Annotated in this window: 54 protein-coding genes (1 of these 54 cut by a window edge); 26 read left to right on the top strand and 28 right to left on the bottom strand. The window is 60.8% G+C overall.

The annotated features are described in order from the left end of the window. Positions 1 to 101 precede the first annotated feature (101 nt). From MUB52_RS19310 to MUB52_RS19330, 5 genes are all read right to left on the bottom strand, one after another. Positions 102 to 803, bottom strand: coding sequence for an ABC transporter ATP-binding protein (locus MUB52_RS19310; RefSeq protein WP_263845785.1), 702 nt, complete (start codon positions 801 to 803; stop codon positions 102 to 104). Further along, entirely contained in the window at positions 796 to 1,572 is a 777-nt protein-coding gene (locus MUB52_RS19315) for an ABC transporter ATP-binding protein (RefSeq protein WP_263845786.1), read from the bottom strand. Before MUB52_RS19315 ends, MUB52_RS19310 begins: the two co-directional genes overlap by 8 nt. Continuing rightward, entirely contained in the window at positions 1,569 to 3,452 is a 1,884-nt protein-coding gene (locus tag MUB52_RS19320; protein WP_263845787.1) for an ABC transporter permease, read from the bottom strand. Before MUB52_RS19320 ends, MUB52_RS19315 begins: the two co-directional genes overlap by 4 nt. Positions 3,453 to 3,515: 63 nt before the next feature. Then, positions 3,516 to 4,724, bottom strand: coding sequence for an ABC transporter substrate-binding protein (locus tag MUB52_RS19325; protein ID WP_263845788.1), 1,209 nt, complete (start codon positions 4,722 to 4,724; stop codon positions 3,516 to 3,518). A gap of 51 nt (positions 4,725 to 4,775) precedes the next feature. Continuing rightward, positions 4,776 to 5,843 carry an aromatic ring-hydroxylating dioxygenase subunit alpha gene (locus MUB52_RS19330; RefSeq protein ID WP_263845789.1) on the bottom strand — a complete coding sequence of 356 codons (1,068 nt, stop codon included), beginning with the start codon at positions 5,841 to 5,843 and terminating at the stop codon, positions 4,776 to 4,778. A gap of 226 nt (positions 5,844 to 6,069) precedes the next feature. On the opposite strand from MUB52_RS19330, the gene MUB52_RS19335 reads away from it, so the two are divergent. After that, positions 6,070 to 7,233 carry an amidohydrolase family protein gene (locus tag MUB52_RS19335; protein WP_263845790.1) on the top strand — a complete coding sequence of 388 codons (1,164 nt, stop codon included), beginning with the start codon at positions 6,070 to 6,072 and terminating at the stop codon, positions 7,231 to 7,233. Positions 7,234 to 7,378: 145 nt separating this feature from the next. On the opposite strand, the gene MUB52_RS19340 is transcribed toward MUB52_RS19335, so the two are convergent. The 11 genes from MUB52_RS19340 to MUB52_RS19390 all read right to left on the bottom strand — a co-directional run bounded on the left by MUB52_RS19340 (position 7,379) and on the right by MUB52_RS19390 (position 24,362). Further along, a complete protein-coding gene (locus MUB52_RS19340; protein WP_318527448.1) occupies positions 7,379 to 7,834 on the bottom strand; it encodes a MarR family winged helix-turn-helix transcriptional regulator in 456 nt (151 codons plus the stop codon). Then, positions 7,831 to 8,415: an amino acid synthesis family protein gene (locus tag MUB52_RS19345; protein WP_263845791.1), complete on the bottom strand. Its 585-nt coding sequence runs from the start codon at positions 8,413 to 8,415 to the stop codon at positions 7,831 to 7,833. The genes MUB52_RS19340 and MUB52_RS19345 overlap by 4 nt, the downstream gene beginning before the upstream one ends. Further along, positions 8,412 to 8,993, bottom strand: coding sequence for an amino acid synthesis family protein (locus tag MUB52_RS19350; protein ID WP_263845792.1), 582 nt, complete (start codon positions 8,991 to 8,993; stop codon positions 8,412 to 8,414). The genes MUB52_RS19345 and MUB52_RS19350 overlap by 4 nt, the downstream gene beginning before the upstream one ends. Continuing rightward, on the bottom strand, positions 8,986 to 9,843 hold the full coding sequence (locus MUB52_RS19355; RefSeq protein ID WP_263845793.1) for a UPF0280 family protein: 858 nt from the start codon (positions 9,841 to 9,843) through the stop codon (positions 8,986 to 8,988). The genes MUB52_RS19350 and MUB52_RS19355 overlap by 8 nt, the downstream gene beginning before the upstream one ends. Beyond that, complete coding sequence (locus MUB52_RS19360; RefSeq protein ID WP_263845794.1) at positions 9,840 to 11,330, bottom strand: 6-hydroxynicotinate reductase; 1,491 nt, start codon at positions 11,328 to 11,330, stop codon at positions 9,840 to 9,842. Before MUB52_RS19360 ends, MUB52_RS19355 begins: the two co-directional genes overlap by 4 nt. Further along, a complete protein-coding gene (locus MUB52_RS19365; RefSeq protein ID WP_263845795.1) occupies positions 11,323 to 14,070 on the bottom strand; it encodes a molybdopterin-dependent oxidoreductase in 2,748 nt (915 codons plus the stop codon). Before MUB52_RS19365 ends, MUB52_RS19360 begins: the two co-directional genes overlap by 8 nt. Beyond that, on the bottom strand, positions 14,063 to 14,899 hold the full coding sequence (locus MUB52_RS19370) for an FAD binding domain-containing protein (protein ID WP_263845796.1): 837 nt from the start codon (positions 14,897 to 14,899) through the stop codon (positions 14,063 to 14,065). The genes MUB52_RS19365 and MUB52_RS19370 overlap by 8 nt, the downstream gene beginning before the upstream one ends. A gap of 434 nt (positions 14,900 to 15,333) precedes the next feature. Then, entirely contained in the window at positions 15,334 to 16,674 is a 1,341-nt protein-coding gene (locus tag MUB52_RS19375) for an HlyD family type I secretion periplasmic adaptor subunit (protein WP_263845797.1), read from the bottom strand. Beyond that, the gene (locus MUB52_RS19380; protein WP_263845798.1) at positions 16,667 to 18,808 is read right to left on the bottom strand and encodes a type I secretion system permease/ATPase; all 2,142 of its coding nucleotides are present in this window, start codon (positions 18,806 to 18,808) and stop codon (positions 16,667 to 16,669) included. Before MUB52_RS19380 ends, MUB52_RS19375 begins: the two co-directional genes overlap by 8 nt. Before the next feature lie 109 nt (positions 18,809 to 18,917). Beyond that, positions 18,918 to 21,230 carry a hypothetical protein gene (locus tag MUB52_RS19385; protein WP_263845799.1) on the bottom strand — a complete coding sequence of 771 codons (2,313 nt, stop codon included), beginning with the start codon at positions 21,228 to 21,230 and terminating at the stop codon, positions 18,918 to 18,920. Between the two features lie 135 nt (positions 21,231 to 21,365). Continuing rightward, positions 21,366 to 24,362, bottom strand: a complete 2,997-nt coding sequence (locus MUB52_RS19390) for a beta strand repeat-containing protein (protein WP_263845800.1) — start codon at positions 24,360 to 24,362, stop codon at positions 21,366 to 21,368. Between the two features lie 707 nt (positions 24,363 to 25,069). Between MUB52_RS19390 and MUB52_RS19395 the strand changes: the two genes are divergently transcribed. Both MUB52_RS19395 and MUB52_RS19400 read left to right on the top strand, forming a co-directional pair. Continuing rightward, positions 25,070 to 25,810 (top strand): helix-turn-helix transcriptional regulator, encoded by a 741-nt coding sequence (locus MUB52_RS19395; RefSeq protein WP_263845801.1) that lies wholly within the window; start codon positions 25,070 to 25,072, stop codon positions 25,808 to 25,810. A 7-nt stretch (positions 25,811 to 25,817) separates the two neighbouring features. Further along, the gene (locus MUB52_RS19400) at positions 25,818 to 26,321 is read left to right on the top strand and encodes a hypothetical protein (RefSeq protein ID WP_263845802.1); all 504 of its coding nucleotides are present in this window, start codon (positions 25,818 to 25,820) and stop codon (positions 26,319 to 26,321) included. Between the two features lie 805 nt (positions 26,322 to 27,126). Here MUB52_RS19400 and MUB52_RS19405 read toward each other — a convergent pair. Beyond that, positions 27,127 to 27,873, bottom strand: coding sequence for a winged helix-turn-helix transcriptional regulator (locus tag MUB52_RS19405; protein ID WP_263845803.1), 747 nt, complete (start codon positions 27,871 to 27,873; stop codon positions 27,127 to 27,129). 143 nt (positions 27,874 to 28,016) lie between these two features. Between MUB52_RS19405 and MUB52_RS19410 the strand changes: the two genes are divergently transcribed. From MUB52_RS19410 to MUB52_RS19420, 3 genes are all read left to right on the top strand, one after another. After that, positions 28,017 to 29,414: an FAD-binding oxidoreductase gene (locus MUB52_RS19410; RefSeq protein WP_263845804.1), complete on the top strand. Its 1,398-nt coding sequence runs from the start codon at positions 28,017 to 28,019 to the stop codon at positions 29,412 to 29,414. 26 nt (positions 29,415 to 29,440) lie between these two features. Continuing rightward, the gene (locus MUB52_RS19415; RefSeq protein ID WP_263845805.1) at positions 29,441 to 30,085 is read left to right on the top strand and encodes a hypothetical protein; all 645 of its coding nucleotides are present in this window, start codon (positions 29,441 to 29,443) and stop codon (positions 30,083 to 30,085) included. 104 nt (positions 30,086 to 30,189) lie between these two features. Continuing rightward, positions 30,190 to 30,957, top strand: coding sequence for a class I SAM-dependent methyltransferase (locus tag MUB52_RS19420; protein ID WP_263845806.1), 768 nt, complete (start codon positions 30,190 to 30,192; stop codon positions 30,955 to 30,957). 448 nt (positions 30,958 to 31,405) lie between these two features. On the opposite strand, the gene MUB52_RS19425 is transcribed toward MUB52_RS19420, so the two are convergent. The 7 genes from MUB52_RS19425 to MUB52_RS19455 all read right to left on the bottom strand — a co-directional run bounded on the left by MUB52_RS19425 (position 31,406) and on the right by MUB52_RS19455 (position 37,895). Beyond that, positions 31,406 to 31,708 (bottom strand): transposase, encoded by a 303-nt coding sequence (locus MUB52_RS19425; protein WP_263845849.1) that lies wholly within the window; start codon positions 31,706 to 31,708, stop codon positions 31,406 to 31,408. A gap of 338 nt (positions 31,709 to 32,046) precedes the next feature. Then, positions 32,047 to 33,270 carry an MFS transporter gene (locus tag MUB52_RS19430; protein ID WP_263845807.1) on the bottom strand — a complete coding sequence of 408 codons (1,224 nt, stop codon included), beginning with the start codon at positions 33,268 to 33,270 and terminating at the stop codon, positions 32,047 to 32,049. 295 nt (positions 33,271 to 33,565) lie between these two features. Further along, on the bottom strand, positions 33,566 to 34,669 hold the full coding sequence (locus tag MUB52_RS19435) for a patatin-like phospholipase family protein (protein ID WP_263845808.1): 1,104 nt from the start codon (positions 34,667 to 34,669) through the stop codon (positions 33,566 to 33,568). Positions 34,670 to 34,687: 18 nt separating this feature from the next. Next, positions 34,688 to 35,275 carry an SDR family oxidoreductase gene (locus MUB52_RS19440; RefSeq protein ID WP_263845809.1) on the bottom strand — a complete coding sequence of 196 codons (588 nt, stop codon included), beginning with the start codon at positions 35,273 to 35,275 and terminating at the stop codon, positions 34,688 to 34,690. Positions 35,276 to 35,609: 334 nt separating this feature from the next. Continuing rightward, a complete protein-coding gene (locus MUB52_RS19445; protein WP_263845810.1) occupies positions 35,610 to 35,972 on the bottom strand; it encodes a YunG family protein in 363 nt (120 codons plus the stop codon). Positions 35,973 to 36,006: 34 nt separating this feature from the next. After that, positions 36,007 to 36,633, bottom strand: coding sequence for a LysE family translocator (locus tag MUB52_RS19450; protein WP_263845811.1), 627 nt, complete (start codon positions 36,631 to 36,633; stop codon positions 36,007 to 36,009). Positions 36,634 to 37,031: 398 nt separating this feature from the next. Continuing rightward, positions 37,032 to 37,895, bottom strand: a complete 864-nt coding sequence (locus MUB52_RS19455; protein ID WP_263845812.1) for a LysR family transcriptional regulator — start codon at positions 37,893 to 37,895, stop codon at positions 37,032 to 37,034. 107 nt (positions 37,896 to 38,002) lie between these two features. Here MUB52_RS19455 and MUB52_RS19460 point away from each other — a divergent pair, with 107 nt between their 5' ends. The 6 genes from MUB52_RS19460 to MUB52_RS19485 all read left to right on the top strand — a co-directional run bounded on the left by MUB52_RS19460 (position 38,003) and on the right by MUB52_RS19485 (position 44,099). Beyond that, positions 38,003 to 39,157, top strand: coding sequence for an ABC transporter ATP-binding protein (locus MUB52_RS19460; RefSeq protein ID WP_263845813.1), 1,155 nt, complete (start codon positions 38,003 to 38,005; stop codon positions 39,155 to 39,157). Between the two features lies 1 nt (position 39,158). Beyond that, positions 39,159 to 40,124, top strand: a complete 966-nt coding sequence (locus MUB52_RS19465; RefSeq protein WP_263845814.1) for a carbohydrate ABC transporter permease — start codon at positions 39,159 to 39,161, stop codon at positions 40,122 to 40,124. After that, a complete protein-coding gene (locus MUB52_RS19470) occupies positions 40,121 to 41,083 on the top strand; it encodes a carbohydrate ABC transporter permease (protein WP_263845815.1) in 963 nt (320 codons plus the stop codon). The genes MUB52_RS19465 and MUB52_RS19470 overlap by 4 nt, the downstream gene beginning before the upstream one ends. Before the next feature lie 101 nt (positions 41,084 to 41,184). Continuing rightward, entirely contained in the window at positions 41,185 to 42,432 is a 1,248-nt protein-coding gene (locus MUB52_RS19475; protein ID WP_263845816.1) for an ABC transporter substrate-binding protein, read from the top strand. Between the two features lie 60 nt (positions 42,433 to 42,492). Next, positions 42,493 to 43,320 (top strand): metallophosphoesterase, encoded by an 828-nt coding sequence (locus tag MUB52_RS19480; RefSeq protein WP_263845817.1) that lies wholly within the window; start codon positions 42,493 to 42,495, stop codon positions 43,318 to 43,320. Continuing rightward, positions 43,317 to 44,099, top strand: a complete 783-nt coding sequence (locus MUB52_RS19485) for a phosphodiesterase (protein WP_263845818.1) — start codon at positions 43,317 to 43,319, stop codon at positions 44,097 to 44,099. Before MUB52_RS19480 ends, MUB52_RS19485 begins: the two co-directional genes overlap by 4 nt. 138 nt (positions 44,100 to 44,237) lie before the next feature. On the opposite strand, the gene MUB52_RS19490 is transcribed toward MUB52_RS19485, so the two are convergent. Then, entirely contained in the window at positions 44,238 to 44,531 is a 294-nt protein-coding gene (locus MUB52_RS19490) for a hypothetical protein (RefSeq protein WP_263845819.1), read from the bottom strand. Between the two features lie 211 nt (positions 44,532 to 44,742). Between MUB52_RS19490 and phnC the strand changes: the two genes are divergently transcribed. The 5 genes from phnC to MUB52_RS19515 all read left to right on the top strand — a co-directional run bounded on the left by phnC (position 44,743) and on the right by MUB52_RS19515 (position 49,413). Continuing rightward, positions 44,743 to 45,558, top strand: a complete 816-nt coding sequence (gene phnC, locus MUB52_RS19495) for a phosphonate ABC transporter ATP-binding protein (protein WP_263845820.1) — start codon at positions 44,743 to 44,745, stop codon at positions 45,556 to 45,558. 59 nt (positions 45,559 to 45,617) lie between these two features. After that, positions 45,618 to 46,529: a phosphonate ABC transporter substrate-binding protein gene (phnD, locus tag MUB52_RS19500; RefSeq protein ID WP_263845821.1), complete on the top strand. Its 912-nt coding sequence runs from the start codon at positions 45,618 to 45,620 to the stop codon at positions 46,527 to 46,529. Positions 46,530 to 46,592: 63 nt separating this feature from the next. Next, entirely contained in the window at positions 46,593 to 47,468 is an 876-nt protein-coding gene (phnE, locus tag MUB52_RS19505) for a phosphonate ABC transporter, permease protein PhnE (protein WP_263845822.1), read from the top strand. Then, a complete protein-coding gene (phnE, locus tag MUB52_RS19510; protein WP_263845823.1) occupies positions 47,465 to 48,778 on the top strand; it encodes a phosphonate ABC transporter, permease protein PhnE in 1,314 nt (437 codons plus the stop codon). Before phnE (MUB52_RS19505) ends, phnE (MUB52_RS19510) begins: the two co-directional genes overlap by 4 nt. Next, entirely contained in the window at positions 48,778 to 49,413 is a 636-nt protein-coding gene (locus MUB52_RS19515; RefSeq protein ID WP_263845824.1) for a DapH/DapD/GlmU-related protein, read from the top strand. The genes phnE (MUB52_RS19510) and MUB52_RS19515 overlap by 1 nt, the downstream gene beginning before the upstream one ends. On the opposite strand, the gene phnF is transcribed toward MUB52_RS19515, so the two are convergent. After that, positions 49,391 to 50,110, bottom strand: coding sequence for a phosphonate metabolism transcriptional regulator PhnF (gene phnF / locus MUB52_RS19520; protein ID WP_263845825.1), 720 nt, complete (start codon positions 50,108 to 50,110; stop codon positions 49,391 to 49,393). The genes MUB52_RS19515 and phnF overlap by 23 nt on opposite strands. 81 nt (positions 50,111 to 50,191) lie before the next feature. Here phnF and phnG point away from each other — a divergent pair, with 81 nt between their 5' ends. From phnG to phnN, 8 genes are read left to right on the top strand one after another with little or no spacing between them, the layout of a single operon-like run. Then, positions 50,192 to 50,647, top strand: coding sequence for a phosphonate C-P lyase system protein PhnG (gene phnG, locus MUB52_RS19525; protein ID WP_263845826.1), 456 nt, complete (start codon positions 50,192 to 50,194; stop codon positions 50,645 to 50,647). Next, positions 50,647 to 51,252, top strand: a complete 606-nt coding sequence (gene phnH / locus MUB52_RS19530; RefSeq protein WP_263845827.1) for a phosphonate C-P lyase system protein PhnH — start codon at positions 50,647 to 50,649, stop codon at positions 51,250 to 51,252. Before phnG ends, phnH begins: the two co-directional genes overlap by 1 nt. Next, complete coding sequence (locus MUB52_RS19535) at positions 51,237 to 52,325, top strand: carbon-phosphorus lyase complex subunit PhnI (RefSeq protein ID WP_263845828.1); 1,089 nt, start codon at positions 51,237 to 51,239, stop codon at positions 52,323 to 52,325. The genes phnH and MUB52_RS19535 overlap by 16 nt, the downstream gene beginning before the upstream one ends. Further along, complete coding sequence (locus MUB52_RS19540; RefSeq protein ID WP_263845829.1) at positions 52,322 to 53,185, top strand: alpha-D-ribose 1-methylphosphonate 5-phosphate C-P-lyase PhnJ; 864 nt, start codon at positions 52,322 to 52,324, stop codon at positions 53,183 to 53,185. The genes MUB52_RS19535 and MUB52_RS19540 overlap by 4 nt, the downstream gene beginning before the upstream one ends. Next, positions 53,182 to 53,952, top strand: a complete 771-nt coding sequence (gene phnK / locus MUB52_RS19545; RefSeq protein ID WP_263845830.1) for a phosphonate C-P lyase system protein PhnK — start codon at positions 53,182 to 53,184, stop codon at positions 53,950 to 53,952. The genes MUB52_RS19540 and phnK overlap by 4 nt, the downstream gene beginning before the upstream one ends. 3 nt (positions 53,953 to 53,955) lie before the next feature. After that, positions 53,956 to 54,396, top strand: coding sequence for a hypothetical protein (locus MUB52_RS19550; protein ID WP_263845831.1), 441 nt, complete (start codon positions 53,956 to 53,958; stop codon positions 54,394 to 54,396). A 17-nt stretch (positions 54,397 to 54,413) separates the two neighbouring features. Beyond that, the gene (gene phnL / locus MUB52_RS19555; protein WP_263845832.1) at positions 54,414 to 55,097 is read left to right on the top strand and encodes a phosphonate C-P lyase system protein PhnL; all 684 of its coding nucleotides are present in this window, start codon (positions 54,414 to 54,416) and stop codon (positions 55,095 to 55,097) included. Further along, positions 55,094 to 55,639, top strand: coding sequence for a phosphonate metabolism protein/1,5-bisphosphokinase (PRPP-forming) PhnN (gene phnN / locus MUB52_RS19560; RefSeq protein ID WP_263845833.1), 546 nt, complete (start codon positions 55,094 to 55,096; stop codon positions 55,637 to 55,639). The genes phnL and phnN overlap by 4 nt, the downstream gene beginning before the upstream one ends. On the opposite strand, the gene MUB52_RS24115 is transcribed toward phnN, so the two are convergent. Both MUB52_RS24115 and MUB52_RS19565 read right to left on the bottom strand, forming a co-directional pair. Beyond that, entirely contained in the window at positions 55,555 to 55,947 is a 393-nt protein-coding gene (locus tag MUB52_RS24115) for a DUF1045 domain-containing protein (protein WP_404818253.1), read from the bottom strand. The genes phnN and MUB52_RS24115 overlap by 85 nt on opposite strands. Positions 55,948 to 55,971: 24 nt before the next feature. Beyond that, positions 55,972 to 56,280, bottom strand: coding sequence for a hypothetical protein (locus MUB52_RS19565; protein WP_263845834.1), 309 nt, complete (start codon positions 56,278 to 56,280; stop codon positions 55,972 to 55,974). On the opposite strand from MUB52_RS19565, the gene MUB52_RS19570 reads away from it, so the two are divergent. After that, positions 56,279 to 56,887, top strand: the 5' portion of a protein-coding gene (locus MUB52_RS19570) for an alpha-D-ribose 1-methylphosphonate 5-triphosphate diphosphatase (protein WP_263845835.1). The gene runs 585 nt beyond the window's last position; the window shows 609 of its 1,194 coding nt (coding positions 1–609); it begins with the start codon at positions 56,279 to 56,281; the stop codon falls past the right edge of the window. The genes MUB52_RS19565 and MUB52_RS19570 overlap by 2 nt on opposite strands.

The following is a 56,887-nucleotide window of genomic DNA, read 5'->3' on the forward strand; positions in this document are numbered from 1 at the left end:
CAATATGCGCCCACACGTCCCAAAACCCCCATCAGAGAAACCCACCATCAGTGGCCAAGACAAAAAGGGCCGGGCAGTAACCGAAACGCATGATTTGACGCCTAAGCCGCCAGATAGGTGTCGCGGATCTCGGGATGGGCCGTTAGGTCATCCAACGTGCCGTGATACACCTGCACGCCGCTTTCGATGATCACCACGAGGTCAGCAACGGCTTGAGCGAAATGCAGGTTCTGTTCGGACAACAGAACCGTCAGCCCTTCGGATTTGAGTTGCGCGATGACCTGCGCCATCTGCTCCACAATCACCGGGGCGACGCCTTCTGATGGCTCGTCCAGGAGGATAAAGGACGGGTTGCCCATCAGCGTGCGCGCGATGGTCAGCATCTGCTGCTCCCCTCCCGACAAGGCCTTGCCACGGTTGGTGCGGCGTTCGGCAAGGTTCGGGAAGAGCTCAAACAGCATCTCCTCGGTCCATGTCGGCGCGCCGTCGCGCGGAGGCTGGCGACCCACCAGAAGGTTCTCGCTCACCGTCAAATCGGTGAACACACGGCGGTCTTCCGGCACATATCCCAGACCCATCTTGGCCACCCTATGGGCCGGAAACCCCACGATATCGACGCCCTGAAACACGATCCGGCCCGATGCGGGGCGGACAAGCTGCATGATCGACTTCATCGTTGTGGATTTGCCCGCACCGTTCCGTCCGAGAAGTGCAACCACATGGCCGCGCGGTGCCTCAAAGCTCAGATCACGCAGGACATGCGCTTTGCCGTAATAGGAATTGACGCCCGCGACCTCAAGCATCCGTCTTCTCCGCCCGGCCAAACACGGTGCCGCCGCCCAGATAGACGTCCTGGACCAGAGGATTGGCTCGGATCTCGGCCGCATTGCCTTCGGCGATCAGCGCGCCACGGTTCAAAACCATGATGCGGTGGGCATGGCCAAACACGACGTCCATGTCATGTTCGGTGAAGAGCACACTCACGCCCTGTTCGGCGACAATGCGCGCCGTCAGCTCCATCAAAGCCAGCCGTTCGCGCGGCGCCATGCCTGCGGTGGGTTCGTCCATCAGCAAGAGCTTGGGGTCATGCGCCAGCGCGATGGCCAGTTCCATCCGTTTCAAATCGCCATAGGCCAGTACCGCACAATGCCGGTCCGCTTGCGCCGCCATGCCGACCATATCCAGCAAGGCCAGCGCGCGGTCGCGGTGCATGCGATGTGCGAAGGGCAGAACGCGAAAGATTTCCCCATTATGGGACAACAGCGCCATCTGCACGTTCTCGACCACGGTCATCGAGGCATAGGTGGCGGTGATTTGAAAGGTCCGCCCAACCCCGCGCCGCCAAATCTGGCGCGGCCCAAGGCCAGTGATCACCTCTCCATCCAGATACACCGCGCCCGAGGTCGGCGGCAATTGCCCCATCAGCATGTTGAAGCACGTTGATTTGCCAGCGCCATTGGGGCCGATCATCGCTAGCAGTTCGCCCTTTTGAAGCGCGAAGGATACATCGTCTACGGCGGTGAGGCCACCGAAAGTCTTGGTCAGGCCGCGAGTTTCCAAAATTGCGCTCATAGTCGGCGCTCCTCCTTGGTCGTCGCGGCATCCTGGCTGTCACCCGGCCCGAAGTGGCGCCATGCGCGGCGCAGGCTGCCGACGATGCCCTCCGGTGCAACCACCACCACGAAGATGATCAAGAGCCCCATGATCAACCGCCAGTATTCGAAACGGGTCAGCACGTCTTCAACGCCCTTGAAGAACCCTGCGCCCACGACACCGCCCGCCAGCGTTTTCACGCCGCCCAGGAACACGACGATCAGCGCATCGAAGCTGCGAACAATCTCCAACTCGTTGGGAAAGACGCTGCCCTTCGAGAAGACGAAGAGCGCGCCAGCCAGTCCGCCCATGAAGCCCGCGAAGGTAAACGCCAGAAGCTGCACGCGGCGGGTGTCGATCCCGGTGGCCTCAGCCTGGCGCTTGCTGTCGCGCGCGGCGCGCAAGGCGTAGCCAAAGGGTGAGTGCGCCACATGGCGCAGCATCAGGATGCCGCCCACGGAAAAGACCAGCGCGACATAGAAGTAGATGGTATTGTCATTGAGCCAGCCGGCTGGCCAGATGTTGACCAGCCCATCATCGCCCCCTGTCACCTCCTGCCATTGCCACACCAGGCTCCAGAGCAGCTGCGCAAAGGCCAGCGTCAGCATCGCGAAATAGACACCCGTCAGCCGCAGACAAACCCAGCCGACAACGATGGCGATCAGACCCGCGCCAATAGGTGCCAACAGAAAGGCCAGTTCCATTGGCGTTTCGGTCCAGGTCACCAGAAGTGCGGCCACATAGGCGCCACCGCCGTAATAGGCCGCATGGCCAAAGCTGACCATGCCCCCCAGCCCCAGCAGGAAATGCAGCGAGGCGGCGAAGAGGCAGAAGATCAGAATGTCGGTGGTCAGCACCAGCGCGAAATTGCCCCCGAAAAGGGGAAGGAGCGCCAGCAAAGCCAATCCAACCGCGACAATCGCGCGGACCCTGGCCGAGGCTGGCTTGATCGGTTCCTCCGGCTCGCCCACCTGACCATGTTCGCCTGCGACCTCTTCGCGGCCCAAAAGGCCGTAGGGCCGGATCATCAACACCACGATCATGACGATGAACATCAGCACGAGTGTTGATTGGGGAATGTAGGTGACACCAAATACGTTCAGAACAGAGATGATGATGGCCGCAAGATACGCCCCGGGCAGTGACCCCATGCCACCGATGACGACTACCACGAAAACCGGTGTCAGGATGGTAAAGTCCATCAGCAAATCGGCGCCGCCCTTGGGCAGTTGAAGCGCGCCGCCCAACCCCGCCAAGGCCGAGCCCAGTGCAAAGACGCCGGTGAAGAGCCAGGCCTGGTTCACCCCGAGCGCGCCCACCATCTCGCGATCTTGGGTGGCGGCGCGCACCAACACGCCCAGCCGGGTGCGCGTCATCATCCACCAGAGCGCCAGCGCGATGAAGGGGGTAATGATCAACAGCACGATGTCATACTTCGGAATGGGCTCTCCCATAATGCGGAAAACACCCCGCAGTCCGGGTGCGCGCGGGCCGAGTTGGTCTTCTGGTCCCCAGATCAGCAGTGCCAGATCCTGGATCACGAGGATGACACCAAAGGTAGCCACCAGTTGAAAGAGCTCCGGTGCGCGGTAGACCGGGCGAAGCACCAGCATCTCGATCACCACACCGATCAGACCCACGGCAATACCAGCGAGAAGGATCGAGCCCCAAAAGCCAAAATGGCCCGGCAGCACCTCCATGAGCGTGAGGCCGATATAGGCCCCCAGCATGTAAAGGCTGCCATGGGCGAAATTGACGATGCGCGTGACACCGAAGATCAGCGAAAGGCCACAGGCCACAAGAAACAGCGAACTGGCGTTTGCAAGTCCCGTCAAAATCTGCGCGACGAAGAATTCCATTGCAACCTGTCAGGTGATTGACGGACTGCGAGGGCCAACCCTGTGCCCCCGCATCCCAAGGCGTTACTGGGCCGGGCGCAGCGCGCGGACCTCTTCGTCGGTGGGCAGGTAGTTGGCGCCGTCCTTATACTCCCAATCCACCATGACACCTTTGCCGTCTTCCAGCGCGGTCGTGCCCACATAGGCGCCCATAGTGGACTGGTTGTCGATCTCGCGGAACGTGATCGGGCCCATGGCACTGTCCACTTCCAATCCCTCGAATGCCGCGCGGATCGCTTCGGTTTCGGTCGATCCCGCCTTTTCCAACGCAGCGACGATGGACTGCACGGTCATGTATCCGACGATGCTGCCCAGACGCGGGTAATCGTCGTAGCGCTTTTGGTAGGCTTTGACAAAGGCACCGTCCGGTCCGTCCTCAAGGTCGTACCAGGGAAAGCCCGTGACGGTCCATCCTTCCGGTGCCTCGTCTCCCAGCGGGTCGAGATACTCGGGCTCCCCGGACAACAGGCCATAAACATCGCGCCCGTCGAAGAGCCCCCGGTCCGTACCATCGCGCACGAATTTTGCCAGATCCGGTCCGAATGTCACGTTGTAAATCGCATCGGGCTTGGCCCGTTCCAGCGCCTGCACCTCGGCGCCCGCGTCGATCTTGAACAGCGCTGGCCATTGCTCGGCCACGAATTCGGCGTCGGGTTTGAGCTTGAGCAGGTTCTCCTTGAACGCCGCCACAGCGTCCTTTCCGTAGGCGTAGTTGGGCGCGATGGTTGCAAATCGCGTGGCATCGGTTTTGGCCGCCGCTTCGGCCAGCATCGCCGCCTGCATGAAGGTCGAGGCCCGCAGCCGGAAGGTGTAGGGATTGCCAGCCGCCCAGACGAGGCTGTCCGCCAGCGGCTCGGACGCGAGGTAGACATAGCCCTTTTCCCCGGCAAAGCTGGAGATGGCGAGACCCACATTCGACAGGATCGTGCCCGTCAGCATCACCGCGCCATCGCGGGTCATGAGTTCTTCGGCGATTTTTACCGCTTCGCCTGGCTCGCCCTGATCGTCCCGAAAGATGAATTCAAGCGGACGCCCCATGACGCCGCCGGCCGCGTTGGTTTCCTCGATCGCCAGCTCGATGCCCATCTTGTAGGGCTCGGCAAAGGCGGCCATCCGCTTGTAATGGTTGATCTCGCCGATAATGATCGGATCCTGTTGAGCCGCGGCGGCCAGCGGTACCGTTGCCAGCGCTCCGGCGGCAATCAACCCCTTGAGAAATGTCTTACGTTGCATGGTGTCCTCTCCTGAAAGGTGGGAAATCCGGCCGTTCATCCGCCGTTGTCGTCAGTCGTGATGCACAAAACTTGCCCCTTCAGCGGCGCCCAGATCCTCGGTGGATTCTGCAGCCACGAGGTCGCGAATGCGCTTGCGGTAAACATTGGGGCCCTTGTCAATCGCGATGCGAATGGGACGTCTGCGCTGGGGGCGCTTTTCGTTTTCATGCACCGCTTCGAGCACCGCTTTGTCTTCGGCAAAAGCCACGTTGAACATCGCATCCATTTGCGCCGAGGCCTCCTCGTCGCCGAGCGCCGAATTGCGCAGATGCATCCAGTGATCGATGGTCCGATCCTCGTTGACCGGGGTTACGAAATGCAAGGCAAAGATGCGCACACCCCGGTTGCGGTCGTCTTCGGCGCAGTTTTCCGCTGTCGCAATGGAGCCGAAGTCGATGACGGCGGTCGAGGGCAGATGCAGGTGGTAATAATGCCAGCGGTCCACGTGGCCGTTGAACCCCCCGAACTTCTGAAAAAATCCGACAGGCGGCGCATCGCGGATCCAGCGCCATGCGGTGATCACATCGCCGCCGGTCGAGACATGCACCGGCACGTTTTCCGAAGCGGCGCTGCCAAGCGTCGTGGGATGCACGAAGCTCACATGAGCCGGATCCACGAGGTTTTCCGCGACGTTGAGGTAATGCGCCTCGATGTGCAGCGCTTCGCCTTGGTGCGCGTGCCAGTCGGGGCTCGTGAACTCGGGCATATCAAAGATCTGCGCGGGATCGGCCAAGTCCGGATCGCCCATCCAGACCCAGACGATGTCGTGGCGCTCTTCAACAGGAAAAGCTTCGACAAACGCACTTTTTGGCGTGTTGTCCTGCCCTGGCACGCGCACGCAGTTGCCCGCACCATCAAAGGTCATGCCGTGATACCCACATTGGATTGTGTCACCGATGCGCTTGCCCTTGGACAGCGGCAGGAGCCGGTGCGGGCAACGATCCTCAAGTGCTGTCACGGTGCCGTCCGAGGCCCGGTACATGACCAGCCGCTGGCCGAGGATTTCCATGGCGCGGAGCGGTTCGCCAAAGTCGCGCGACCAGCCCGCGACGTACCACGCGTTTCGGACAAAGCTCATCTCGTGCAAGTCATTGGCAGCACCCCCACCCCTGGATTGAGGCGCAAAAGAACATTCGCTGTCAAATGATAATTTCATTTGCATACGAACATATTCGATTTGACGCGAATGGGGCCGCCATGCGAAGCAGGCTTCGACCGAAGACGCCAGTTTTCCGCGCTTTTCATGCTGATGCGCCTATGCATACTGACACTCGTGCGGTTTGGGCATGAAGGAGGGGCAGGTCATGGGCGCGAAACTGGTCATCAAGAACATCGGCATGATCCTGTCGGGCAAGATGGAGGAGCCCATCCTCGATGGCGACTGCCTGATCGCGCATGACGGACGCATCTCAGAGTGGGGGCGCGAAGACGATCTGGACTGCGATGGCGCGGATGTGACAGTGGATGCCAAGGGTGTGACGCTGGCCCCGGGTCTGATCGACAGCCACGTGCACCCGGTGGTGGGCGATTACACGCCGCGCCAGCAACAGTTGCACTGGATCGACTCTACCCTGCATGGCGGGGTGACGACGATGATCTCGGCCGGGGAAGTTCACATGCCCGGTCGACCCAATGATCCCGTTGGCACCAAAGCCATGGCGATCGCGGCGCAGCGCTGGTACGATAATCTACGCCCCTCGGGGATGAAGGTGCACGCCGGCGCACCTTTGCTGCAAAAGGGCCTCGAGGAAGAGGATTTCAGGGAGATGGCCGATGCCGGCGTCCGGCTGATCGGCGAGGTCGGTCTTGGCACCGTCAAGGACGGCAAGACCGCCAACCAGATGATCGGCTGGGCGCGCAAGTACGGCATGCAAAGCACGATCCACACCGGCGGCCCGTCGATCCCCGGGTCGGGGCTGATTGATGCGGACATGGTGCTGGAGACTGGCACCGACGTGGTGGGCCATATCAACGGCGGCCATTCGGCTTTGCCGGATGACCAGATTGTCTGTCTTTGCGAGAACTGCACCGCAGCGCTCGAAATCGTGCACAATGGCAACGAACGTGCAGCACTTCTGACGCTGAATACAGCACGCGAATTAGACAAGCTCGATCAGATCATCCTTGGAACCGACGGGCCAGCGGGATCTGGCGTGCAGCCCCTTGGCATTCTACGGATGGTTGCGATGCTGTCGAGCCTGGGCAACGTGCCTGCCGAAATTGCGTTCTGCTTTGCCAACGGCAACACCGCACGGCGGCGCGAGTTGGATGTTGGGATCATCGAGGCCGGGCGCGCCGCGGATTTCGTGCTGATGGATCAGGCGCAGCACGCACCGGGCAAGAACGTGTTGGAGTCGGTGCAACTTGGCAACCTTCCCGGCGTCGGCATGACGATCATCGACGGTAAGGTCACCAGCCTGCGCAGTCGAAACACACCACCCGCTCAGCGCCTGCCCGAGGTAGTCTGACACCATCGCGTTTGATAATCTTTAGGGCGAATTCCTCGTTTGGCCCAGTTTGCACCAAGCCAACCACCAAAACTTTCCGGTCAGGATATCTCGGCGTCCGGGGGACGTGAAATGTTTCGGACCGATTGCGCAACTTGCTTGCGCCTCAGCCCAGTTTTCGCAACAGCTTGATCAGGTTGCGCCGTTCAGGCGGTTTTAGAGGGGCCAGCGTCTCTTCGGTGATCACGCGGCCCGCCGGGATCATGCGGTCAAGAGCACGCGCGCCTTCGTCCGTCAAAGACACGATATGGCGCCGCCGGTCGTCGGCTGATGGAGCTGTGCGGACAAATCCTCTCTGCCGCAACCTGTCCACGACACCTTTGATCGTGGCGATATCCATGGCCGCGAGGCGACCGAGCTGGTTCTGGGAACAAGGTCCGTTTTCGGCCAGACGGACCAATGTGGAAAACTGCGTAGGGGTCAGCCCCTGGACCGTATGCGCCTGAAAGATGGCGGCGTGGCGCTGACCGGCAAGGCGCAACAGATACCCGACCTGATCGTCGAGCATATAGGTTCCAAGGATGGGGCTTTGAATGTCGGCCTTGGCCGTTTTCCCGCTCACCGCAGCCCGTCCTCGCCTTTGGCCTCATCCGCTGTCAGCCCGCCCACGCGCGGCAGCGGGCGGCCAGAATCCGTGACTGCCACGGCCACCATGATTTCGCGCGCCCGCGGCGCGTCGTTCAGGCTGATTTCGATGCCATCAAAATGACTGCGCACATAGGCTGCGTCCTTGTGGCCGAGTGGCACGTCAAGCACCTGTCCGGGGCTGCCCATCTTCTTTGACGAGGGAACAAGTGCCGCGCCCTTTTCCACCGCCTTGCGCAGCGGTGCCCCCAGCTTGGGGTGCAGAATGGCCGCGGCGTGTTCGAGTTCTCCGGCCTCGCCCACCATTGCGGATTTTCCATAGCTTTCAGCGGCGTCGGGCGTGATACCCAGAGCGGCGACGCATCTTTCGCCCAGAAGGCTTCCCAGTTCAGCACCAATCTCCATAAGCCCCGAAAGATCGTCTTCGTAGACGCCGGCAAGGGGGTTTTCGATGACCGCCACGGCCACCGCCTTGCGCGTGGCGGGGTCGATCGCACGCCCCATCTCCACATGCGTTTCTTCCACCTGCACGGCGATCTTGCGGATTTTCGCTTTCATCTCAGCCCGTCCTCTCCCTTGGCGTCCTTGGCGGCCAGACCGCCCATGCGGTTGTGAATACGCGCACCGGTGGTCATGACCAGGATCAACGCCAGTTCATCGGCGCGGGGCGCGTCGTTGCATCCGACCTCGACAGCGTCGAAATGGCTGCGCACGTAAGAGGCGTTGATATGGGTCACCGGCACGTCAAGCCGCGCGCCAAGGCCGCCGACCTTCTTGGTGGATGGCACGATGGCCTTGGCATCGCCCAGAAGCTCTCGCATGGCATAGCCACCAGGAACGTGCCAGAGCGCGCCATGTTCGATCTCGCCGTCCGATCCGACAATGGCCCCCTTTCCATAGCCCTCGATTTTATGCGGCCCGCCCAACGCGTCGGCCAGCTTGCGCGCCATTTGCAGACCCAACGGTTTCAGATCTTCCATGAAGTGCTGTATGTCTTCGACATATTCACCGGCAAAAGGGTTGTGGATCACGGCCATGACGGCGCCGCGCTGCAGCGGTTTGTCGGGCGGCGGGCCGCCCTCGTGCCGGATTTCTTCCATCAGCAGGACGATCTTGCGCAGGGTGACGTCAGGCATGGTCAAGGATCCTGTTGTTGAAGGACTTGTCTGTATCGAGCACGGTGGTCTGTCCTTGAAGATGCAGTGAAGCGGCGCGGATCAGCCCAGCCGTCGCCATGCGTTTTGCCTCGTGCAGGCCGTTTTGCAAGGCGGCCGAGCAGTCGGCGCGCGAAAGCGGCGCGCATCCCGTCACGACCGCGCGCGCACCGAGGTCGCTGTCGGTGTCCAGCAGATGTGCGGCCGTGCGGCTGATGCCGGGATGGCCCGGCAGGTCCACTGCATTGGCAATCAGCGTGGCCGCGGCATCCGCAGCAGCTGCGCTTTCGGCCAGAACGGTCACACTGTCCGCGATGCCCAGGCTCAGACTGCGCCCGTGGCGACCAGAGGTCGCGATACCGCCAATCCCTTGCCCTGCCGACAAAGAAATGCGCCCCAGATCGGTCCCATCGACGCCCTGCATTGCAGTGATGAAACGCTCGCCGGGTGCGAGATGCAAAGCAACATCACCGCCATTGTTCACATAGGCACGCCGCAGTGGACCACTACAGCGCATGGCGGCGAGCACCTCATCCGCGACAGCGCCCGCGACGGCGGCCATCGGCGTCACGAAGCGGTCCTGAAACGGATGGACGGCGCGGACCATGCGTTGCGCCACCACCCCCGAAAGGCGCGGATGCCCCGCGCCAATGGCCCTCCGCAGCGACGGTAACTCCGAGACCAGCTGTTCGAGCAGACCCGCGAAGCGCGCGCGCGCCGCGGCAAAGGCACGCTGGCGCGCGGGCGCGTCAGCCCCGATGATCAGGTCAATCGGACCATGCTGCAAATGCAGCCGCGTGCCGCCGGGTAGAAGGCGGGCCTGCGCCGTCATTTGCGCCCCCGCGCCCAAGGGTAATTCGCGTGGTCCATCGGATCGGGTTGGCCCGCCAATTGCGACACCTTGCGCGCAGACGCCATCGGCACCGAGTCGAGCCTGCGGATTTCCTCCATATGCCCGCCGAGCGCGTCGTAGTCATCGACGCGCATGGTGAATTCGATGGGTGCCACCAGTGCAGGTGTCGGCACATACCCGAAAGAGACGTGTGGCATGTCCATGACATCCACCATCACCGTGATGCCGCCACCGGGCCAGACATAAGCCTCGGCACCGCCGCAGGACACGTAAGTCAGGGACTCCTTGACCGATCGGGTGAGTCGCACCGGGTTTTCCGTGACGCCCGCCCGCAGCGACCCGCCTGCGCCACCCATGAAGAGCACCGAGGATACCGACGGCTCGCAATTCTCGGCAATGAGATCGGCTGAGGCCTTGAGTTTGGCGGGGATCTCTCTTGGCTCGGGCGCCAGATCCTCGCTCAGTTCGAAGTAGCCGTATTGCTCTCCCGTGGTTGACACCATTAGGAGCCGCAGGCCCGGCCAGGCCACCTTCGGGTTCCACGGCCCCAGGATGGTCAGCGGATCCTCGATATCCGTGCCGCCCCAGCCTGTCCCCGGCTCGGCCACCTGAAAGTACCGTCCGGGGGTTGAACGGCGGCCTTTGATCTTGATCCCGGTTTTTGGCACGTCGAGTTGCTTGCCGGCCTCATGCTCGCTCAACACACCGGTGATGTGGTCGTCCACAACCACCACCTCGTCGACATGGCCCAGCCACTGCTTGGCGAACATTCCTATGGCGGCCGAGCCACAGCCCACCCGCATCAGCCTTTCCCGCACGCCGTTGATGATCGGCGCCTCGCCAGCCTGAACAACAAGATCGGTCGCACAATCGCCATCACCGATGCGCATTTCGACCGGCTCGCGGTTGCACAGCCGCAGAAGGGCTTCGCATGTGACGCGACCCTCGGCCTTTGTGCCGCCGGTGAGGTGCTCGACCCCCCCCAGAGACAGCATCTTGGAGCCATATTCCGACGTCATAACGTGCCCGATGGGCTCACCCGCGACGCGTACCACATCGCATTCGTGGCCGATGTGGCGGTCGGTGTCGATCTTCACCTTCACGCCGCAGTAGCTGAAAATGCCCTCGGTCACGACCGTGACCATATCCACGCCTTCGATCTCCTGCGCCACGATAAAGGGGGCAGGCTTATAGTCGGGGTAGGTGGTGCCCGCGCCGACCGCTGTCACGAAGGGCCGGTCTGAATGGACAATATCGCCGTCCCACTCCTCGCCCCCGCCTTCGCCCAGAAAGGGGACCAGCTTGTGGGAGGTGTTCTCGATGATCGTGAGCGGGTCGAGCCGCACCAACTCGCCGGCGTGGTTGGCATAGCGATCACAGGCGCCGGTCTTGCCGTCCGCGATGTAGCACATCACCGGGCAAGCGTCGCAGCGGATCTTTTCGGGCTTGGTCGTCCCGTCAGCCATGGTCACGCTCCCTCAGCTTGGCGCGCACACGCGCCGGCGTGGCTGGCAACTCGGTGACCCTGACGCCGCTGGCATCGTGGATGGCATTGAGCAGCGCGGGTGCCGTGGGTATGAGCACGTGCTCCCCCAACCCCTTGGCACCAAAGGGGCCATGCACGTCAGGCTCTTCGATGATCAGCGTTTCGATGGGCGGGATGTCTCCGATCGTGGGAATGAGGTAATCATGCAGATTGTCGGTGCGACCGGGCAGATATTCCTCCATCAACGCCATGCCGAGGCCCTGCGCGATGCCGCCCTGGACCTGCCCTTCGACCAGGTTGGGGTTGATGGCATGGCCCACGTCATGCGCGGCAACTACGCGCAGCGGTCTGACGGTGCCGAGCGCCATATCCACTTCGACAACAGCAAGATGCGCAGCATACCCGAATTGCGCGTAGGGATGGCCCTGTCCGTTGGCATCCAGTGGCACCGTCGGTGGGTCATAGGTTTGCTCGGCGCGCAGCACGTAGCCTTCGGCATCGGCTGGCAGATCGGCAAGTGCCACGCGATGTGTCTTGGCGGCGTCGCGTATCTCGATCACATCACCGTCCAAGTTCAGCTTGGCGCCTTTGTCCGCATTGACCCGCGCAAGGATCTCGGCCCGCAACGCCTCGGCGCTGAGCCGCGCGGCGTTGCCGGACACGAAGGTCTGGCGCGAAGCCGAGGTTTTGCCCGCATCCGGCGTCACATCGGTGTCAGCGCCCACCAAAGTTACCTTGTCCACAGGCACGCCAAGGGCCGTGGCAAAGATCTGCGCAATCGCCGTGTTCGATCCCTGACCTATGTCCACCGCGCCTTGGTGCAGAACGAGCGTGCCATCCGCGCGTAGCCCACACTTGATGGTCGACGGATTGGGCAGAGAGGTGTTGCCGCAGCCGTACCAGCCGCCTGCCACACCGACACCGCGCCGCAGCGAGGGATGACCGCGATTCCACGACTGCGCGTCAGCGCGCATCTTTGCCCAGGCCGGGCGCAACGCCTCGAGACAGGCGCGAATGCCGACGCCACTGTCGAAGACCTGCCCACAGACTGTCGGCGTGCCGTTTTCCAAGGCGTTGAGGATGCGGAATTCCAGCCGGTCCATTCCCAGCTTGTCAGCAAGTTCATCAAACAGGCTTTCCTGCGCCACCGCGGATTGCGGCACGCCAAAGCCACGAAACGCGCCGGATGGGACGCAATGCGTGTGAACGCCTCGCGCCTCAGCCCGGTAGTCGGCGATCCGGTAGGGACCTGAGGCATGGACCGGCACCCGGTTGGCCACGGTCGGCCCCCAACTGGCATAGGCACCGGTGTTGAACTGACCCTGAAACGTCATCCCGTTCAGACGCCCATCCGCTGTTGCACCAATACGGGCGGTGATCTGCGCAGGATGGCGTTTCGTGGTCGATTGCATTGACTCCGTGCGGCTGTACGTCAGTCGCACCGCCCGACCTGTCCGCATCGCCGCAAGCGCCAGGTACGGTTGTACCGACAGATCGAGTTTGGACCCGAAGCCGCCGCCAACGCCGGTGGGCACGATGCGCACGGCGCTGGGTGCGACGCCCAGTATCTCGGCCAACGCCTCCTGGTCCATGACGGGCGCTTGCGTACAGGCATGCACCTCCAGCCGGTCGCCTACCATCCGGGCAAAGCCCGCCTCGGGCTCGATATATGCATGTTCGACAAACGCAGTGGTGAAGCTGCCTTCGACAGTCACATCTGCGGCCTCTAGCGCGGCTTCGTCATCACCGCAGGCGACATAGCCCTTGCACATCACGTTGCCGGGGCGGTCGGCGTGCAAGGCCGGGGCCTCGTCGGTCAGCGCCTCGGACATGGACAGCGCGGCTGGCAACTCCGTCCACGTGATTGGCACTTGCGTTTCATCAAACACCTGCATGGCCGCGGCACTGCCGACGACGGCGGCAACTGCCTCTCCCTTGAAGCGGGTCTCGGAAACGGCGAACACCGGCTGATCGGCAAAAGCCGGGATCACCCCGAAGGTTTGCGCGCCGGGAACGTCCTTCGCGGTCAACACTGTCACAATGCCGGGCGTGCGTCCCGCCCAGCCCTGCAGATCGCCCAGGTCGAAATGCGCGCGGTGGTAGGGTGAACGGATCACCCGCAGGTGCAGCGCGTCCGGTGGCGCAACATCGTCGCCAAAGCGTTCCGTCCCGTCGAGCTTGCCCGCCACGTCGAGCCGTTGGATCGGCTGGCCGGTATGACCGTCGCCTTGCGGCGGGGCATGCGGCTCGCCTGCAGCCAGAACCGCGTCGATGATCTTGCCGTAGCCGGTGCAGCGGCAGAGCACACCCCCCAGCGCATCCTGCACGGCCGCCTCGGTCAGCTGCGTGCCGCTGCGCAAGAGCGCCACAGCCGAGACCATCATGCCGGGCGTGCAGATGCCACATTGCGCCGCACCATGCGCCGCAAAGCTGTCGGCCAGCGCTTCGGCGGCGCTGTCTGCCCCGCGCAGTCCCGCCAGCGTCTCGACCGTGCGCCCCTCAGCCTGATGAGTCGGCATGAGGCAGGCACAGATGGCCGCGCCATTCACCAGAACGGTGCACGCGCCGCAATCGCCCGCGTCACAGCCCACTTTGACGTCCTTCGCGCCCAGACGCTCGCGCAAGCTGTAGGACAGGCGTTCACCCGGCAACGGGCGGGTCACTACACTGTCGCCGTTCAGCGTAAATGCGATGCTGTTAAGGCCGATGCGCTTATCCATATCGGGCTGCCCTTTGCAAGGCGCGTTCGATCTGGTGCGGCACAGCCTCAGCCCGGTAGCGCGCATCAGCCCGCACATCGCTGATGGGTGTCAGTTCCGGCAAGGCGTCCGCGTCGATACCTGGACTGTCAGGCGACTGTCCGACGAGTGCGGCCTCGAGCCCCGGGAGGCGCTGTGCGACCGGTGAGCAGGCACCCACCGCCACCCGCGCTTCTGAGATGAGCCCATCGTCGTCCAGCACGATCAACACCGCCGTCATGGCGATGGAGATGACGAGATACCGCCGCGCCCCCAGCTTTTCGAAGGCCGAAGTCGCGCCTTGCGGCACAGGCGGGCCATGTATCGCAACCATGATCTCGCCCCTTTGCAGATCGGTTCTGCGCGGGGCCTTCAAAAATTCGGCCAGCGGTAAATGTCGCCGCCCATTCGGTCCGGCAAGTTCCACTTGGGCGTTCAGCACTAGGAACGGCGGAACACCATCTGCCGCGGGAGAGGCGTTGCACAGATTACCCGCCACCGTGCCCGCGTTTTGGATTTGTACGCTGCCCACCTCGCGCGCGGCCGCACGCAAAGCATCAAAGGCTGGTGGCAGATCGGCGCGGACGAGATCGGTCCAGGTGGTCGCCGCACCGATACGCCACCCCGCATCCGAAACGGAGATCGTGCGCAATTCCGGCATGCGGGTGACGTCCAGCAGGCTGCGATCCAACGGAGATCGGTCGCGGGATGGAAAATAGTCCGTTCCTCCCGCAACGATATCGGGGGCGTGCGCGGCCATGACCTCAATCGCTTCATCCAACGTATGCGGTGCGAAGTAGGAGGCAGACACCGGCAGCTTCCTCTCGTGGAAATTCATTTGTACGCAAATGGTATGAAGGGGGATCCGCTCCTGTCAACGTAATTGTCGGTACCGTCCGCCCGATTCCATGGTTCCTCGGCCTGGACGGACCCAAAGTACAAACCGGTGCCAAATTGCAAACAGCGGCGGATGATCAACATAGATCATGGCACTTGGTGCAAGGCATTGCTGTGGACGGAGTAGCCTAAACTGTGATGCTCAAAGCAGATATCGGTCGCGAAGCTGCAATGGCCTTTTGTCCGCGGCGTCCGAATTATCTAAAGCTCAGGTACGGTTCCCCCAGCGACCAGCGGATTTGCGGGTTCAAGTGCGGCATCGCTTACCCGGTGCAGGCGGCCGCTTCGGACCGCGACCAGCCCAGCGGAAAAGAAGCCTGGGTGCGAGCGCTTGCGCTAGGATTGTCCTTATTGTTCGCGGAATGCGCGTGACATGCTGTCGGTCACCGGTTTCGCAAGGTATTGCGCAAACGTCCGCTCCTCCGTCTGAATCATGACTTCGGCGGGCATGCCGGGCGTTGGTGTGAAGTTCGCGACCCGACGCAGTTCCTCGGGACTGAGCGTGATCCGCGCCACATACACCTCTTCAGCAGAGGCAGTGCTCTTGTTTGTTACGGCGTCGGCTGACACGTACTCGACTTGACCATTCAGCACGGGCGTTGTGCGCTGGTTCAGCGCCACAAGCCGAACTGTCGCGTTCTGGCCTGTCGAGACGCTGTCGATATCGGCACGTGGGATCTGAGTTTCTACGATCAAGGGTTCATCTTCGGGCAGGATTTCGAGAATGGGTCTGCCGCTCTCGATCACGCCGCCGGAGGTGTGATAGTAGAGCCTGACGACGACGCCCGAGACCGGTGCGAGAACGTCGGCGCGCTCTCTCACGTTCATCGCCGCACGGACCTGCTCACGGATGCCGTCAAGCTCAGCCTGGACTATCTGCAGGTTGTCCAGCGCTTCCTGCCGATAGCGGGCGTCCGTCTGGTTTATCTGCTCTTCGTATTTGAACTTGATCTGCTCGATCTCATCGACTTCGGCCTCAAGGCGGCCAATCTGGCCTTCCGCTTCGATGAGAACCCTCTTGAGCGCCGTCATCTCCGATCGCCGTATCAGACCGTCCTCCAGAAGATCGGTTTTGATCTCCAATTCATCGGACAGGAGCTCCAACTGACGCTTGTGCGCATCGAGTTGGACCGCGTAGCCGACGCGGCGCACCTCCAGGGCATCATAGTTGCGTTGCAGTAGGGAAAGATCGTCGTCCAACGCGGATTCAGCCATGTTGAAGGCCAGCATCTGGCCGTCGATGATGGATGCAATCTCAAAGTCGTTGGTCTTTGACGAAAGTGCTTCGGGAAAGACGGGCAGGGGCAACCGTTCGTGTTGGGCCAGGAGACGGGCCTCTGTCGCCTCGAGGCGCATCTGGCGGAGATACAGCTCACGCTCTTTGGCCGCGGCGGCCGTCTGGTCGAGGCGGATCAGCAATTGGCCCTGCGAGACCCTATCCCCTTCGCGGATCACGATGTCGCGGATGATGCCACCTTCCAGATGCTGGACAATCTTGTTCTGACCTGTTGCCACGAAGCTCCCCTGCGAGATCACCGCGGCGGCGAGCGGGGCCCGGAAGGCCCAGAGGCTGAACCCACCGAATGTCAAAACCATCAGGGCGAACCCGAAGATCACCTGTTTGTAGACCGAGCGCGGGACGTCCGCATGCCAGTCTCCATTCGCGGGATAGTGGATCAGTTCAGCCATCTTTTGATACCTGCTTGTTCGGGTTGGTCTTGCGTCCGGCCAGTTGTTCAAGCACCTTCTGCCGCTCGCCAAACATCTGGATTGTGCCGTCGGCGAGCAGCATGATCTTGTCGACGCAACTCAGCAGCGACGGCTTCTGCGTGATGACGACCACCGTGATCTTGTTCTTCTGCGCGTGCTTTATCGCCTGGGCCAGCGCCTTGTCGCCATTTGTATCGAGGTTGGAATTGGGCTCATCCAGCACCAGGAACCGCGGGTTGCCAAAGAACGCACGGGCCAGGGCGATGCGCTGTTTCTGCCCGCCCGACAGGGGCGATCCGTCTGCGGCTACGATGGTCTCGTACCCCTGTGGCAGATCGGCGATCATTTCATGCACATCGGCCAGGCTCGCGGCCTCGAAAATCTGCTCGTCTGTCGCATCCGCACGCATGCGCCCGATGTTGTCCTTGATGGTCCCGGGGAACAGCTGCACGTCCTGTGGCAGGTATCCGATGTTCTCGCCGAACTGTCGCTGATCCCAGTTGCGCAGGTCCATGAGGTCCAGCCGGACATTGCCGGAGGTCGGCAGGATCGATCCAACCAGCATCTTGCCCAGCGTCGTCTTCCCGGCTCCCGAATTTCCGATGACCGCCAGTGTTTCGCCGGGGTTCAGCGAAAAACTGATCCCATTCAAGATCACCTGTTTGGTTCCGCCGGGGACGTAGAGGAGCCGTTCAACGTCCAGCCGTCCTTCCGGCTTGGGAAGGTTCAGGCGTTCAAACTGGACCTTGGAGGACGTCAGCAGCGTCTTGATCCGCCCGTATGCCGAGCGGGAGAGAGAGTATCCGTTCCATCCTTCGATTGAGCCTTCGATCGGAGCCAGAGCCCGCCCCGCGATGATCGAGGCGGCGATGACCATGCCGCCGGTGATCTCCCCCTGGATCGCGAGATACGCCCCCCAGCCCAGCATGCCGACCTGGGTCAGGAGGCGAATGGCCCGCGACACGGCCGAGGTGACGATGTTGCGGTCCTGCGCGCAGACCTGCTCGGTCAGGGACTTTGCAGTGTCCTTGCCCCAGATCATGACGGCTTCGGGGATCATCGCGAGCGCGTTGATGATCTGCGAGTTTCGGGCCATCGACTCCAGATGCATGTTCGCCTTTGACTGGGCCTGCATAGCCTTGGCAAAAGGCTTGGCAGTGATCTTCTGATTGATCACAGCCACGACCAGAAGCAGCAGCGACGTCACCACAACGATCGTGCCGAGATGCGGGTGGACTAGGAAAATGGCGAAAATGAACATCGGCGCGAAAGGCACATCGAGAAACGAGATCAGGGTGCTGGAGACCAGAAATCCGCGCAGCTGCTGCAGGTCGCCCAAGGTCTGATACTCCCGCCCGCTTCCGTGCAGCGATGCATGCGAGGCCGCGCTCAGGATCGGGGCGCCCAGCCGAACGGCAACCTCGACAGCGGTGCGCATCAGGATGAACCTGCGCACCGCATCGAAGGTTGCCTGCAACACCACCGCACCCACGATGATCACGGTGAGCATGACCAGCGTGTCGATCGAGCGGCTTGTCAGCACCCGGTCGGAGATCTGGAAAAGATAGATCGGGATCGCGAGGATCAGCAGATTGGTCGCGCAGGTCAGGACCAGCACGAACATGAGGTTTCGTCTGACCGCGAGGCCCCCTTTCCGCAGGCTTTCGCCGAAGTCCTCGGGCCCGAGCCGCTTGTGAAACTTGGGAGGTGGCGCGCTGCCATCGCCACCTCCACTTGTTGGCCGAGCGCCGTCCGAATGCGGACGCCGTCTGATCGGCCCTTTGTCGCCGTCGATCGTTATGCCGGGCCGATCACGTGCCTCCGAAATCCTGGCAACCGTTGGTTCTGCATCTTTGCCGCGTTCATTCGGAGCAGGTCGGCCCGGTGCATCGTCGCCTCGTGCGTTTGCGCCGACGGCCTCCTTGGTGGGATGCGCGGTGCTGGAAAAACCGGCGGTATCCGCCGGTTCAGGTGCAGAAGGCTCCGGGGCGGGCTCTGCGGCGCCCTGCGACCGGTCGGCCTGTGCCGGGCTTGGCGTGACCCGGGCAGGCGGCTCGGCCGGTCCCGTGTCAGCGCGCAGATCGACCCCGAGATACAGCGGCCCGGCCGTCATTGGTCGGGCACGTTTGCTTTTGAACGCTCGGTCTGAATTGGCTCTTACAGGTCGCCCCGAGAACTTTGGAATATCATTCACTTTTTAACGCCTCTGAAGGTTCTGAAGATCAAACGACCAGTTCTTGCATGATGTCCGCCGCTTGCGGCACGTCGGCGACCATCGATGCCGTTTGCGCAAGGATCTCCTCACCCAAGTTCTGATCGACAATATCGTCCGCAAGGAAGGCCACCGCTTCGGTCGCGAGATCAGCGATGGTGGCGCCGGGCGGTGCGGGGTCCGTGTCGATCAGATTGGCCTGATGGATCAGCGCGTCGGAATAGGTCTCGCCCTGCGCCATCACCTCACTGTCCAGCCCATTGTCACGGATCGCGGCGAAATTCGCCGCGATGTTGGAACCGGCAACCAGTTCGATTTCCTGTTGCAAGGCCGCTGCAAACTCATCGACGGCCAGATGGACCTGATCTGCGTCGCCGAGAATGTTGGTCTGCTCGAGCGCATTGACGCTCTTGAAATCCCCGTCGACGTAGAGAACGCGCAGCAACTCCGTCCCGTTGAAAAGCGGATCTTCGAGCACCTCGGCATCCACATCGTCCGAGCCGGAGGAGAACGCCGCGATAGCGTCTTCGAAGTTCTGTTTGATCTCGGCGTCCTTGTCGAACCCAGCCTTCTCAATCGTCGCCTCGTTATAGAGCAGGTTGTCGCCCGATGGATGGACAGGCTTGTCGTCGTAGACGGGCTCATCGACCGGCGCGTCCGCGTCCAGGTCTTCAGCCTCCGCCTGCTCCACCCTGGGATCATCCGCGTCGTCATCATCCTCCACCGATGCGGAGACAGGACTGGCGGCCTGTGACGAAAGCCCAATCACGTCTTCTGCGCTTTGCGCCTCGCCCCGCGTCGCCGCGCCGGTCTGTTCGCTGGAGACGGACGGTCTCGGCCCGTCATCTTGAGACTTGACCTTGTCGCCGTCCAAAACGACGTTGCGTTGATCGATGAGATTGACATCGATCATGTCGCCAGCGACCACGATCAGGTCGTAGTTGTAGCCAAGCTGGAAGGTGGAGAGATGGTTGCTGATCTGGTTTTCACCCAAACCGATGAAGCTTGATGCGCCCTGGATCGTAATGGCGGCCTGATCGAAGTCGGTGCTGAAGGTGTATTGCTTGACCCAATTCATCTGCACCACATCGCCCTCGAGGCGCTCGACGACCCAGTGCTGGGGGCTTGGGCCCGCGGCCTCAGACGAGGCGCTGTGATCTGCGGGCTCTTCCGGGGAGGCAGGCGCGTCGTCCTCGGACGTCTCCGGGTCATCATCAGCCGCAGCCATCGCCTCTTGAACGGTCTGTGTGCTCAGCGAGGCCGCATTCAGTGCCTTGTTCGGACCTGTTCCATCGCCATCGAACCCTAGACCGTGAACGGCGGAATCGTGATCGATCAGAACGTTGACCTGCGATATCGCGTCAAATCTGAGAACGTCGCCGCCTACGGCAAAGACGGATGCGTCCAGCCAGCTTGAGGTGATCGACGCTGCGTTCGTCAGAACATTTGCGCCGGCGACGATCTGATGGCCGTCGTCCACCTTGAAGTGGCTTTCGGCGGTGTCCTGAACCTCGCGATCGAACTCGGTCCCCGCCCCGCCCTTGACGGTCTCGTCATCCTGACCGTTTTTGTCCTCCGCGAGCCGATTGGCATGGTAGGCGGGGAGGATGTCCTCCCACTCCGGCAGCTCTGCGATCTCTTCACCATTCAGGTGAATCCCATCTGTGTCTTCACCCCGGAGCAGAGACACCTCCACCCCATCGGTGGGCTGCTCGGCGATGCTGTCCGCCGCGGCCTGGATATCAGCCACAAGGTCGAAAAGATCAGCGTCGAGAACGCTGACATCAATGTTGAGAGGGCTCAGATAGTCTGCCATCTGGGCGAGATACTCTAGCAGTGACGTCAGAGGCGCGATGCTCTCAAAGCCGTGGCCCGCGATGTCCCCGAAAATGTCGTTGTCGAAAAGTGTTGCTTTCTGGAACGTCACCGTGGCGACCGAACTCGGCAGCGGCAGGAAGAAGATCATACTGCTATCGGCTGTGCCGTTGAACCCTTCAGCAGGCACGAGGGCGGGTTGCTGGTATGCGAGCGGTGCGCCCGGCTCAACGATATCTGCTGGCGGCACTGTCGGGGCGACACCGGGCAGGTCCGGCGCAGCGGACCCGATCAGAAGGGGCTTCCATTGCAGGTCGGGGCTGAAGTCCTTGAGCTTGTGGGAGTGCGTGATCGAGGAGCTGAGCAATTCGAGCGCTTCGGCCCGATCCTCGGAGGCCTGGAGCGCCCTGAATTCGTCGTATTCTGCGCGGAGGCGCGCCTGTTCTTCAATGATTTGAAATGCGCCGATGAAATGCGCAATCTTCTCGGTAATTGGATCAAATGACACTCGTTGTAGCCCCCAAAACACCAATAGAAATTGGAAAAACCGGTCTGCGCTGACGTCTCTTGGTCTGTCTCCTGCCTTCGCTCATGTCCCCGGGCCGGGAGAGCGCCCGGCCCGGGGAATGTGTGTTGCGGGTGTTTACGACCCGTCGTTGCTGTCGTCGCCGATGTAGTTGGAGCTGAACGACCCGCCCACAACGTTCATGTCGACGCTATTGCCGAGGACGTTGGCGCCCATGACGATGGACTGGTTGAAGGCGGCCACATCGACTTGTGCCGCTGCGGAGGCATAGGATTCGCCGGTGACGTAGCCGTCGTCACCGTTGCCGGATCCCCAGCTGCCGCCGCTACCGCCGGCACCGCCGGCGCCGCTGGTTGCCGTACCGCCCATGCCACCCGTGTTGGTGCCACCGTCCGCTGCACCGCCGGTGGAGACACCACCGATGGCCTGACCGGATGCGCCGCTGGCTGCCGTGGCCATGCCACCTGCGCCACCGTCACCGGATGTGGCCATGGCATCACCGGTCGCACTCGTGTCGCTCGCGGCGTCAGCCATGTTTCCACCGGCTCCACCAGCACCCGTCGAGACGTCCGTGTCGTTGTCGGTCATCGACTCGGCCAAGGCCTCGGCTGCAACATCCGACAGGCCACCATAGCCACCGTCACCGTCGGCGTAGCCTTCGGCTGCACCTTCGGCATTGGCGTCATTCGTCGACCCGGTCGATCCGCCGTCGCCGCTGTTGGCTTCGGAGTCGGCCGTACCGTCAGCTGAGACCGTGGCATCCACGGATGCGTCGGAATCTCCGTCGCCAGCCGTGGCGCTCGACGTGCTCTGACCGTCGCCCGATGCGTCGTCATCGCTGGCGGCATCAGCCATCCCACCGGCACCGGAGTCCGAGTCCGTTCCCGCTGTTGTGGCCGCATCCGCGTCGTCGTCGGTCGCCGCATCCGCCGCAGCACCGGCACCGGTTGCCGCGTCGTTCGCCGCATCACCCGAAACGTTGTTTTCAAACATCCCGGTTGCTGCGGTTCCGCCGCCGCCGGCACCAGACTGGTTGTCCGAATTGCCGTTTGCACGCGCATCTGCGTCGTTATCGGTGGTTCCGGCTGCACCTGCGCCGCTTTCGGAGTCCGTGCCACCAGCTGCGCTTGAGTCGGCATCGTCATCCGTTGCAGCATCTCCGGCCGCACCGCTGCCAGCTGTTGCATCGTTTGCAGCGCTTCCGGTGGTGTCGTTGTCGGCCATGCCCGACGTGCCAGTGGCGTCGCCGCCATCGCCGCCGGTTCCGGTGCCTGTACCCGTTCCGGTGCCGGTTGCATCGCCGGAGGTGGCATTGCCCGCCCCGCCGTTGCCACCGTCGCCGCCAACGGGGACGCCATTGCCGCCGTCACCGCCGCCGCCAGTTGCATCGGTAGCCGCATCGGTTGTGCCGTCGCCGTAGCCTTTGCCTTTCGCGCCGTCTCCGGCATAGGGCTCAGCTTCGGATTCGGCCTCGCCTTTGGCTTTGCTGGCGGCATCCTGCGTGTTGTCACCGCCGTCGCCGCCATCGGCATCAGCATAGCTGCCGGTGCTGGCATCGCTGGTGTTGTCTACATCACCTTCGATATCACCGCCGTCGCCGCCATCACCATCGCCAGCTGCCTGCCCGGAGGCAGTCCCAGAGACTGTGCCGTTGGCGTTTCCGGAATCACCGCCATCGCCATTGGCGTCGGATGTCGCATCACCCTCGCCATCACCGGCCGCGTCCTGGGTGCTGTCGCCGCCATCACCGCCGTAGGCGTCCGCCGAACCATCGGTCTTGGCTTTGGTGTAGGCATCGACGTTGCCGTCAATGTCACCACCGTCGCCGGCATCCGCCGAGCTGTCGCTGTCAGTGGACCCCAGGCCGAGGCCCAATGAGATGCTGCCGGCGTCACCGCCCTGACCGCCCGAGGAATCGGTGTCGTTGTTCGAGCGACCATCCGAGGCCTGATCGGACGCGGAGTCGGCATCACCCGCATCTCCGGCATCATCGTCGGAGCTCGCGGCGGCGCTGTTGGTGCCGTCAACATGGTTGGAGGAGTTCGAGTCGCCACCATCGCCGGCATAGCTTTCAGCGTAGGTCTTCGCCTTGGCGTCGCTGTCACCGTCGTTGGTGGAATCGTTGTCGCCACCATCGCCACCGTCACCATCCGCGGTTGCGGAATTGTCGCCACCATTGGCGGAGTTGCCTTGCGCATCGGCCGAGCTGGCGTCGCCGCCGTCACCGCCGTTTGCATCGGTCGCGCCTGTGTCACCGCTGTAACCGCCGTCCGCTTTGGAATGGCCGCCAAGTGCGTTTCCGCCATGCGCATCGCCGCCATCGGCGTAGGCGTCGCCACCGCCTGCGGCCCCGTTGCTTTCAACCTCGATGCCTTCATCGGCGGTCGCAGTTCCACCTGACGCATTGCCGTTCTGGACAAACGAGCCGGTGTTTTCGACCGTCGCAGATTCCAGGACGTCATTGTCTTCGAGATTGATGCCTTGCCCGGTGACAACCGCCGCGTTGTTGCCATCACCATTGAGCGAGCCGTTCAAGAAGTCGCTGATATCGACATCGTCACCTGGATCATATTCCAGATCACCCTGGGCGAGCAGGATGTCACCTGTGCTGCTGTCCGTCAGATCAAAGTCGGCGAAGTCATCGTCCGTTGGTTCATAGCCATCGAGGTTCATGCTCACGTCAACATCGACATCCACATCTGCGTTGGAGTCGCTGCTGCTGTCACTATCACTGTCGCTGTCGGACGTTGCGTCGGCAGAGGCCGTGTTGTCCGATGTTTGGGAGCTGTCGTTTGTGTTGGTGTTCGTATTCGAGCCGGCAGCGGAGCTGTTGCTGTCGCTCGACGCGGTTCCGTTGCCATTGCCATTGCCATTGCCGGAACCATTCCCGGTGCCGGATCCTGATCCGTCGCTGGCACTGGTCGACGTGCTGTCCGTGGTGTTTTCGTTGAGGTTGGTCGTCTCGGTCTCGGACGTCGTGTCGTTGGAATTCTGGTTGGCGTTGGAATTGTCGTTGTCGGTCTCGTTTTTGTTTTTGTTGAGGTTCTTATTCTTGTTCAGATCGTGATCATAATCGTAGTGACCGCCTTCTCCACCGTCACCCAAACCAAGCATATTCTGTCTCTTAGCCATTTTGAAAACTCACATTGTTGGAGGCCAACACGCACCGCCACTCATCTGACAAGCGATCACCGTCTTGGCGTCGTTTAAAGTTGTGTGAAGTCTGGCCTGTTTGGCGCGGACGCGACCAAAACCAGCCACAGGAATTGCTGTGCGATGTCTGGTTCGTGTGCACTCCTCACGACTTGCCGCGGGCGTCTGCAAATGCACCTCTGCGGTCCGAGAGCCCGAAAAATCACCGGGCGCGGTCTCAAAGAATTGGCGGGATAGGCCGCCTTGCGAGGGAAGAATTCTGTGCCCTCGGGCAGTACGATGCCTGAGATTCGGGTCATCGATCAGCCCGGAAAATTGGTCAGGTCGCAGCAGGGATTAAATTAGGGGTTGTGTTGAAATCTCGCCCATCAACTTACCAGTGCAGGGATTTCAAGACCTCTCAGAAATTTGATCCATCGGCGAAACAATGCTCAATCCAAGAACCAATTGTTAACACTTGTTAAATCACGGGGATGCTAATTTAGTTGCTCAAGTTATCAGTATTTTGAACTAATCTTTCGGCTAGAACTAGGCTACCTAGCCATACGATTAATTTACCGACGCCCAAAGATCAGTCACCTTGGAGGCCTGTTGCCTCAAAAACAGCCAGAATTAATTTTTTCTAATACCAATTTTAATCATGATTTTCGTGGTCAGGAGCTACAGACGTGAAAGGTTTTTCGCAGCACTATTCCGACTTGAAACTGGAAAACACATCCGAGACCCAAGCGCTCATCTTGGTTGGGTCGCTTCAATACTTCTCTGACAGACTAATTGAAACCTTCAAAGCCGAGTTCGCCAGCATCACTGTCATTCGGGTGGCATCTCTGACTGAACTGGCTGAGGTCACCGCACGCGGCGTGCGCGCCATCGCGGTGGTGGTCGAAGAGTCGAAGATCGACCATCTGATTGATTTTCCATCGGCCTATTTTGACGCGGCAAAGACAGCCAAACTGGCGCTTGCGTATTATGAGGAGTCGATTGCCGAGAGGCTGGCCGCAGCCAGCGTCACCAAACCTGATCTTGCAAATGTCGGCTTCCTTCCGCTGCATGTGCAGATGGATGTTTGGCTTTCGGTTCTAAATCTCTTGATTCGTGGCAAACTCTACTTCCCGCAGGAATTTGTTGCGGGACTGTCGACACAAAACGCCGAAGATGCGGCTCTTGAGGAGTCTCCGTCGGAGTTGACGGCTCGGGAGTGGCAGGTTCTGGGCCTCGTGGCCGAAGGACTGCAGAACAAGAACATCGCATCGACGCTGAGCTTGTCGGAACACACGATCAAGCTGCATATCCACAATATCCTCAAGAAGCTTGGCATGACCAACCGGACCTCTGCGGCGGCTTGGTACACAAGCTTCAAGCAGGGCAAACCTGGCGGCCGAACCTCGCGCAGCGTCTCGAGGTGTTGAACGGGCCATGACCAGATTACCAACGGCTGCGGAAAACTTTGATGCGTTGTTGTTGCTGGTCGGGCGGCTCAATTACACATGGAGCAACACGGAAAGCCTGCTGATCCACCTCATTGCTGGGTTGGCAGGCACCGACAAAGACACAGCCGTCATCATATTTTTGACCCTCAATACGACCCGTGCCAGGGTCGATCTGGTAGAGCGTTTGGCCAAGGCCGGAAAGACCCCGGAGGCGGAGAAAGCACGCATCCTTGATCTGACGAAGCGGTTCATGAAGTACTCTGCCCTTCGGAACAGATATAGCCACAGCATTTACTCCTTTGATCCGAAAAGCGGTGATGCCAGTACCATTCTGATGCGCATTGCAGACCGGAAAACCGACATCAAGCTGGGCCGGACAAGTGCGGTCGATCAAAATGCGATTGAGGAAGTCGAAGCAGCAATTTCCAGTGTTGCGCGGATCAACAAGGAGTGCTGGGCCATCATAACAGAGCTTGGATACCCGAAGTAGCGAGGTCGATCTCGGTCGACTGATCTCGTTGCGGGGCACATTTTCTGGATCGGTTCGATCTGTGATGGCCGCTGATCGCCCAGGGCCTGCGCATGTCTCCGGTTCTGTGCATCAATGTCCTCTGTGGCGCCCGCCAGATGAAACCGCAGACCTGAGTGCCGCCGCGAACGACCGAATGGCACCGGCCGCCGAGGGTAAGACCAATTGGGGACGCAGTCAGATCATCCTGACCCGAGAAAACACCCCATGTTGTCACCTCAACAATGCTTTCTGGACGTTTCGTCACAATCCGTCGCCATCCGGCGCGCAATCCAATCGGGGTGATCGCTATTTGGCTCACGCTTTGGATTTTCCGCCTTTGTTTTATAGGTAAGTCGCAACGGTTACGGATGGATCCTGCCATCGATTTGCCGAAGTGATTCAGGACTATTGAAGAAGCGCAGCGCCCTGGGCCCCAACAGGCCTGTGCCATGACTGGACTTTCAGCCATCACGTTCCTGTCTAGACCGCTCACTGCTCGGCGGATGTCGCGGCTCGCCTTGGGCGCGCGGACGGCTTGGCCCGTGTGTCAGCACTATGGAGGTCGAGCATGGTATCGACCGCATCCTGCGCCGCGTCAATCTTTCAGGAACCCCGATCTGACTCGCCCTGAGTTGCCCGTTGACGCCGATTTGGCCTTAGTGCTTTGAGTTCACTGCACCGTCATCATGCCGTCGCGCCGAATGTCTGTTGGGATGGGCTGTCGTGCGGCAGCACGGCCCGTATATGAATGACCTCTTGGGACCACGGTTTGGCCTACGTAGTCTCAACCAGGGGCAACACTGTTCTCCCGCTTTCTAAGCAGCGCTTCGCGCCCGACTTTCCGTTCAAAGGGAGACAGCGCGCTAAGCTGGAGCCAATCCGGGAATACCCTTTTTAGATCCCGCGGTCCTTCGACGCGAATGTGGCCGGATAACATCTCTTGGTTCAAGTCGCGAAACCCGCGCCACGCTTCGATAAAACGCCGTATATCGGCATGCACGATCAGGTCGGACTCGTATCCCGGATATTTGAGGCACATGTCCGCCTGTCCATGCTCCACCACAAGCCAGAAGCGGAAGATGCCCTTGTCATAGCCGCTGAAGGCAAACTCCATAACGGTGCGGACTTCCGGCATGGCTTCGATGTTTAACCTCGTATGCATGCTCCAGGCCAGAAAGGCCGGGTCGAGATCCTCATGCTCCATGTCGCGCGACCACTTCTGCCCCCAGACCGCCAGGCTCATGATGATCGGGTCCAGATCGCGCCCCGCATCGGTCAACTGATAGGAATAGCCGCGCTCATTCTCCAGCCTCTGCCGCGTGATCAACCCGGCATGTTCCAATTGCTTCAGCCGCTGGCTCAGCAGTGTGGCGGAAATCTTTGGAACGCCGCGATGGATCTCGTTGAACCGCGAACATCCGTCGATGACGCGGCTGATCACCAAGAGGGTCCAGCGCTCACAAAGCAACTCGGCGGCAAGCGCAAAGGGGCAGTATTGTCCGTATCCCTTGTAAGGCATCGGGTCATCCAATCTCTATTTGCGTTGTGGCGCCATGGTCGGACGGCGCAGGCGCCGGTTCAACTACAGAATCTGTAGTGCTTCAGATTCCTTAGTTTCTTTCATTTGCCGATTTGCGATCTTGGGGGCGAGTGTATCACAAGCCAGTCAGCATCATGTCACTGAACGACCGCACGACCTTGCCCCGCCCGTTGGAGGATATCGCGATACCGCCGGCAGATGTCCGATACGACGCACGCCGGACCGTGTGGAACGCCATGATCGACCGATATCCGGCGCTGATCTGTCTGTGCAAGACCCCGACCGACGTGCAACGCGCTATCGCCCATGCCGCGCAACAGGGGCGCAAGGTCTGTGTGCGGGGCGGGGGGCACAATATCGCGGGCACCGCCGTGGCCGACGGCGCGGTGATGCTGGACCTCTCCGGGATGAACCGAGTCGAGGTCGATCCTGCGGCAGCCCGCGTCCGGGTCGGCGGCGGCGCCACCTTTGCCGAGATCGATGCGGCGACGCAGGTGCATGGGCTTGTCGTGCCCGGCGGGGTTGTGTCCTCCACCGGCGTGGGTGGGCTCACGCTCGGCGGTGGCATCGGCTGGCTCGCGCGGCAGCGTGGTCTGAGCATCGACAGCCTGATCTCGGCCGAAGTCGTTCTGGCGGACGGCACCTGCCTGCGCGCTTCCGAGAGCCAGCATCCCGACCTGTTCTGGGCTCTGCGCGGCGGGGGCGGCAATTTCGGCGTCGTGACCGAATTCGAGTTCCGCGCATACCCTTTGGGTCCGCAAGTCTCCTTCGGCCCGACCTTCTTCGCGCTGGAGGATGCCGTGAGTGTCCTCTCCGCTTACGCGCAGCACGCTGAACACCTGACTCGAGACGCCTGCGTCTGGGCCAACCTGACGACCGCGCCGGCTGTGCCGGTGCTCGCCGAGAGATGGCATGGGCAAAAGGTGCTGATCCTGATGCAATTCCACGCCGCGGCATGGGATGAGGCTCAGCACGACCTCACACCCCTCTTCGGCGGCGTCGCGCCCTTGGGCAGCGCCTTCGCGCGACGCCCCTATACCGAAGCACAGCGCTTTCTCGACGACGCCTACGCCTTTGGCGCGCGCAACTACTGGCGCAGCCACAACCACCTGTCCCTGAGCGAGGCGCTAATCACAGATCTGGTCGATCTGGCATATGACCTGCCCACGCCGGCTTCCGAGTTGCTCATCTGTCAGCTTGGTGGCGCGGTGGGCGACGTTGACGCCGATGCCACCGCCTTTGCGCACCGGCACGTGCCCTTCCTGTCCACCCCGGGCGTACGCTGGGACAAGGCTCAGGACGATGCCGAGATGATTGGCTGGCTCAAAAACGCCTCGCGTCGCATCGCCGCCCACTCCGTGCCCGGCGCCTATGTTAACTTCATTGCCGAGGCGGGCGGTGCGGATGCGGCATATCAACAGCACCTCGACCGGCTCAGCGCCATCAAACACCAATACGACCCTGGCAACATGTTCTGCGTGAACCAGAACATTACGCCTGCGCCGCTGTCACGGGCGCGCGCACCCGACTGACACTTGCACGAAAACAGGAGACAAACATGTCACGTGACCCATCCGCCATCAGAGGGGCTCTGGCGGTACCCCTCGTGGCTTGCTTGGCATTTGGTACCGCTCATGCCGAAGGCATGACCCACGCCATGGAGCGCATGGCGACAGATGCAACGCCAGCGCGCGCGATCGCTAACACCACCGCCGAACTCCACGCCGACGCCAAGGGCGTGCGCATGACGATTCAGACGAGGGAACTGACACCGGGCCATGTGACCACAGCATGGTGGGTGATCATGACAAATCCCGCCGACTGCGGTCAGACGCCGTGCCGCGCAGAGGATGTGATCGGCCGCGCCGACGAGGTCGGCACACAGATCGTCTTTGCCGATGGTGCGGTGAATGCCCCGGACGGCACTGCCCGTTTCGCCGCCTACCTTCCTGCAGGTACGGTTGCAAGTGGGTGGTACGACCGCAACATCCCCGACCTCTCACGGGCCGAAATCCACCGCGTTTTGAACGACCACGGACCTTTGACCCCCGAAATCGCCGCCTCCATGCTCACCTCGTATCGCGGGGGCTGCTCGGACGAGAGCCTCCCGCGCCCGTTCCCTGACGCAGCGAAGGCTGACGGGATCGCCGGACGCAACCCATGCGTCCTAATCCAAGATGCGATCTTCGTGCCGCAGAAATAGAGAAAGGGGAAGGGGGCTGTGCCCAGGCACTTGAAAATGCTGCAAAGCCCGACGCGCAGGATCGTGTAGAAAACCCAAAGCACAGACATGCTGGAGAGTGCACGATGCAACGCAACTACTTGTCGATCAATCGCGATATCTGGAACGCTGACGCGGCAAATTGGGTCGACTTCGCGCAGGCCCGATGGGCGCTTGAGACGCCGGAATGGGGCAATTGGGGCAATCCCGAAACCGACCTCAACCTGCTTCCAGCCGATATGGCTGGCATGAACGCAGTCGAACTCGGCTGCGGAACGGGATATGTCTCCTACTGGATGCACCGACGCGGTGCGCGGGTGACCGGGATCGATATCTCGACGGAACAGCTTGGCACCGCCCGCAACCTCGCCACCGCCCATCGCGCCGACATCACATTCATCGAGGGCAATGCCGAGGCGACGGGCCTGCCCGAGAACCGCTTCGACTTTGCCATCTCCGAATACGGCGCATCCATTTGGTGCCCGCCGGACAAGTGGCTCACCGAGGCATGGCGGGTGCTGCGCCCCGGCGGGCGCTTGGTCTTTCTTGGCAACCACCCCCTGTCACTGATCTGCTCCCCCCTCGATGGCGCGCCCGCCGAGCGGATGCTGCACCGACCCTATCGCGATATGTGGGGCGCTGACTGGACCAAGGTTGAGTTCGAGCCCACGGGCGTGTGTTTCAACCTTACAATCGCCGATTGGTGGAACCTGTTCGCAGATGTCGGCTTTGGTGTCACAAGGTATCAAGAACTCTATGCGCCTGACCATACTCAAGGCAGCCGTGCCGCGATTACCGCCGATTGGGCGAAGAGTTACCCGGTCGAACAGGTCTGGCACCTCGACAAGCTGTGATGATTTTTTTCTCGCGCAATGTGCGAATTAGACGGAAGCCAAATGTGATTGTCTTGTTTGGATGGCTCCTGCATAGCACGACATTTTCGAGCTGATATGTGCATTTGTCAGAAGCAGTCCTGTGTCGAGCCTGATGGCGCGGTCTTGACCGCTGGCCTTGATGAGGTCCGCAAACCAGGTCCCTTACAGCTTTGCGGGCTATGCTGCCCGGGCCATTCGGCGGTGTCTTCTGCTTCTGGCGGCTGACTTGTGCACCATCATCTCGCAGGTCTTGCTAACGGATTGTGCCTCTCAGGCTGTGCGTGGCTTGCAGGGTTCGTTCCGGCTCAGTGCGGCCCAGATGCTTCTGGCGGTCTTGTTGGCTGGGGGCAACGGTCGCGACACGCGCGGGTTTGCGTTCGAGCAGCGACGTCAGCTAGGTGCTGGCGCGTTCTGAATGTGACCGAGTTTACCTGACGAGTGATATCATCCCAACCACCAACGATTGCCTGAGATACTGGTCGCCCATTTTTGTTATCGGCCCAAGCGTCTCCTTGCCTCTGCCGGATTTACTTGCAGGTGTCAGGCCGAGGCAGGCAGCGCCCTCCCGGCCATTCCTGAACGGATGCCCGTCTCCGATGCGGGCGATGATGGCGGACGCCGTCACTGCGCCGATGCCAGGTATCGTGCGCAGCAGATGACCGCGCGCATCCTCCTTGGCGACGTGCTTCAGGCGCTCCTCGTCCCAGCGAACCTGCCTGTGCAAGTCCATGAACCTGAAAAACGTTCTTGGCCAGATCCAGGCCAATCGCGCTAAATTGCATGGGGTGGCTCCTTTCCAAAGCAGATATAGACACCTGCACTACGGCGCAGTGCGACGCCGGTGGAAGCAGTAGCCCTCCACCCCATCAGCTTTGGTGCGCGACCGCAGCATCGCGACATTGTGCTGTGAGCCAGCAGGGCCGTACCCGCTTGAGCTTGACTGACCGAACAATACGCTGCTGCACGTGCTCGGAGGCCGACACTGAGCCCAAGTTTCCGATGCTGAACATCAACGACTGGCCGCCTTTGTCGAAACACAGCGGGCAGATCGGACTACGGCTCAAAAACCTATCGAACGCTCTCTTTCATAGATGCGTACGACAAGATGCCGGCAACTGTGGTCAGCGTGAGTAGAAGTATTATCGCACTGGTCCAGCCGGACATTTCGAAAACTTGACCAATCAGCCAGGCCCCGACAATGCCGCCGACATAGTAACTCGAGAGATAAATCCCATTGGCGGCGGCATGATCATGCGTCACGGTTCGCGCCACCGATGCCGTCGCCACGGATTGTGCGAAGAAGAGACCCGCCCCGACCAGGGCCAAGCCGAGAAGAAAGCCGGGCAACCACGATGTCAACAAAAGCCCAAGACCGATCAGGGATGCGAGTATGCCCAGTTGAAAAGCGCGGGCAGCACCAAGGCTTGGAATGGCTTTGGCGGCAATTGGGGTCGTAAAGATCGCGGGCAGAAACACGAAATATGTCAAGCCAATTGCAGCTTGAGACAATGCAAACACCTCGGAGGCCAATATGAAATTCGCATAGGTGAAGGTGGCCACGAAGACAAACAACAAGATGAACCCGATGGCGATCATCGCCAAAAGACGCAGGTTCTTGGCGTGATCCGCCCAGGCCGCGAGAACAGAGTTACTGTCTTCGCGCGTGATTGGTTCAGAGCGTCCCCCGAAGTACAGATAGGCGGCGATCGCTCCGAGAAGATTGAGCACGGCGAACCCGAGAAAGCTTTCAGCAAGGCCGAGGTTGTCTGTAAGCCCGGCCGCCATCAACCGGCCCAGAAGGTTCGACGCCACGTTGCCGGTGATGTAGGCGGCCATCGCACCGCCCAGGGCTGTCACCGAGCATATCTCAGACAAATAGGTCAGGGTCAGCGTGAAGGCCGCTGCCATGAACACGCCTTGCGCCACGCGCAGAAGCGTGAACGTCGTCAGATCATTGGTGAATGCAAGCGCCATCGTTGGCAGCGACAGTAGGGCAAGGCAGACCCAGATCCCACGTCTGCGGTCGATATGGCGCGCGAAGATTGCCACGATGAGGCTCGACGCAGCCATCCCAATGGTAGAGGCATTCACGGCAAAGCCCATGGTAGCCGGGCTGACCCCATAGGTTTCCACCAGGGTAGGCAAAAGCGCCTGAGATCCGAACAAATCGATCAGAGTGAGGAACGCAATCAAGGCAATCATGCTCGATCGTGTGATGACGGCCCGCCGATCCTCGGGCGGCTTATCGGCAATGGCGTCTGCCACGCCTGTCATCTGTGACGCCAGGCTCATGGCGGTTATTCCGTGGTGGCGTGCGTGGGACGCCCGAGGGGCGATACTTTTGCGGCGATGCGCAGAGAGTGGACAGCGCCGCAAAACCGCTTTGCCAGCAAGCCGCTCGCAAGCTTTGCGCTATGCTCATGCGCCAGAACCATATCCGCCATCAGCAAATGTGATACAGTCCGTGCGCTCAACGGGCCGTCGGGCTGGTGGACACCGAAAGGGGACAGATTGCCTGGGTCAGAGGCCAGAGGGGCAGGGCAGGGCACCCTGACACGGGGCTTGCCAGAGAAGGTCAGCACCGGATTCACAGCACATTTCCAATCTTGGCTTTGAGATCCAGAATGTTGTCGCCAGAAGGCGCCCCAAAATCGTCGAACATCGCCGAGAGATCGAAGGTCGAACGCGTCTCGATGTCATCAAAATGCACCTTTAGCCAACGGTCTGCCGCGGCGCGTCCAATATCACGCAGATGCACAAGAAAAGCCCACTCGGAATTCAGCTTGGAGGAGGCCCCCATCGAAAGCATCTCGCGGCATCCGTCGTCGATCATGTGCATGTTCATCCGGCGGTAATCCCGCTCTGACAGAGCGCCTTGGTCAATCAACTGGTCAATCAGATGGATGGCCCTCAAGTCGCGCAAAAGCGACGCGTTGAACGTGATCTCATTGACCCGATTCTGGATGTCGCGCGCGCGCGTTGGCGTACCCGGACGTTTCAGCGGATTGATCTGTATGATCAGGATGTCCGAAGCGGGCGAGTGATCGATGAAGGGAAAAAGGACCGGATTGCCCATGTATCCGCCGTCCCAGTATGGAACGCCATCAATCTCAACGGCCTTGAACATGAAGGGCAGACAGGCCGAGGCCATCACCACATCGAGCGTGATCTCATGCCGATGGAACACTCTCGAGCGTCCGGTTTCCACATTTGTGGCCGAGATGAAGACGCCCATGTCCTTTTCGCCGGAAACTTTTCCGAAATCGATGAAATCCTCAACGACATCACGCAGCGGATTCATGTCAAACGGGTTGAGATCGTAGGGTGACGCCATGCGGCTCAGGAGATCCATCCAGAAATAGCCGGGGTTGGCATCCAAGGACCAATTGCCGGTCATCATGTCGAAGGGCGTGCGTTTCAGCGGACTGGTTTGCCCGGCGCGAGACACCGTGCGCCAAAAGGCTTCGAGGGCGTCACGCGCACCATCCGCGCCGTTGTCATACATGCCCTGCGCGGCGACCACGGCGTTCATCGCACCGGCACTGGTGCCGGAGATGGCTTCGATCCACAGTCTGTCTTCTTCAAACATGCGATCCAGCACGCCCCAGGTGAAGGCGCCATGTGATCCGCCCCCCTGAAGAGCCAGATTGATCGACTTCTCATGCCGTTTCTGGCGACCTCTGCCTTTCATACCATATCCTCTCTCGGATCAATGCGCAGTCCAACCACCGTCAACGGGCAACGCCGTTCCTGTCAGATGCGCGGCTTCGTCAAACACAAAAGCTGCGCACAGCGCGCGGCGTTGTTTGACCGTGACCAACTCCTTGGTCACTTGCGCGTCGGGCAAAGCACCTCGCTTGACGCCTTCTTTTCCGATATCGAAGGCTTTGACCGTGTCCGGGATTTGTTGTTTCGACATCGGTGCCAGGACGTGTCCTGAAGATGTCGCGCCGACGTTCCCGGCTTGGTCAGGGACGGTCTTCCCCAGCCCGACACGCCCCCGTTTGGTAGTCACATGAGCCGCATTATTGGGTGATGTGATAAGGCCATGCGCCGAAGCTGCTCTTTTGGTCCGTCCCCATTTTCGCGCTTTCATCGCGTGCAGCGCATGTCGGATCGTACGAGAGGAGTTTTGCACGTTTGTCGCAATGATGCCGGGCCATCGTTCCGCCAAAAAACCCTCAATCTGCTCTATGTGCTGCATAAAAGCAGTCTTGGCCGATGCGTGCACGGGGCCACCATCGGTGCCGTTGGTACATCCTGTTATTGTTGCGCATGCCATAGCAGCGTCTTTCATCTACCGGCGCCCGATGCAGCCCTTAGCATCCACATGAGGAACCTCTTTCGACAAAGAATACCTCTCACGGACTGTTGAATGCCCGATGGGCAAAATGTGAGCAACGATACATGCCAACGTCAAAAAGTCATCAGTCGCGCAACACCGATCGCAAGCGGGTCCTGATAGCAGGTGGGGATGGCCTATAGCGCGGACTTTCCTGCTTACCGTGCTGTTTCGGGAGGCGGCCTCTCATTGCCGCCGGTCGCTGCGAGCGCAAAATTTCGTGTGGGCCGGTCCTTCAAAATGCAGACAAGCGGGATTTTTGCTGCTGCCATACCAATGACTGCCTTGATCACGACAACTCGTCCAAAAGTGCACTCTTCAACGCATCGTATTCGCTTTGAGGGATGCCCCGCATTGCCGTATCGCGGTCAGTCACCTCATCGTCATAGCTATCCGGTGCAGGAAAGCGAGCACCCGGCCTGACGAATTGGCTGTCGGTCAGGTCACATCGTCTCCCGTCTATGCGGTTGTAGTAGTGCCAAACCGTGGGATAGCGCGTTCGCAGAACCTCTCCACCAAACAGGTCATGGATGACCGCGCTTGTGACATTGCATTGACCATTTGCGGGGTTCTCCCTTGACCACTGTTTCGCGGTTTCCAGTGACCACGCTTTTTCCAGGGCTGCCCTGACTTGATCTTCGTTGAATATCACTCGGTTTTGGCTCCAGTCCGGTTCGTCACGCCAGCTACCTCTCCTGCAAAGCGAGCCGAAGGCCCAAAGCACAGTAGATGCTGCCAACCACTTTGCCTTGCCACTTGAGGACAGTTGGATTGCGACGGAGGACGTGACCGAGGCGACCCGCGGCGACGGAGTAGACGATTGTGCCGAAGAAGCCGATCAATGCGAAGACAATACCCAGAATGGTAAGCTGCAGAACAACAAAACCCCTCTCTGGAGCAACAAACTGAGGCAGGAACGCAAGGAAGAACAGCGCGGTTTTGGGGTTCAGCACTTCTGCCAAGATCGCCTGCCGAAACGCTTGAGGTGCTGTGATGGGAACGCGACCCTGGCCCAGATCAACCGAGGTCTTCTCGAAGATCGCCTTCAAGCCGAGGTAAACCAGATAGCCGGCGCCGAGATACTTCACGATTGTGAAGAGTGTGGCCGACGCTGCGATGATTGCGGAGATGCCGATTACAGCCATGATCGTGTGGATGAAATCGCCCGCGGTGATGCCTGCGCCTGTGGCGATGCCGACCTTCGTTCCAGAGGTGGTGGCGCGTGCAACCGTCAACAACGTTGCCGGGCCGGGAATGAATACGAAGCCAAGAACGATCAACGCGTAGGTCTGCAATACGGTAGGGTCGATCATTCTGCGGTCTCCACAAATTCTCGGGCTTACAGAAACCCACAAGAAGTGACGAATGACAAGCCCGGGGCGCCAGACGCCCACGGCGCCGACACGCATGAGGAGGTCGGGGCAAACCTAAGACCTTTCCCACCTCACGAAGCGAGACTCGGCGTGCCGGGCGCAGCTGCCATCTGCCTCGCGGATTTGAAAATCGGCTTGATAGCAGCTTCGGACATCCGAAATTGCCGGCTCGGAGATTACATGTCCGCTTTGTGTAACGCGTTGATCAAATTCATCCGTGGAGCCGATCCTCCCTTGCAACTGCAAAAAGCACCGTGCTTCGGCTGTCGCTGCAGTCGTGGGGATGCAGACATCCCCGCGCGAGCACAACTGGGAAAGCACGCCAAAACATACACCGATCAAACAACAGCTGTGTTGATGAATTCTGCGACGAGTCTCAAACGGATCCGGTCCTTGGTCGCGATCAGATATGTAGCCTGAGTTTCCGGCATTTCATGAACGGAGACTTGTGCCAAGTTGTCCCGGATCAGGCTGCTGTCGCGCAAAAACAATGCCACGCCAATGCCCTGCAGCACCGCTTCGCACATCAGCGGAAACGTGGTCATGGTCACGGTGCGGGACACCGTGATCCCGCGCTCTCGACAGACCTGTGCCAGCAAACGCTGTGTGAGCGAGCCTTTTTCCGGCACGATCAGCGTTTCCTCGCGTAGATCTGACAGTGACACCGCGTCCTGCCCGGCAAACCGGTGGGTGTCGGGGCAATACAGAACATATGCCGATTGCTCAATTGCGATGCGCTCCCAAGCCTCATGTTGCGGGGCATCCGTGATCAGGCCGACGTCAGCCAATCGGCCGCGCATCATGGATGTGGCGGTTGTCCAGTCATGCAAGCCGAAATCGATATGAATATGCGGGAATCGCTGCCGAAAGCGGGCAATGATCTTCAGCGCGGGTTGGGGGGCATTGCCGATGATTTTCAGCCTGCCGTCCTGCATCGCATTGAATCCATCCAGGCGCTCCGAGACCTCGGCGTCCAATGCAACCATGCGATCGGCAAGATCGTAGAACTCCTGCCCTGTAGCGGTGAGTTCTACACCGTCCCGCCCCCGCAGCAGCAAGACGGCACCGACAATTCTTTCAAGGTTGGCCACATGCTGCGTGATTGTGGATTGCGTGACACCGAGCCGGGCCGCGGCGGCGGAAAAACTACCTTCTCGAACGACATAGGCGAAGGCTTCGAACTGATGATGGTTTGGGCGCATCGTCGCTCCTTTCGCGACACCCATAGGACCTATCGGTTTCACCAATATGACGTCACAAAACTTAAGCGAGGTCAGCTTAGCGTTTCACCCGATACCGGAGGAATCATATGGCAGACCTTCAGATCACGTCAGTCACCAAGCGCTTTGGCGAGACACCGGTTCTCAACGGTGTGACGTTGGATATCGCAGATAGTGAGTTCGTCTCATTGGTGGGCCCGTCCGGGTGCGGCAAATCTACCCTGCTTCGGGTCATTGCCGGCCTGGAAACGCCAGACAGCGGGGCTGTCTCGATTGGTGGTGCGAATGTCACGACCACACGCGCGGCGGACCGCAATCTGTCCATGGTGTTCCAGTCCTATGCGCTCTATCCGCATCTGACGGTGGCAGAGAATATCGCGGTGCCCTTGCGTATGCGTCAGTTGACGCACCTGCAGCGCATGCCTCTGATTGGAGGGCTTCTGCCGGGAGCGCGGGGTCACAGGCAAAGCATCGCGGCTGCGGTAAACGCCGCCACCGAAATGCTCGAGATCAAATCGCTCCTTGACCGCAAGCCAGGACAGCTTTCGGGAGGGCAACGACAGCGCGTGGCTCTGGCCCGCGCGCTTGTGCGCGATCCTGCCGCCTTTCTCTTGGACGAGCCGCTGTCAAATCTCGATGCCAAACTGCGTGTTCAGACCCGCGCAGAAATTGCAGAACTGCACCGCCGCCTGAACGCAACATTCATCTATGTGACCCACGATCAGGTCGAAGCGATGACCATGTCTGACCGGATCGCCGTGATGATGGGCGGGGAAATCCTGCAATGCGCGACGCCCGAGGTCATCTACGAAGATCCTGATGACATACGCGTGGCCGAGTTCATTGGCTCGCCCAAGATAAACATCCTGCCGATAGAGCGGGTCGGGCACCAGCTTCAGATCTTCGGCAGGCCGCTGGAGTGGCGTCTGCCCCCTGGCAGTCCACAGATCATGCAGCTTGGCCTGCGCCCCGAGATGGTGCACCTGACCAAGAGGACACCTCGGCTCAGGGGCCGGGTTGCACATGTCGAGAATCTTGGCGCCGAAGTGTTTGCGCACGTGATGGTGGATGACGGAGCCATGCGCGTGACGCTGCGCGCCTCACCCGCCGAGCAGTCGATGTTGGTGCTTGGCGCGGAAGTTGGACTGGGCTTTAACACCCGTGCCGCAATGATCTTCGACGCTGATGGCAAGCGTCTTCGCAAGATCGAAACCATGGTCGGTACCGCCGTCGAGGTCGCTTGAGATGGCAGTGCTTGACGCCGGCGCAATCACACAAGCCACAGCCGGGAACCGCGAAGCGCGAACGGCTTGGGGACTGACGGCACCGGCGCTGCTGCTCATGGTTCTGATCCTGCTGGTTCCCGTGGTCGTGGCCGGGGTACTCTCTTTCACCAACTATTCGCTGGGCAACGCGAGCTTTGATTGGGTCGGCGCCGAGAACTATGAACGGCTTTTCACCCGTTCGACCTACGAAAAGATGTTCATCGCGACGTTCACCTACGTGGTGACTGTCGTACCTATCTCTGTCGGTTTGGGCTTGGGCGCCGCGTTGCTTTTGCATTCGCTGGGCCGGATTGGTGACATCTACAAGACGATCTACTTCCTGCCGGTGATGGCAACGCTGCTGGCCATGGCGATTGCGTGGGAGTTCATGCTGCATCCCACGATTGGCATGGTGAACAGGACGCTGGCGATGGCCTGCGGAACGTGGCTCGAAGTCGTTCCGTTCGTTGCAAATGGCTGCGCCGGGGGGTTTCCGCTTTGGCTCGGCGATCGCGACTATGCCATCTGGGTCGTCTGTTTCATCGGCATCTGGCAAGGCTTTGGTTTCAACATGGTGCTCTATCTGGCCGGACTGACAGCCGTGCATCGCGAGCTTTATCACGCCGCCGAAATGGACGGGGCAAAGTCGGCTTGGGAGCGGTTCCGTCTCGTCACCTGGCCCGCGCTCGGGCCAACAACGGTGTTCGTCGTCACCATCTCCTGCATACGCGCCTTTCAGGTCTTCGACACGGTCGAGGCGTTTTGGCCGCAGGGCGGCGGCCCGAACAAGTCTGCCTACGTGATGATGTTTGCGATCTTCGAAAAGGGCGTGCAGCAGAACCTGATCGGTATGGGATCGGCCATTACCATGCTGTTTCTGGCCTTCGTCATGTCTCTGACGCTGATCCAGCGCTGGCTGGTTGAACGCAAGGTGCATTACGGATGACGCGAGAGTGGTGGAAGCATCTGGTTCTGGTCCTCGGCGCCATTGTCGTCCTGGCACCGTTTTACATGATGGTCAGCTACTCCTTCAAAAGCCCGGGCGAGATCGACCGGGGCGAGGGCGGCTTCTTCGGTCGCCAGGAGACGATGATCGACCCGCGCTGCGTCGCCCTGCGCCAACCGGGCCGCGCAGAGATCGAAGACGCAAGTTCACGGTTTCCTGGACAGGATGATGCGGATGTTCAGGCAGCTCTGCTTGCCGAAACCGAAAACGACTGTTCCATGCGGCCTGTTGTGTTCAACTACACCAAAGCGTTCACCGAGGCGCCGCTGCTGCGGTATCTGCTCAATGGCGTGATCGTCACCGTTTCGATCTTCCTGATACAGGTCGTCGTCGCGCTACCAGCCGCCTATGCGCTGGCAAAGTTGCGGTTCTGGGGCCGCGAGACCGTCTTCGGGCTGGTTCTGTTCTGTTTGCTTATCCCGGTGCACGCCATCGCGTTGCCGCTCTACATCATGCTCGCCAAACTGGGGCTGACCAATACCTACGCCGCCCTGATCGTACCGTGGACCATCTCGGTGTTCGGTATCTTTCTGATGCGCCAGTTTTTCATGACTGTGCCCGATGATCTGATCGACGCGGCGCGCATGGACGGGATGAGCGAGTTCGCCATCGTCTGGCGCGTCATGTTGCCGACGGCGATCCCCGCGCTGCTCGCCTTTGCCATCTTCAGCATCGTCGCCCATTGGAACGACTATTTCTGGCCGCGCATCGTTGTCACCGGCAACCGGGACCTCTTCACGCCCCCGCTTGGGCTGCGCGAGTTCAAGGGCGATGGCGACGGATCTTTCTTCGGTCCGATGATGGCCACTGCCACCGTTATCGTGACGCCGCTGATCGTCGTGTTCCTGATCGCGCAGCGGCGCTTTGTCGAGGGGATCACACTGTCTGGAATGAAGTAAGGCGGGATCGTTCCCGCCTTACCCATAGCACCCCGAACGGGGATCATCACCGGGGTCTGCCAATCGCCAAACCGTCAGCCCCGACAACTGGAGTAGATGTAATGAAACACACGACAACTGCAATGGTTCTGGTGCTGGCTGCCAGCGCCGCAATTGCCGAGGACAAGGTGACAATCGAGTTTGCCTATCCCTACAGCCACCTCTTTGATGTCACCTATGAGGCGATGATGCCGGCTTTCAAAGAGGCGCACCCGAACATCGAAGTGAAGTTCCGCGCCACCTACGAGTCATACGAGGACGGCACCAACACCGTTCTTCGTGAAGCCGTGGCTGGCAACCTGCCGGATGTGACCATGCAGGGTCTGAACCGTCAGCAGCCGCTTGTCGAAAAGGGCATTGCGCAGTCGCTGGAGCCTTTCATCGCGGCTGAGGCTGATTTCGAGAAGGACGGCTATCACGAGGCAATGCTGTCTTTGTCGACCTTTGACGGCGAGGTCTACGGCTTACCCTTCTCGGTTTCTCTTCCGGTGGGCTACTACAACATGGATATCCTGCGTGAAGGTGGCATCGAAGAACTCCCCCGGACGTGGGACGACGTCATTGCCGCTTGCAAGACCATGAGGGCCAACGGGATCGACAACCCGATCTTCTGGGGTTGGAACATCACCGGCAACTGGTTCATGCAGGCGCTGCTGTGGAGCCAGGACAAAGCCATCGTCGAGAACGGCAACGTCACCCTAGACAGCCCCGAGACGCTGGTCGCGCTCGAACAGATGCAAGAGATCTTCACCGAATGCGAGATGCAGAACCTTGAGTGGAAAGCCGCGCTTGCGTCCTTTTCTGCGGGGGACATCGGCATGATGTTCTGGTCCACCTCGGCGCTTGGCGCGGTCGAACGGAGCCAAGGCGACTTCGAACTGGTCACCGGGCCATTCCCAGGGTTTGACGGCAAGCCGATGGGTCTGCCTGCAGGCGGCAACGCCGCGATGCTGACATCGACCTCCGACGACCCGAAAGTGCGCGAAGCGGCTTGGACTTGGCTGAAATACATCACTTCGGGTGAAGGTGCCGCCGAAGTGGCCAAGACCACTGGGTACATGCCACCGAACAAGGCCGCCAACGAGATCATCCTTGCGGATTTCTACGAGCAGAACCCGAACAAGCAGACTGCCGTGGACCAGTTGCCACTGCTGCGTGACTGGCTGGCCTATCCCGGTGACAACGGTCTGGCCATCACGCAGGTGATCTACGATTCGATCGAGCGGGTCGTCACCGGCGATGCCACTGACATGAAAGAGCTTCAGCAGGAAATGGTCGAAGAAGTCGCGGACCTTCTCCCCAATGGCTGACACTTTTATCGGTCACTCCCGAGTGGAGTGACCGGCTTTTCTTGACGAAGGACGGAAGCGTTGAAACTCGTTCATATTTCAGACATCCACCTCACAGTGCCCGGGGAGCGTATGGGTGGGCTCAATCCTCACAAGCGTTTCGAACAGGCTCTTGCAGATGTGCGCGCGCACCACAGCGACGCGGCGCGGATCATCATCACCGGCGATCTGACACATTGGGGTGAACCTGCAGCATATGCCGCGCTGAAGGACGCGTTGTCATATCCGCCTTCTCCGGTACGGCTGCTGATCGGCAACCACGACGACCGCGCTGCGTTTCTCTCGGCCTTTCCGGATCATCCAAGAGATCCCGGCGGCTTCGTCAACTATGCCGAAACGGTGGCGGACACGCGCCTGATCTACCTCGACACGACTGCCCCCCAAACGCACGCAGGGCATTTCTGCGCCATGCGTCGAGACTGGCTGGAAGGTGAATTGGAAAGCTGCAGCCGCGCGCGCGTATTCATGCATCACAATGTCATGCCACTCGGCTGGCCGGCAGAAGACAGGATCGCGCTTGTTGCCGAAGATCGGGAACCTTTCGCAAAGCTGTTGACCCAACACCAGGATCATATCGACTACATCCATTTCGGCCATGTGCACGCACCGGTTCATGGTACGTTTTGTGGCATTCCGTTTGCCTCGGTCCGGTCTACCGGCAACCAATCCGTCCCGGACCTTGCAGAACAAGACCTGTTGCAAGGCGCACCGATGGCACCGTCCTACTCCGTGATCATCGCGCGCGATTCAGGCACGATCATTCACGAGATACCATTCACCTGGGACGGCCCCATCTTTACGGCGGGCACCGCTTGGGAAGACTGGGCCAAACCCGTCGCCGCGGAATGAAATTCATCCACTTGACGGATACGCATGTGATCGGGTCGGGGTTGCTTTACGGGCGAGATCCGGCTGAACGCCTGCGGGGTGCGGTCAACTCAATCAACCAGGAGCACGGCGATGCAGCCTTTGTCGTCCTGACCGGCGACATGACCCATTGGGGCGACGCAGAAGCCTATGCCCGCCTTTCGGGCGAGATCGGCAAACTGGAGATGCCTGTGCATCTGATGGTCGGCAACCATGACGACACGCCCGCCTTTGCCAAGGCCTTTCCGCAGGCGCCGCGCGACGAGAACGGCTTTGTCCAAACCGGTTTTGACACGGAATTCGGGCGGTTTCTGCTGTTGGATACAAAGGACGTCGGAACCCCTGCTGGCGCCTATTGCGCCGCCCGGCGGGACTGGCTGCGGCGCGCATTGGAAACGGCGGACGGCCCCCTAGTCCTGTTTATGCATCATCCGCCTCTCAGAACGGGGATTGCGGCCATGGATCGGATCATGTTGCAGGAAGCCGAGGCGTTCTTCGACGTGATCGCACCCCACAAAGCCCGCATAAGGCACCTGTTCTTCGGTCACGTTCATCGCGCGATTTTCGGCAACTGGCGCGGCATCAGCTATTCATGCATGCGGGGGTTAAACCATCAGGTGGCTCTGGATCTTGTCGATGATCCGACCCGAATTGCCGCGACCTTCGAACCGCCGGCCTTTGGCGTGGTGTTGCTTTATCCGGATCAGATCGTGGTTCACTTGCACGACTACACCGACAGCTCAAAACCGTTTCTTCTTTGATGGCGTTTCACTCAGGAGATCCAAGCGGAAAACGCTGGGTGCCCCAAAGCCCGCGTTTCGAGCACGATAAGCCAAGCTCCGGTCGGAAAGCTGTTTCACGCCGGGGCAGTCAGTCGAACGACTGGGCGACAGGGCGGCCTAAGCTGGCCCCGGCTGACCGGGATGCCAGTGCTCGCCCATAGCCACGATGCAGGATGTTCCGTTTGCGTAATTCTGAATGATCAGCCAGTCGCCATTTCGCTCTGTGACCCAGACTTCCACCATCTTATCGGGGTCGCGCATGCCCATGCCCATGCGCTCGGCCCCCCAGACGTGCTTCAATCGCTCGGTCATCCGGGTGCTGTCATCGCAACTGACATCCGCCGTTCTGGCCTGGACAAGTGTCGGAAGCGAAAGCCCGATGACGAGGATGAGAGCAAGAGGATTGGTCATGGCGCCTTGATAACCGCTCGGCTCCCGTAAAGTAACAGTTTTGTGACATCCTGGGGGCAAATCCTGCAGCCCGTGGATCGCGCGACGGCCCCCAAGTCGGATCAGGGCGCATCTGTCATATTTTTGTAGCGCAACTGTCAAGCTCCTGAATCGAAACTGTCACGCAACTGTCGATTTACTGCCCTATTCGCCTCCCAAACGCGGGGGCGATATGCTGCACATCGATACGCTAACAAAGCGGTTCGGGGACAAGACGGCTGTAGATGCAGCCAACATCACCATCGATAGACCGAGCATGATCGGGATCATCGGGCGGTCAGGGGCGGGAAAATCCACGCTCCTGCGCATGATCAATCGTCTGACCGACGCGACCGACGGCACCATTACGTTTGACGGTGAAGAGATCACTGCATTGCGCGGCGCGGCAAAGCGGGACTGGCAGTCGCGCTGCGCGATGATTTTTCAGCAGTTCAATCTTGTACCGCGCATGGATGTGGTCTCCAACGTCTTGCACGGGACCTTGAACAAGCGCTCGACCTTGGCGACGATGTTCAACCTTTACCCGCAGGCGGACATTCACAAGGCGATCGAAATCCTCGATCGTCTTGGTATCGCGGAACAGGCACCGAAGCGGGCGGAGGCCCTGTCCGGTGGCCAACAACAGCGTGTCGCCATCGCGCGGGCTTTGATGCAGGATCCCAAGATTATCCTCGCTGACGAGCCGATCGCCTCACTCGACCCGATGAATGCGCAGGTGGTGATGCACTCGCTGCGCACCATCCACGAAGAAGACGGTCGCATGGTGATCGCCAATCTGCACACCTTGGACACGGCGCGGCGTTACTGCGACCGTGTCATCGGCATGCGCGATGGACGGATCGTCTTTGACGGCACGCCCGCGCAACTGACCACCGGCGTGGCGCGCGACATCTATGGCGCAGGTGCTGATTTTTCGGAGGCCGCCACTTCAACCGAAATCGAAACACTGGACAGACCCGGGATCCGCGAAGCAGAAGCCTACGTCTGAGCCAGTTCACCCCGCGTGATCGGCGCGGGCCACCTTCATCAAAATCAATGGAGAGAACGATGAAAAAGACCCTCGCACTGGCGCTCGTCGCCACGACCACATTGAGCACAGCCGCTCTTGCCGACGGCATCACCGAGTTCCGCATCGGTATCCTGGGCGGCGAAAACGCGCAGGACCGGATGAACTCCTATCAGTGTCTGGCCGACTACACGACCGAGGCGCTTGGTGTCGAGACCAAGCTCTTCGCCCCGGCCGACTACAACGGTGTGATCCAGGGCCTGCTGGGCGGCACAATCGACATGGCGTGGCTCGGTGCGTCGGCCTATGCCGCCACCTACCTGCAGGATCCCGAAGCGGTCGAGCCGGTGCTGATCAAGGTCAATGTGGACGGCTCCATCGGATATCACTCGATCGGTTTTGCCCGGAAGGACAGCGGCATCACCTCTCTTGATGACATGGAAGGCAAGGTGTTTGGCTTTGGTGATCCGAACTCGACGTCCGGCTACCTCATCCCTTCCATCGAGATCCCGCAGTTCAAGGACGGTATCACCATGGAGTCCGGCGACTACTTCGGTGAGGTCAAGTTCACCGGTGGTCACGAGCAGACCATCGTTGCCGTGAACAATGGCGACATCGACGGCGGTGTGACCTGGGCGGATGGCCAGGGCAACTGGGAAGACGGCTACAACTCCGGCGCGCTGCGCAAAGCGGTTGATGCAGGCCTGGTGGACATGAATGACCTGGTCCAGATCTGGAAATCCAACGTCATCCCCGAAGGACCCATCGTGCTTCGCAAGGAACTGCCGGCAGATGTGCGCGCGACCATGACGCAGCTGGTCGATGCGCTGCACGAGCGCGACCCCGACTGCGCCTATGGTGTGGCCGCAGGCGACACTCTGGGTTTCCAGCCGGTCACCCACGACACCTACATTTCCATCGTCGAGGCCCGCAAAGCCAAGATCGGCAGCTGAGCCAATTTCATGACGTGTCCGGTGGTCCTTTGGGGCCGCCGGTACTTTGTTCGGGGGTAAGGGATGTCAGACGCCACACTTGGGGTCGTGCCGCAAAGCGTAGACACCATCCAGTCCAGCTATATGGCTCAGGTGCAAAGGCGCAGGCTCTATGGCGGGCTGACACTGCTGATCTTTTTCGTTCTGATGGTGTCGGGCTTCAACATTGCCGACGGTCGGAACGCTGGCGGCTTCTGGGACGGCTTGCACCAGATCGGCGACTACCCCGCGGATGTCTTGTCAGAGGCCTGGGAAAAACGTGCAGCCTTGCCAGGCCTGATCGCCAAGTACTTCCCCGCCTTGGTGGAAACAATCAACATCGCCGCCGTCTCGACCCTGATCGGTGCCATTGGCGGGCTGTTTCTGTCGCTGCTGGGCACGCGGGGTCTTGCGAAGTGGCCGCGCATCATTCCGCTGTTCCGGCGCCTCTCGGACGTCATGCGCGCGGTGCCCGAGATCGTGATCGCGCTGGTGCTCATCTTTGTTCTCGGCGGCGGACCTGTCCCTGCGATGATCGCCATCGCCATTCACACCGCCGGGGCGCTTGGCAAGTTGTTCTCTGAGGTCGCGGAAAACGCGGACCTGAAACCCGTCGAGGGTTTGGCGTCCACCGGGGCCAACTGGTCCCAAAGGATGCTTCTCGGTGTGCTTCCGCAAGTGGCGCCGAACTATGTCAGCTATTCCCTCTTGCGCTTTGAAATCAACATCCGAGCGTCGGCCATTCTGGGCTTTGTGGGCGCGGGCGGTCTGGGCTACGAGTTGCGCAACGCCATGGCCTGGGGGCCGGGCCGCTTTGATGAAGCCGCCGCCATCTTCATTCTGCTGTTCGCCACCATCGTCTTCTTTGATCAGGTGTCGAGCCACTATCGAAACCGCCTGACCGAGGGGCAGGGCCAATGACGGCGACCGATCTGAGCCTTGTCAAACACGAGGCGGACAAGCTCTTCCAACGCAAGAGGCTGATCCGGTTTGCCATCCCCGCGGTGATCGCGGTTTACCTCGTCTACATCGTCTTCGCCTTCGATCTGCCGGGTCTCGCGCAGCGCGCCAATCTCGACAACGCGGTCACGCTGGCCTCGGACAGCTGGTCCCACAAGGTGCATGTCACACGCGACAACCGCAGCGGAAACATCACCTACGCCGTAGAGGGTGAACGCAAAGGCACCTATCCCGAAGGGCAGCGCCCTCATTGGGTCAGCGGTGATGAGGTCGTGACCATCGATCTGGGCGGCGATCACATCGTGCGCTACCTGCCAGAGAACCGCACGGAGATCGAGATCCCCGGCTTTCCGCTGATCACAGTGCAGGCTGAAGGTCGCGCACTCATCTCGAACCTGCCCGAAGATCTGCCTGACTGGATTTCGGCCTCGGACCGGCGGATCGGCATCACCACGCCCGAAGGCCGCATCACGCTGACCGGCGCGCGGACGGAAGTGTTCAACTACTTCCCGGGCTGGGAGCTGTTCTGGTTCACGCTTGACAGCCCCTATCATGGGCAGAGCTTTGCGACGATCCTGATTGGCGAGCGATTGGACCCGGACCGGTCGAACATTTCCGGCGCTGTCTCGGACTGGTGGAACAACGCGATGTGGCGGCACAAGGATGTCGCCTGGGCGATTGGCGAGACGATCCTGATGGCGTTCCTCGGAACAATGGGCGCCGCAATCCTCGCGCTGCCGCTCGCCTTCCTGGCTGCCAAACGCTTTTCGCCGGTGATGCTTCTGCGGGCCGCAACCCGCCGCCTGTTCGACTTTGTCCGCGGAGTGGATGCGTTGATCTGGACAGTTGTTCTGGCGCGCGCATTCGGGCCGGGCCCGCTGACGGGGGCATTGGCAATCCTGATTACGGATACCGGGACGTTCGGCAAGATTTTCTCAGAAGCGCTCGAAAATGTTGATGACAAGCAGATTGAAGGCGTCACCTCCACCGGAGCCAAGCCGTTACAACGCTATCGTTTCGGGGTGATCCCGCAGGTCGTGCCTGTGCTGCTCGCCCAGATCCTGTACTTCCTGGAATCCAATACGCGCTCGGCCACCATCATCGGAGCCATCACCGGCGGTGGCATCGGCTTGATGCTGACCCAGGCGATCCAGACCCAGAAGGACTGGGAGGAAGTCGCCTATTACATCATCCTGATCATCGTCATGGTGATGTTCATGGATTGGGTTTCCGGCTGGCTGCGCGGCAAGTTGATCGGAGGCAAAGAGTGATGCCAAGGCTGACGGCGGACATCCCGTTCATCCACCCGGACTGCGAGATCACCAACAGCCGCTTTGGAGCCTATGTCGAGATCGGCAGAGGCAGCCGCGTGGCACATTCGGTGCTTGGCGACTACAGTTATTGCGACCGCTACGCCGACATTGCCAACGCGCAGATTGGCAAGTTCTCCAATATCGCCGCATTCTCCCGGGTCGGTGCGACGGATCATCCGCTGCACACGGCCGCCTGTCACCATTTTCTCTATCGATCCGCCGATTACTGGGACGATGCCGAGCCCGATGAAGACTTCTTTGCGCACCGCAGATCGCGAGTGGCCCATATCGGCCACGACACATGGATTGGCGCAGGCGCGATGGTCAAGCCCGCGGTGACACTCGGGCATGGTGCGGTTGTTGCGGCAGGCGCCGTGGTGACCAAAGATGTCGACCCTTACACCATCGTCGCGGGGACACCTGCCAAAATCCTGCGACTGCGTCAGCCCAGACGGGTTGCGGCGCGGTTCATCGACTTGGCTTGGTGGGATTGGTCACACGATGACTTGCGTTTGGCCCTGGACGACTTTCGCAAGCTCGACGCCGAGGCCTTCCTGGAAAAATACGAGCCTAGCTGTCGAGTGTCAGCGTAACGCGATCTCCCGCAAACCAGGTCCGACCGTATTCGACCGGACGCCCGCTCTCGTCCACATTCACACCTGATGATTTCAGAAGCGGATCGCCCTCGCGGAGATTCAGGTGCAGAGCCTGTGTCGCGGTCGCGCGCACTGCCGTAAGCCGGGTCGAGGCGCGGGTGTAATCCTCTACGCCCGCGATACGCAGTGCTTCGGTCACGCTGCTGGTCTCAGTCAAGGCCGGGCCTATGCCTGGAAGGCGCGTCTGCGGGAACATGCTCTGAAAAACTGCGATCGGCTGACCATCTGCAAGCGATAACCCATGATAGGCACAGATCGGATCACCCGCATCGATGTCCAATGCCTTCGCCTCACCCTCCGTCGCCACACGCTCCTCCACCTGCAGCACGCGCTTTTCCGGCCTGCGACCTGAGGCGATCAGGTTCTCATGGAAGCGGACGCGCCGACCAATGGGGTAGTCGGTTGGGGTCGCAGCAACAAATGCGCCCGCGCCGCGCCGAGTGCGGATCAGACCTTCTTCAACCAAAGCAGACAGGCCGTGCCGCACAGTATGGCGATTGACGCCAAAGCGGGCTGCGAGGTCCGCTTCGGTCGGTAACTTGTCACCCGGGCTGTAGCGCCCCTCGGCCAGATCGCTCCGCAGCGCGTCGGCAATCGATCTCCAGATCGGTGTGTTTGTGGTCCTGTTACGCAAGTTTCACAAATCTCTTCTGTCAGAAAGCGGCTGATGTGATAAGATAAGTATAGTTGTATAGTATAGAGAAAAGTTGTCGAGATGAAAGAGGCATTCGACGAAGACGCTCCCCGCCAGCGCTGGCTCAGTCTGATGGCGAAAGCCCCGGAGGGCCGGGTTGAAGCCTTGCTTGCTGCGGCGGGAGTGCGTCCTGCCTTCACGTGGCTTCGCGCTCCGGAGATCGGCAGCACCATGGTGCGCGGCCGCGCAGGCGGGACCGGCGCGCCCTTCAATCTGGGCGAGATGACCGTGACCCGCTGCTCATTGACGCTGGAGACCGGCGAAGTCGGGCATGCCTATGTGCAAGGCCGCCGCAAAGCCTGCGTCGAGGCTGTCGCGCTGGTGGACGCCTTGATGCAGACAGCGGCTGCAGACCGGTTGCGCACAACGGTCCTGGAGCCGCTTCGCGACGAGCTGCAAGCCGCGAAGGACACCCGCGCCGCCAAGGCCGCTGCAACCAAGGTCGAATTCTTCACAATGGTCAGAGGAGAGGACTGATGCAGGCGGAAACCCTGTCCGGCGGATTTGCCGATCCGGCGATCCAGTCGGCCCAGGCATTTCGCGGCGTGATGGAGGCGATGGCGCGCCCCGGCACGGTCCGGAGCATCTCCGGTGCGACGCCACCTGCGCCGCTGTCCGGCGCAGCCGGAACCGTGCTGCTCACGCTCTGTGACCCCGACACGCCGGTCTATCTGGCCGGAGAGGCGGATTGCGACGCGGTGCGCGGATGGCTTGCGTTTCACACCGGAGCGCCTCTGGCCGGTCCGTCCCATTGCATGTTCGCCGTCGGGACGTGGGATCAATTGAACCCGCTGTCGGTCTACAAGATAGGCACTCCTGAATATCCCGACCGTTCGGCAACGCTGATCGTGGAATGTACTGAGCTGACCGGCTCTGGCGCATGCCTGAAGGGGCCGGGCATCAAAACGAGTTCAGCGCTTTCGGTGCCTGAGGTTCAGGCCTTTCAGCACAACACTGCTCTGTTCCCGCTCGGTCTGGATTTTATCCTGACCTGCGGGAACACTGTTGCGGCACTGCCGCGCTCCACTCGGGTCAGCGAAGCAGACGGCGCAACGGAGGTGTCATCATGTACGTTGCCGTAAAGGGTGGCGAACGTGCCATCGAGAATGCGCATGCGTGGCTCGCCGAGGAACGTCGGGGCGACAAGTCCATAGCGGAACTCGGCATCGCGCAGATCAGGGAGCAAATGAAACTCGCCGTTGATCGCGTCATGGCGGAAGGGTCGCTTTATGATCCGGACCTCGCCGCGCTGGCGATCAAACAGGCACGCGGCGATCTGATCGAGGCGATCTTCCTGATCCGTGCGTATCGGACCACGCTTCCCCGCTTCGGCGCGTCCCAGCCTGTGGATACGGGCGCGATGGCTTGCGATCGGCGCATCTCGGCCACGTTCAAGGATTTGCCCGGCGGTCAGGTGCTGGGTCCGACCTTTGACTACACGCATCGCCTGCTGGATTTCAAACTGGCGGCAGATGGCGAGGTGCCAAAGGCACCGCAGCGGGACGCGGCCGCGGGCGACGTCCCTCATGTGACGGACTTCTTGAACCGCGAGGGCCTGATTGAAGAGGCCCCGCAGGACGACACCGACCCACCCGATCTCACCCGTGAACCGCTGGAAGTGCCGGCAGATCGCGCGCTCCGACTGCAGGCGCTTGCCCGCGCCGATGAAGGGTTCACCCTTGGGCTCGCCTATTCCACGCAACGCGGCTACGCCCGCAACCACGCCTTCGTGGGCGAGCTCAGGATTGGCGCCGTTTCGGTGGAAATGGACATCCCGGAACTTGGGTTTGCCATCGAGATCGGCGAAGTGGCCCTGACCGAATGCGAGACGGTCAACCAGTTCAAAGGTTCCAAGACAGAGCCGCCGCAATTCACCCGAGGCTACGGGCTGGTGTTCGGCCAGACCGAGCGCAAGGCGATCTCCATGGCCCTGGTGGACCGCGCGCTCCGTTGGGAAGAACTTGGGGAGGATGATGTCGGTGCGCCCGCGCAGGACGCGGAATTCGTCCTCTATCACGCGGACAACATTCAGGCGACGGGGTTCCTGGAACACATCAAGCTGCCCCATTACGTCGACTTCCAGTCCGAGCTGGAACTGGTACGCAAGCTGCGTTGCGAGGCTGGCGCAGATCAGGCGCAAGAGGCGGCGGAATGACCCAGTACAATTTCGCATATCTCGATGAACAAACCAAACGGATGATCCGCCGCGCGATCCTGAAAGGGCTGGCGATCCCGGGTTATCAGGTGCCCTTTGCCAGCCGCGAGATGCCGATGCCCTATGGCTGGGGCACAGGCGGGGTGCAGGTCTCGGCCGCCATTCTGACGCCGGAAGATAGGTTCAAAGTGATTGACCAAGGCGCAGACGACACGACCAACGCGGTCTCGATCCGAACGTTCTTCGAGCGAACGGCAGGGGTCGCAACCACGACAGCAACTTCGGATGCGTCCGTGATCCAAACCCGCCACCGCATTCCGGAAGAGCCGCTGACCGAGAAACAGATCCTGGTCTATCAGGTGCCGATCCCGGAACCGCTGAGGTTCCTCGAGCCGCGCGAAAGCGAGACGCGCAAGATGCATGCGCTTGAGGAATATGGGCTGATGCATGTGAAACTTTACGAGGACATAAGCCGCCATGGGCATATCGCGACGTCCTACGCATATCCGGTGACCGTCGAGGGCCGCTTTGTAATGGACCCCTCGCCAATTCCGAAATTCGACAATCCAAAGTTGGGCGATATGGCGGCGATCCAGCTCTTTGGGGCAGGGCGGGAACAAAGGATTTATGCGCTGCCACCCTATACGAAGGTGGTCAGCCTCGATTTCGACGATCACCCCTTCGAGGCCTCCAAGGCCGATCATCCCTGCGGCCTGTGCGGGGCCGAGGAGAGTTATCTGGACGAAGTAATCATCGACGATGCGGGAGGGCGGATGTTCGTCTGCTCGGACACCGACTATTGCGAGAGGCGGCAGGCTGCGGGCCATGTTGGAAAGCTCGGGGGAAAGGACGCGGCATGACACCTTTGCTGTCTGTTCAGGGGATTACCAAACGCTATGGCGCACATATCGGCTGCGCGGATGTGTCGTTTGAACTTTTCCCCGGCGAGGTCATGGGCATTGTCGGCGAAAGCGGGTCAGGCAAGTCCACGCTCCTGAACTGTCTGGCGGGACACGTGCGACCGGACACCGGTGCGGTGATATTCGATACCCGTGCCGATGGCCCACGCGACACGGTCACGATGTCCGAGCCCGAACGCCGGATGCTGGGCCGCACTGACTGGGCTTTCGTTCACCAGAATGCCCGCGATGGCTTGCGGATGGGCGTGAGCGCCGGTGGCAATGTGGGCGAGCGGCTGATGGCCGTGGGGGCACGCCACTACGGCGACATCCGCGACACGGCGACCGACTGGCTGGAGCGGGTGGAAGTCGACGCCGCCCGCATCGACGACCGCCCCACGACTTTCTCCGGCGGGATGCAGCAGCGCCTGCAGATCGCCCGCAATCTGGTCACGGGGCCGCGGCTGGTCTTCATGGATGAACCGACCGGTGGTTTGGATGTAAGTGTTCAAGCGCGTTTGCTTGACCTCCTGCGCGGTCTTGTGCGCGACATGGGCCTGTCGGCGATCATCGTGACCCATGACCTCGCCGTGGTGCGCCTGCTGGCGGACCGGCTGATGGTCATGAAGTCGGGCCGGGTTGTCGAAGCTGGCCTGACCGATCAGGTCCTGGACGACCCGCAGCACGCCTACAGCCAGCTTCTTGTCAGTTCCGTTTTGCAGGTGTGAGAGATGATTGTTCAAATCGCACGCGCAAAAGGTAAACATTGCTTGGACCTCGCGTCGTTTCTGGCAAAACCTCTACCTGCAAGCTGGCGGACAACTGTGCTGCCGGATGAAACGCAATGCAGGCCAGCGTTCCTATCGCAGACATCGGTTGCGATCTTGGCGCGTCGGACAGATGGCGATGTTGGTCTGGCACCAGAGGGGCTTGTTCCCAACCTCGTTGGACAGATCGGCGCAACCCTCGTGGACGAATTTTGGGGCGACCCTGCTGATAGAGGGCAGGGCATGGGTACGTCTCTCGACCCGGCATGCACGACGACCGCAGGACAGATCGGCAAGTCACCGACTGAGTTGTCAGACAAGACCGACTTCCCAGAAGACCCCGCCATAAAGCCTTTTGATTTAACGGGTGGCAAGCAGAGTAGCTGCTTGCGCAAATACGGCTAACCGTTGGAGGCGCACACATGATTTGTCTGCAGAATGTCTCGAAAACCTTCATCCTGCACAACCAAGGCGGCGCTGTGATTGAAGTGATCAGCGACGCTTCGTTTGGTGCCGCTCCGGGCGAGTGCGTTGCGCTGACAGGGGCGTCGGGGGCTGGCAAATCCACGCTGATGCGGATGATCTACGGCAACTACCTGACGCAGTCAGGCGCGATCCGCATCGGCGAGGTTGATCTGGTGCAAGCCGAACCCCGCGAGGTAATCGCCCTGCGCCGCGAAGTCCTTGGCTATGTCAGCCAGTTCCTGCGTGTGGTGCCACGCGTGCCGACACTGGATGTTGTTTCTGAACCGCTGCGGGCCATTGGCACCTCGGCGGATGAGGCGGCGGCGCGGGCGAAAGCGCTTCTGACGCAGCTGAATATCCCGCAGCGCCTGTGGTCCCTGTCGCCCACCACGTTTTCGGGTGGCGAACAACAGCGCGTGAATATTGCAAGGGGTTTCGCCCATAGCTATCCGGCGATGCTTCTGGATGAGCCGACTGCCAGCCTGGATGGGGCCAACCGAGAGGTGGTGCTCGCCCTGATCGAAGAGGCCAAGGCGCGTGGCGCGGCCATCATTGGCATCTTTCACGATGAAGCGGCGCGCGCGCGGGTTTGTGACCGCGAAATCGATGTCAGCCGCTTTGCGCCGAAGGTGGCCGCATGACGGCCGGACGTCTCATCGCCGTTGTCGGTCCTTCGGGTGTGGGAAAAGACAGCGTGATGGGGGGGCTTGTTGTGGCCATGCCTCATTTGTACTTGGTGCGCCGGGTGATCACGCGTGCCCCTGATTTGGGGGGCGAGGACTACGTTGCGGTGTCGGTCTCGGAGTTCGAGGCCATGGCGGGGGACGGGCGCTTCGCGATACATTGGCACGCGCATGGGCTTTGCTATGGAGTCCCGGCTCTCGTGCAGCATCACCTGAAAAACGGAACGGATTGTCTGGTGAATTTCTCGCGCAAGGCGTTGGCGCAGGCCTCTGAGACCTTCCCGCGTCTCGTGGTCCTGAACATTACGGCAAGGCCCGAAACCCTGGCTGAGCGCCTTGCGGCGCGCGGGCGCGAGACGGACGACGAGATAGCCGAACGGCTGGCGCAGGCAGAGACGCGGTTACCAGACGACCTTCATGTGATCCATCTGTCCAACGATGGGCCTCTGTCCCACACGGTCGCGCAGGCAACACGCCTGCTCCAGCCGGAGAGGGCGTAGCGTTGAGCAAGTTCGTGAGGTCTGTCGTCTCGTTCGCCGCAAAGCGCAGGCTGCTCCGACAGGATCGGCGGGGGCAATTGCTGCAAGCTGTGCCGCAGCGTGTCCGCCCAGTTCGTCATTTGATCCTTGGGCAAACCTCCGGGAAAGGTGAAGTAATACCGAAACTCCTCCATGAGATAAGGTTGGCCCCATCCCATCAAAGAGGGTTCTTGCCTGTCGCTCAGCCGAACGTAGAGGCGGCGGACAAACGCCGCCTCAGTGGCATGGGTGTCAGCGGCATCAAGACTGCGGATGCCGACTTCGGCTATGTGCTCAAACGGGCCACTGTCCCCTCATGGCGCAGGCGCAAGACAGCCGCCCGAGGCGGTCACCGCCGGGCCGTAACAGGTGGCAGACACCAGCGCCGCGGTGGCCTTGTCCAGGTCATTGACCGTGGAAGTCTTGCGCACGCGAAAGAGTGGCGTCCGCGGCCTGTGAAACCGATCTTTCCGAGGTGTCGTCCCGATATCATGCAAACCGGGCACGTCGGGCTGACCCAACTTTTGTGCACCAACGGTGCCGCAGCCGGGCCAGACTGCCCCAAACTCGGCCGGGAGGCCTTCCGGCGGCACGTAGCAAATGGCATCGAGAGCGTATGACATGAATTCCCCTTTTCTTCGGGCCTCTTTGGCAGAAGATCGTCGCAATGAGGTGTCAGGCGATCTCTGCCTTGCCAATGCGCAAATTGTCCTGCCCGACAGGGTGATCACTGGCTCGGTCACGATCGAACAGGGCGTTATCTCGGACATTGCCGAAGGAGATCACGTCCCAACCGGGGCAGTGGACTGCGCTGGCGATTTCGTCACGCCAGGTTTGGTGGAACTCCACACGGATAATGTCGAGCGCCACATCGAACCACGCCCAGAGGTGGATTGGCCCCATCTTCCAGCGCTGATCGCGCATGACGCGGAACTGGCTTCGACCGGCATTACAACCGTATTTGACGCGATGCGCGTGGGCTCCATCCACAGCGGCAAGGGGCGCTATATCGATTATGCCCGCAAGCTGGCGGATGAGTTGCTGACCGCTCGTGCCGAAGGGGTGTTCAAGATCAGCCATCTCCTGCACCTGCGCGCCGAGATCTGTTCGGAGACTCTTCTGGATGAATTGGCCATGTTCGGCCCCGAGGATCGCGTTGGCATCGTCAGTCTGATGGATCACACACCGGGCCAACGCCAGTTCCGGGATCTGACCGCCCTGAAAACCTAC

Source organism: Roseobacter sinensis (assembly GCF_025755255.1).
GTDB classification, from domain to species: Bacteria; Pseudomonadota; Alphaproteobacteria; order Rhodobacterales; family Rhodobacteraceae; genus Roseobacter; species Roseobacter sinensis.

Excerpts from the sequence above, each read along its gene's own strand:
- MUB52_RS19310 (WP_263845785.1), bottom strand. The coding sequence starts at position 803 with ATGCTTGAGGTCGCGGGCGTCAATTCCTATTACGGCAAAGCGCATGTC.
- MUB52_RS19315 (WP_263845786.1), bottom strand. The coding sequence starts at position 1,572 with ATGAGCGCAATTTTGGAAACTCGCGGCCTGACCAAGACTTTCGGTGGC.
- MUB52_RS19320 (WP_263845787.1), bottom strand. The coding sequence starts at position 3,452 with ATGGAATTCTTCGTCGCGCAGATTTTGACGGGACTTGCAAACGCCAGT.
- MUB52_RS19325 (WP_263845788.1), bottom strand. The coding sequence starts at position 4,724 with ATGCAACGTAAGACATTTCTCAAGGGGTTGATTGCCGCCGGAGCGCTG.
- MUB52_RS19330 (WP_263845789.1), bottom strand. The coding sequence starts at position 5,843 with ATGAGCTTTGTCCGAAACGCGTGGTACGTCGCGGGCTGGTCGCGCGAC.
- MUB52_RS19335 (WP_263845790.1), top strand. The coding sequence starts at position 6,070 with ATGGGCGCGAAACTGGTCATCAAGAACATCGGCATGATCCTGTCGGGC.
- MUB52_RS19345 (WP_263845791.1), bottom strand. The coding sequence starts at position 8,415 with ATGAAAGCGAAAATCCGCAAGATCGCCGTGCAGGTGGAAGAAACGCAT.
- MUB52_RS19350 (WP_263845792.1), bottom strand. The coding sequence starts at position 8,993 with ATGCCTGACGTCACCCTGCGCAAGATCGTCCTGCTGATGGAAGAAATC.
- MUB52_RS19355 (WP_263845793.1), bottom strand. The coding sequence starts at position 9,843 with ATGACGGCGCAGGCCCGCCTTCTACCCGGCGGCACGCGGCTGCATTTG.
- MUB52_RS19360 (WP_263845794.1), bottom strand. The coding sequence starts at position 11,330 with ATGGCTGACGGGACGACCAAGCCCGAAAAGATCCGCTGCGACGCTTGC.
- MUB52_RS19365 (WP_263845795.1), bottom strand. The coding sequence starts at position 14,070 with ATGGATAAGCGCATCGGCCTTAACAGCATCGCATTTACGCTGAACGGC.
- MUB52_RS19375 (WP_263845797.1), bottom strand. The coding sequence starts at position 16,674 with ATGGCTGAACTGATCCACTATCCCGCGAATGGAGACTGGCATGCGGAC.
- MUB52_RS19380 (WP_263845798.1), bottom strand. The coding sequence starts at position 18,808 with ATGACGGCCGGGCCGCTGTATCTCGGGGTCGATCTGCGCGCTGACACG.
- MUB52_RS19390 (WP_263845800.1), bottom strand. The coding sequence starts at position 24,362 with ATGCTTGGTTTGGGTGACGGTGGAGAAGGCGGTCACTACGATTATGAT.
- MUB52_RS19400 (WP_263845802.1), top strand. The coding sequence starts at position 25,818 with ATGACCAGATTACCAACGGCTGCGGAAAACTTTGATGCGTTGTTGTTG.
- MUB52_RS19410 (WP_263845804.1), top strand. The coding sequence starts at position 28,017 with ATGTCACTGAACGACCGCACGACCTTGCCCCGCCCGTTGGAGGATATC.
- MUB52_RS19415 (WP_263845805.1), top strand. The coding sequence starts at position 29,441 with ATGTCACGTGACCCATCCGCCATCAGAGGGGCTCTGGCGGTACCCCTC.
- MUB52_RS19420 (WP_263845806.1), top strand. The coding sequence starts at position 30,190 with ATGCAACGCAACTACTTGTCGATCAATCGCGATATCTGGAACGCTGAC.
- MUB52_RS19425 (WP_263845849.1), bottom strand. The coding sequence starts at position 31,708 with ATGGACTTGCACAGGCAGGTTCGCTGGGACGAGGAGCGCCTGAAGCAC.
- MUB52_RS19430 (WP_263845807.1), bottom strand. The coding sequence starts at position 33,270 with ATGAGCCTGGCGTCACAGATGACAGGCGTGGCAGACGCCATTGCCGAT.
- MUB52_RS19435 (WP_263845808.1), bottom strand. The coding sequence starts at position 34,669 with ATGAAAGGCAGAGGTCGCCAGAAACGGCATGAGAAGTCGATCAATCTG.
- MUB52_RS19440 (WP_263845809.1), bottom strand. The coding sequence starts at position 35,275 with ATGAAAGACGCTGCTATGGCATGCGCAACAATAACAGGATGTACCAAC.
- MUB52_RS19450 (WP_263845811.1), bottom strand. The coding sequence starts at position 36,633 with ATGATCGACCCTACCGTATTGCAGACCTACGCGTTGATCGTTCTTGGC.
- MUB52_RS19455 (WP_263845812.1), bottom strand. The coding sequence starts at position 37,895 with ATGCGCCCAAACCATCATCAGTTCGAAGCCTTCGCCTATGTCGTTCGA.
- MUB52_RS19460 (WP_263845813.1), top strand. The coding sequence starts at position 38,003 with ATGGCAGACCTTCAGATCACGTCAGTCACCAAGCGCTTTGGCGAGACA.
- MUB52_RS19465 (WP_263845814.1), top strand. The coding sequence starts at position 39,159 with ATGGCAGTGCTTGACGCCGGCGCAATCACACAAGCCACAGCCGGGAAC.
- MUB52_RS19470 (WP_263845815.1), top strand. The coding sequence starts at position 40,121 with ATGACGCGAGAGTGGTGGAAGCATCTGGTTCTGGTCCTCGGCGCCATT.
- MUB52_RS19475 (WP_263845816.1), top strand. The coding sequence starts at position 41,185 with ATGAAACACACGACAACTGCAATGGTTCTGGTGCTGGCTGCCAGCGCC.
- MUB52_RS19485 (WP_263845818.1), top strand. The coding sequence starts at position 43,317 with ATGAAATTCATCCACTTGACGGATACGCATGTGATCGGGTCGGGGTTG.
- MUB52_RS19490 (WP_263845819.1), bottom strand. The coding sequence starts at position 44,531 with ATGACCAATCCTCTTGCTCTCATCCTCGTCATCGGGCTTTCGCTTCCG.
- phnC (WP_263845820.1), top strand. The coding sequence starts at position 44,743 with ATGCTGCACATCGATACGCTAACAAAGCGGTTCGGGGACAAGACGGCT.
- phnD (WP_263845821.1), top strand. The coding sequence starts at position 45,618 with ATGAAAAAGACCCTCGCACTGGCGCTCGTCGCCACGACCACATTGAGC.
- phnE (WP_263845822.1), top strand. The coding sequence starts at position 46,593 with ATGTCAGACGCCACACTTGGGGTCGTGCCGCAAAGCGTAGACACCATC.
- phnE (WP_263845823.1), top strand. The coding sequence starts at position 47,465 with ATGACGGCGACCGATCTGAGCCTTGTCAAACACGAGGCGGACAAGCTC.
- MUB52_RS19515 (WP_263845824.1), top strand. The coding sequence starts at position 48,778 with ATGCCAAGGCTGACGGCGGACATCCCGTTCATCCACCCGGACTGCGAG.
- phnG (WP_263845826.1), top strand. The coding sequence starts at position 50,192 with ATGAAAGAGGCATTCGACGAAGACGCTCCCCGCCAGCGCTGGCTCAGT.
- phnH (WP_263845827.1), top strand. The coding sequence starts at position 50,647 with ATGCAGGCGGAAACCCTGTCCGGCGGATTTGCCGATCCGGCGATCCAG.
- MUB52_RS19535 (WP_263845828.1), top strand. The coding sequence starts at position 51,237 with ATGTACGTTGCCGTAAAGGGTGGCGAACGTGCCATCGAGAATGCGCAT.
- MUB52_RS19540 (WP_263845829.1), top strand. The coding sequence starts at position 52,322 with ATGACCCAGTACAATTTCGCATATCTCGATGAACAAACCAAACGGATG.
- phnK (WP_263845830.1), top strand. The coding sequence starts at position 53,182 with ATGACACCTTTGCTGTCTGTTCAGGGGATTACCAAACGCTATGGCGCA.
- MUB52_RS19550 (WP_263845831.1), top strand. The coding sequence starts at position 53,956 with ATGATTGTTCAAATCGCACGCGCAAAAGGTAAACATTGCTTGGACCTC.
- phnL (WP_263845832.1), top strand. The coding sequence starts at position 54,414 with ATGATTTGTCTGCAGAATGTCTCGAAAACCTTCATCCTGCACAACCAA.
- phnN (WP_263845833.1), top strand. The coding sequence starts at position 55,094 with ATGACGGCCGGACGTCTCATCGCCGTTGTCGGTCCTTCGGGTGTGGGA.
- MUB52_RS19565 (WP_263845834.1), bottom strand. The coding sequence starts at position 56,280 with ATGTCATACGCTCTCGATGCCATTTGCTACGTGCCGCCGGAAGGCCTC.